General features: G+C 54.5%; 56 protein-coding genes (2 of these 56 cut by a window edge). 27 read left to right on the plus strand and 29 right to left on the minus strand.

From position 1 onward, the window contains the following. Both hcp and hcr read left to right on the plus strand, forming a co-directional pair. A protein-coding gene (gene hcp / locus ACMYSK_RS10695; RefSeq protein WP_434642833.1) for a hydroxylamine reductase crosses the window boundary here: on the plus strand, positions 1 to 203 show its 3' end. 1,450 nt of this gene lie to the left of the window's left edge; 203 of the gene's 1,653 nt are visible here — the last part of the coding sequence; its start codon lies beyond the left edge, outside the window; its stop codon occupies positions 201 to 203. A 12-nt stretch (positions 204 to 215) separates the two neighbouring features. Next, positions 216 to 1,184, plus strand: a complete 969-nt coding sequence (gene hcr / locus ACMYSK_RS10700; RefSeq protein ID WP_434642835.1) for an NADH oxidoreductase — start codon at positions 216 to 218, stop codon at positions 1,182 to 1,184. A gap of 90 nt (positions 1,185 to 1,274) precedes the next feature. Here the strand turns inward: hcr and ACMYSK_RS10705 are convergent, their stop codons facing one another. Further along, positions 1,275 to 1,709, minus strand: coding sequence for a DoxX family protein (locus ACMYSK_RS10705; RefSeq protein WP_434642837.1), 435 nt, complete (start codon positions 1,707 to 1,709; stop codon positions 1,275 to 1,277). Positions 1,710 to 1,861: 152 nt separating this feature from the next. Between ACMYSK_RS10705 and poxB the strand changes: the two genes are divergently transcribed. The 4 genes from poxB to ACMYSK_RS10725 all read left to right on the plus strand — a co-directional run bounded on the left by poxB (position 1,862) and on the right by ACMYSK_RS10725 (position 7,289). Continuing rightward, positions 1,862 to 3,580, plus strand: coding sequence for a ubiquinone-dependent pyruvate dehydrogenase (poxB, locus tag ACMYSK_RS10710; RefSeq protein ID WP_434642840.1), 1,719 nt, complete (start codon positions 1,862 to 1,864; stop codon positions 3,578 to 3,580). Positions 3,581 to 3,733: 153 nt separating this feature from the next. Then, positions 3,734 to 4,735 carry a low-specificity L-threonine aldolase gene (ltaE, locus tag ACMYSK_RS10715; protein WP_434642841.1) on the plus strand — a complete coding sequence of 334 codons (1,002 nt, stop codon included), beginning with the start codon at positions 3,734 to 3,736 and terminating at the stop codon, positions 4,733 to 4,735. A gap of 10 nt (positions 4,736 to 4,745) precedes the next feature. Further along, positions 4,746 to 6,179 (plus strand): DUF2867 domain-containing protein, encoded by a 1,434-nt coding sequence (locus ACMYSK_RS10720; protein ID WP_434642844.1) that lies wholly within the window; start codon positions 4,746 to 4,748, stop codon positions 6,177 to 6,179. 96 nt (positions 6,180 to 6,275) lie between these two features. Continuing rightward, the gene (locus tag ACMYSK_RS10725; protein ID WP_434642847.1) at positions 6,276 to 7,289 is read left to right on the plus strand and encodes an NAD-dependent epimerase/dehydratase family protein; all 1,014 of its coding nucleotides are present in this window, start codon (positions 6,276 to 6,278) and stop codon (positions 7,287 to 7,289) included. A gap of 7 nt (positions 7,290 to 7,296) precedes the next feature. On the opposite strand, the gene ACMYSK_RS10730 is transcribed toward ACMYSK_RS10725, so the two are convergent. After that, positions 7,297 to 8,127, minus strand: coding sequence for an N-acetylmuramoyl-L-alanine amidase (locus ACMYSK_RS10730; RefSeq protein ID WP_434642851.1), 831 nt, complete (start codon positions 8,125 to 8,127; stop codon positions 7,297 to 7,299). Between the two features lie 404 nt (positions 8,128 to 8,531). Between ACMYSK_RS10730 and yahO the strand changes: the two genes are divergently transcribed. Together yahO and ACMYSK_RS10740 are read left to right on the plus strand one after the other, a co-directional pair. Further along, complete coding sequence (yahO, locus tag ACMYSK_RS10735; protein ID WP_434642854.1) at positions 8,532 to 8,804, plus strand: DUF1471 family periplasmic protein YahO; 273 nt, start codon at positions 8,532 to 8,534, stop codon at positions 8,802 to 8,804. A gap of 305 nt (positions 8,805 to 9,109) precedes the next feature. Continuing rightward, a complete protein-coding gene (locus ACMYSK_RS10740; RefSeq protein WP_434642856.1) occupies positions 9,110 to 10,297 on the plus strand; it encodes an OmpP1/FadL family transporter in 1,188 nt (395 codons plus the stop codon). A gap of 50 nt (positions 10,298 to 10,347) precedes the next feature. Here ACMYSK_RS10740 and ACMYSK_RS10745 read toward each other — a convergent pair whose 3' ends face one another. Further along, positions 10,348 to 11,214: a hypothetical protein gene (locus tag ACMYSK_RS10745; RefSeq protein ID WP_434642858.1), complete on the minus strand. Its 867-nt coding sequence runs from the start codon at positions 11,212 to 11,214 to the stop codon at positions 10,348 to 10,350. Positions 11,215 to 11,517: 303 nt separating this feature from the next. On the opposite strand from ACMYSK_RS10745, the gene ACMYSK_RS10750 reads away from it, so the two are divergent. The 5 genes from ACMYSK_RS10750 (at position 11,518) to artM (ending at position 15,131) form a co-directional block, all read left to right on the plus strand. Continuing rightward, the gene (locus ACMYSK_RS10750; RefSeq protein ID WP_434642861.1) at positions 11,518 to 12,036 is read left to right on the plus strand and encodes a lipoprotein; all 519 of its coding nucleotides are present in this window, start codon (positions 11,518 to 11,520) and stop codon (positions 12,034 to 12,036) included. 223 nt (positions 12,037 to 12,259) lie between these two features. Then, a complete protein-coding gene (gene artP, locus ACMYSK_RS10755; RefSeq protein ID WP_434642863.1) occupies positions 12,260 to 12,988 on the plus strand; it encodes an arginine ABC transporter ATP-binding protein ArtP in 729 nt (242 codons plus the stop codon). 20 nt (positions 12,989 to 13,008) lie between these two features. Further along, a complete protein-coding gene (gene artI, locus ACMYSK_RS10760; protein ID WP_434642866.1) occupies positions 13,009 to 13,740 on the plus strand; it encodes an arginine ABC transporter substrate-binding protein ArtI in 732 nt (243 codons plus the stop codon). Positions 13,741 to 13,746: 6 nt separating this feature from the next. After that, positions 13,747 to 14,463: an arginine ABC transporter permease ArtQ gene (gene artQ, locus ACMYSK_RS10765; RefSeq protein ID WP_434642869.1), complete on the plus strand. Its 717-nt coding sequence runs from the start codon at positions 13,747 to 13,749 to the stop codon at positions 14,461 to 14,463. Beyond that, positions 14,463 to 15,131 carry an arginine ABC transporter permease ArtM gene (gene artM, locus ACMYSK_RS10770; protein ID WP_434642872.1) on the plus strand — a complete coding sequence of 223 codons (669 nt, stop codon included), beginning with the start codon at positions 14,463 to 14,465 and terminating at the stop codon, positions 15,129 to 15,131. Before artQ ends, artM begins: the two co-directional genes overlap by 1 nt. A 41-nt stretch (positions 15,132 to 15,172) precedes the next feature. On the opposite strand, the gene ACMYSK_RS10775 is transcribed toward artM, so the two are convergent. From ACMYSK_RS10775 to ACMYSK_RS10790, 4 genes are read right to left on the minus strand one after another with little or no spacing between them, the layout of a single operon-like run. Further along, positions 15,173 to 16,669: a GntP family permease gene (locus ACMYSK_RS10775; RefSeq protein ID WP_434642875.1), complete on the minus strand. Its 1,497-nt coding sequence runs from the start codon at positions 16,667 to 16,669 to the stop codon at positions 15,173 to 15,175. Positions 16,670 to 16,713: 44 nt separating this feature from the next. After that, positions 16,714 to 17,712, minus strand: a complete 999-nt coding sequence (pdxA, locus tag ACMYSK_RS10780) for a 4-hydroxythreonine-4-phosphate dehydrogenase PdxA (protein WP_434642876.1) — start codon at positions 17,710 to 17,712, stop codon at positions 16,714 to 16,716. Positions 17,713 to 17,730: 18 nt separating this feature from the next. Next, positions 17,731 to 19,035 (minus strand): four-carbon acid sugar kinase family protein, encoded by a 1,305-nt coding sequence (locus ACMYSK_RS10785; protein WP_434642879.1) that lies wholly within the window; start codon positions 19,033 to 19,035, stop codon positions 17,731 to 17,733. Between the two features lie 29 nt (positions 19,036 to 19,064). Further along, positions 19,065 to 19,784, minus strand: a complete 720-nt coding sequence (locus ACMYSK_RS10790; RefSeq protein ID WP_434642881.1) for a DeoR/GlpR family DNA-binding transcription regulator — start codon at positions 19,782 to 19,784, stop codon at positions 19,065 to 19,067. A gap of 171 nt (positions 19,785 to 19,955) precedes the next feature. Here ACMYSK_RS10790 and ACMYSK_RS10795 point away from each other — a divergent pair, with 171 nt between their 5' ends. Continuing rightward, the gene (locus ACMYSK_RS10795; RefSeq protein WP_434642884.1) at positions 19,956 to 20,957 is read left to right on the plus strand and encodes a KpsF/GutQ family sugar-phosphate isomerase; all 1,002 of its coding nucleotides are present in this window, start codon (positions 19,956 to 19,958) and stop codon (positions 20,955 to 20,957) included. 103 nt (positions 20,958 to 21,060) lie between these two features. Further along, positions 21,061 to 21,792 carry an arginine ABC transporter substrate-binding protein ArtJ gene (gene artJ, locus ACMYSK_RS10800; RefSeq protein ID WP_434642886.1) on the plus strand — a complete coding sequence of 244 codons (732 nt, stop codon included), beginning with the start codon at positions 21,061 to 21,063 and terminating at the stop codon, positions 21,790 to 21,792. Positions 21,793 to 21,891: 99 nt separating this feature from the next. Here the strand turns inward: artJ and ACMYSK_RS10805 are convergent, their stop codons facing one another. From ACMYSK_RS10805 to ACMYSK_RS10860, 12 genes are all read right to left on the minus strand, one after another. Beyond that, on the minus strand, positions 21,892 to 23,370 hold the full coding sequence (locus tag ACMYSK_RS10805) for an ATP-binding protein (protein ID WP_434642887.1): 1,479 nt from the start codon (positions 23,368 to 23,370) through the stop codon (positions 21,892 to 21,894). Beyond that, positions 23,367 to 24,083, minus strand: a complete 717-nt coding sequence (locus ACMYSK_RS10810; protein WP_434642890.1) for a response regulator transcription factor — start codon at positions 24,081 to 24,083, stop codon at positions 23,367 to 23,369. Before ACMYSK_RS10810 ends, ACMYSK_RS10805 begins: the two co-directional genes overlap by 4 nt. A gap of 78 nt (positions 24,084 to 24,161) precedes the next feature. Then, complete coding sequence (rlmC, locus tag ACMYSK_RS10815; protein WP_434642893.1) at positions 24,162 to 25,292, minus strand: 23S rRNA (uracil(747)-C(5))-methyltransferase RlmC; 1,131 nt, start codon at positions 25,290 to 25,292, stop codon at positions 24,162 to 24,164. Positions 25,293 to 25,334: 42 nt separating this feature from the next. Then, a complete protein-coding gene (locus ACMYSK_RS10820; protein ID WP_434642896.1) occupies positions 25,335 to 25,808 on the minus strand; it encodes a YbjO family protein in 474 nt (157 codons plus the stop codon). Between the two features lie 75 nt (positions 25,809 to 25,883). Then, positions 25,884 to 26,729 (minus strand): putrescine ABC transporter permease PotI, encoded by an 846-nt coding sequence (gene potI, locus ACMYSK_RS10825; protein ID WP_004859959.1) that lies wholly within the window; start codon positions 26,727 to 26,729, stop codon positions 25,884 to 25,886. Then, complete coding sequence (gene potH / locus ACMYSK_RS10830; RefSeq protein WP_434642900.1) at positions 26,726 to 27,679, minus strand: putrescine ABC transporter permease PotH; 954 nt, start codon at positions 27,677 to 27,679, stop codon at positions 26,726 to 26,728. Before potH ends, potI begins: the two co-directional genes overlap by 4 nt. Before the next feature lie 10 nt (positions 27,680 to 27,689). Continuing rightward, positions 27,690 to 28,823, minus strand: coding sequence for a putrescine ABC transporter ATP-binding subunit PotG (gene potG / locus ACMYSK_RS10835; RefSeq protein ID WP_434642902.1), 1,134 nt, complete (start codon positions 28,821 to 28,823; stop codon positions 27,690 to 27,692). A gap of 188 nt (positions 28,824 to 29,011) precedes the next feature. Further along, positions 29,012 to 30,124, minus strand: a complete 1,113-nt coding sequence (gene potF, locus ACMYSK_RS10840) for a spermidine/putrescine ABC transporter substrate-binding protein PotF (RefSeq protein ID WP_434642905.1) — start codon at positions 30,122 to 30,124, stop codon at positions 29,012 to 29,014. Between the two features lie 348 nt (positions 30,125 to 30,472). Further along, positions 30,473 to 30,955: a YbjN domain-containing protein gene (locus tag ACMYSK_RS10845; protein WP_434642908.1), complete on the minus strand. Its 483-nt coding sequence runs from the start codon at positions 30,953 to 30,955 to the stop codon at positions 30,473 to 30,475. A gap of 88 nt (positions 30,956 to 31,043) precedes the next feature. After that, entirely contained in the window at positions 31,044 to 31,946 is a 903-nt protein-coding gene (rimK, locus tag ACMYSK_RS10850) for a 30S ribosomal protein S6--L-glutamate ligase (protein ID WP_434642911.1), read from the minus strand. A 113-nt stretch (positions 31,947 to 32,059) separates the two neighbouring features. Continuing rightward, entirely contained in the window at positions 32,060 to 32,782 is a 723-nt protein-coding gene (gene nfsA / locus ACMYSK_RS10855; protein ID WP_434642914.1) for a nitroreductase NfsA, read from the minus strand. Continuing rightward, positions 32,766 to 33,053 (minus strand): YbjC family protein, encoded by a 288-nt coding sequence (locus tag ACMYSK_RS10860; protein WP_434642917.1) that lies wholly within the window; start codon positions 33,051 to 33,053, stop codon positions 32,766 to 32,768. Before ACMYSK_RS10860 ends, nfsA begins: the two co-directional genes overlap by 17 nt. A gap of 203 nt (positions 33,054 to 33,256) precedes the next feature. Between ACMYSK_RS10860 and ACMYSK_RS10865 the strand changes: the two genes are divergently transcribed. Further along, on the plus strand, positions 33,257 to 33,520 hold the full coding sequence (locus tag ACMYSK_RS10865) for a GrxA family glutaredoxin (RefSeq protein WP_004859945.1): 264 nt from the start codon (positions 33,257 to 33,259) through the stop codon (positions 33,518 to 33,520). 6 nt (positions 33,521 to 33,526) lie between these two features. Here the strand turns inward: ACMYSK_RS10865 and ACMYSK_RS10870 are convergent, their stop codons facing one another. After that, positions 33,527 to 33,910: an inner membrane protein YbjM gene (locus tag ACMYSK_RS10870; RefSeq protein WP_434642920.1), complete on the minus strand. Its 384-nt coding sequence runs from the start codon at positions 33,908 to 33,910 to the stop codon at positions 33,527 to 33,529. Positions 33,911 to 34,178: 268 nt separating this feature from the next. On the opposite strand from ACMYSK_RS10870, the gene ACMYSK_RS10875 reads away from it, so the two are divergent. Continuing rightward, positions 34,179 to 35,864: an aspartate:alanine antiporter gene (locus ACMYSK_RS10875; RefSeq protein WP_434642923.1), complete on the plus strand. Its 1,686-nt coding sequence runs from the start codon at positions 34,179 to 34,181 to the stop codon at positions 35,862 to 35,864. 319 nt (positions 35,865 to 36,183) lie between these two features. Further along, the gene (locus ACMYSK_RS10880; RefSeq protein ID WP_434642926.1) at positions 36,184 to 36,981 is read left to right on the plus strand and encodes an SDR family NAD(P)-dependent oxidoreductase; all 798 of its coding nucleotides are present in this window, start codon (positions 36,184 to 36,186) and stop codon (positions 36,979 to 36,981) included. Positions 36,982 to 37,029: 48 nt separating this feature from the next. On the opposite strand, the gene ACMYSK_RS10885 is transcribed toward ACMYSK_RS10880, so the two are convergent. Next, on the minus strand, positions 37,030 to 37,575 hold the full coding sequence (locus ACMYSK_RS10885; protein WP_434642929.1) for a TetR/AcrR family transcriptional regulator: 546 nt from the start codon (positions 37,573 to 37,575) through the stop codon (positions 37,030 to 37,032). Positions 37,576 to 37,735: 160 nt separating this feature from the next. Between ACMYSK_RS10885 and ACMYSK_RS10890 the strand changes: the two genes are divergently transcribed. After that, positions 37,736 to 38,938 (plus strand): MFS transporter, encoded by a 1,203-nt coding sequence (locus tag ACMYSK_RS10890; RefSeq protein ID WP_434642931.1) that lies wholly within the window; start codon positions 37,736 to 37,738, stop codon positions 38,936 to 38,938. Next, a complete protein-coding gene (locus tag ACMYSK_RS10895; protein ID WP_434642933.1) occupies positions 38,938 to 39,750 on the plus strand; it encodes a Cof-type HAD-IIB family hydrolase in 813 nt (270 codons plus the stop codon). The genes ACMYSK_RS10890 and ACMYSK_RS10895 overlap by 1 nt, the downstream gene beginning before the upstream one ends. A 48-nt stretch (positions 39,751 to 39,798) precedes the next feature. Here ACMYSK_RS10895 and ACMYSK_RS10900 read toward each other — a convergent pair whose 3' ends face one another. Continuing rightward, complete coding sequence (locus tag ACMYSK_RS10900) at positions 39,799 to 41,037, minus strand: MFS transporter (RefSeq protein ID WP_434642936.1); 1,239 nt, start codon at positions 41,035 to 41,037, stop codon at positions 39,799 to 39,801. A 325-nt stretch (positions 41,038 to 41,362) separates the two neighbouring features. Between ACMYSK_RS10900 and ybjG the strand changes: the two genes are divergently transcribed. Both ybjG and deoR read left to right on the plus strand, forming a co-directional pair. Then, on the plus strand, positions 41,363 to 41,956 hold the full coding sequence (gene ybjG / locus ACMYSK_RS10905; RefSeq protein ID WP_434642938.1) for an undecaprenyl-diphosphate phosphatase: 594 nt from the start codon (positions 41,363 to 41,365) through the stop codon (positions 41,954 to 41,956). Between the two features lie 70 nt (positions 41,957 to 42,026). Further along, on the plus strand, positions 42,027 to 42,785 hold the full coding sequence (deoR, locus tag ACMYSK_RS10910) for a DNA-binding transcriptional repressor DeoR (RefSeq protein WP_434642940.1): 759 nt from the start codon (positions 42,027 to 42,029) through the stop codon (positions 42,783 to 42,785). 28 nt (positions 42,786 to 42,813) lie between these two features. On the opposite strand, the gene dacC is transcribed toward deoR, so the two are convergent. Next, positions 42,814 to 44,016 carry a serine-type D-Ala-D-Ala carboxypeptidase gene (dacC, locus tag ACMYSK_RS10915; RefSeq protein ID WP_434644031.1) on the minus strand — a complete coding sequence of 401 codons (1,203 nt, stop codon included), beginning with the start codon at positions 44,014 to 44,016 and terminating at the stop codon, positions 42,814 to 42,816. Positions 44,017 to 44,272: 256 nt separating this feature from the next. Between dacC and ACMYSK_RS10920 the strand changes: the two genes are divergently transcribed. Beyond that, positions 44,273 to 44,899: a glutathione S-transferase family protein gene (locus ACMYSK_RS10920; RefSeq protein WP_434642942.1), complete on the plus strand. Its 627-nt coding sequence runs from the start codon at positions 44,273 to 44,275 to the stop codon at positions 44,897 to 44,899. Between the two features lie 2 nt (positions 44,900 to 44,901). Here ACMYSK_RS10920 and ACMYSK_RS10925 read toward each other — a convergent pair whose 3' ends face one another. Beyond that, the gene (locus tag ACMYSK_RS10925; protein ID WP_434642945.1) at positions 44,902 to 46,014 is read right to left on the minus strand and encodes a PQQ-dependent sugar dehydrogenase; all 1,113 of its coding nucleotides are present in this window, start codon (positions 46,012 to 46,014) and stop codon (positions 44,902 to 44,904) included. A 127-nt stretch (positions 46,015 to 46,141) separates the two neighbouring features. Continuing rightward, entirely contained in the window at positions 46,142 to 46,525 is a 384-nt protein-coding gene (bssR, locus tag ACMYSK_RS10930; protein ID WP_434644033.1) for a biofilm formation regulator BssR, read from the minus strand. Positions 46,526 to 46,934: 409 nt separating this feature from the next. On the opposite strand from bssR, the gene ACMYSK_RS10935 reads away from it, so the two are divergent. The 4 genes from ACMYSK_RS10935 (at position 46,935) to rimO (ending at position 53,203) form a co-directional block, all read left to right on the plus strand. After that, positions 46,935 to 48,173 (plus strand): oligosaccharide MFS transporter, encoded by a 1,239-nt coding sequence (locus ACMYSK_RS10935; protein ID WP_434644036.1) that lies wholly within the window; start codon positions 46,935 to 46,937, stop codon positions 48,171 to 48,173. 482 nt (positions 48,174 to 48,655) lie between these two features. Continuing rightward, positions 48,656 to 50,344 (plus strand): arylsulfatase, encoded by a 1,689-nt coding sequence (locus tag ACMYSK_RS10940; protein ID WP_434642947.1) that lies wholly within the window; start codon positions 48,656 to 48,658, stop codon positions 50,342 to 50,344. A gap of 74 nt (positions 50,345 to 50,418) precedes the next feature. Further along, a complete protein-coding gene (locus ACMYSK_RS10945; protein ID WP_434642949.1) occupies positions 50,419 to 51,681 on the plus strand; it encodes an anaerobic sulfatase maturase in 1,263 nt (420 codons plus the stop codon). 214 nt (positions 51,682 to 51,895) lie between these two features. Beyond that, positions 51,896 to 53,203, plus strand: coding sequence for a 30S ribosomal protein S12 methylthiotransferase RimO (rimO, locus tag ACMYSK_RS10950; protein WP_434642951.1), 1,308 nt, complete (start codon positions 51,896 to 51,898; stop codon positions 53,201 to 53,203). Between the two features lie 123 nt (positions 53,204 to 53,326). Here rimO and gsiD read toward each other — a convergent pair whose 3' ends face one another. The 4 genes from gsiD to gsiA all read right to left on the minus strand — a co-directional run. Then, positions 53,327 to 54,238, minus strand: a complete 912-nt coding sequence (gsiD, locus tag ACMYSK_RS10955; protein ID WP_434642953.1) for a glutathione ABC transporter permease GsiD — start codon at positions 54,236 to 54,238, stop codon at positions 53,327 to 53,329. A 1-nt stretch (position 54,239) separates the two neighbouring features. Then, positions 54,240 to 55,160, minus strand: coding sequence for a glutathione ABC transporter permease GsiC (gsiC, locus tag ACMYSK_RS10960; protein ID WP_434642955.1), 921 nt, complete (start codon positions 55,158 to 55,160; stop codon positions 54,240 to 54,242). 106 nt (positions 55,161 to 55,266) lie between these two features. After that, positions 55,267 to 56,808 carry a glutathione ABC transporter substrate-binding protein GsiB gene (gene gsiB, locus ACMYSK_RS10965; RefSeq protein WP_434642957.1) on the minus strand — a complete coding sequence of 514 codons (1,542 nt, stop codon included), beginning with the start codon at positions 56,806 to 56,808 and terminating at the stop codon, positions 55,267 to 55,269. A gap of 37 nt (positions 56,809 to 56,845) precedes the next feature. Then, on the minus strand, positions 56,846 to 56,963 hold the 3' portion of the coding sequence (gsiA, locus tag ACMYSK_RS10970; RefSeq protein ID WP_434642958.1) for a glutathione ABC transporter ATP-binding protein GsiA. It continues 1,739 nt past the right edge of the window; the window shows 118 of its 1,857 coding nt (coding positions 1,740-1,857); the start codon falls outside the window, past its right edge — the gene reads right to left on this strand; its stop codon occupies positions 56,846 to 56,848.

The raw sequence follows: 56,963 nt of genomic DNA on the forward strand, positions 1-56,963 counted from the left end.
TGTCTCTGGTGCTTTCCTGGTTTGAACAGAAAGCGATTGTTATTTTACTGACCCTGCTCTCGCTGGGTGTGAAGAACATCGTGACCGGCCCGACTGCACCAGGCTTCTTCACGCCGGACCTGCTGGCCATTCTCAATGAGAAGTTTGGCCTGCGCTCAGTGACGACCGTAGAACAAGACATGCAGCAGCTGCTGAGCGCCTGAGGAGTAAAGAGTATGACCATGCCAACCCATCAGTGCCCGTGGCGGATGCAGGTTCATCACCTCCATCAGGAAACACCGGATGTCTGGACAATTTCGTTGCTGTGTCACGATTATTATCCGTACCGCGCCGGGCAGTATGCACTGGTGAGCATTCGTCATTCGGCGGACACGCTACGTGCCTATACTCTCTCCTCAACTCCGGGGGTCAGCGAATACATTACGCTGACCGTTCGCCGGATTGACGAGGGCGCAGGCTCACAGTGGCTGACCCGCGATATTAAACGCGGCGATTACCTCTGGCTGTCTGACGCAATGGGTGATTTCACCTGCGAGGATAAGGTAGAAGACAAGTTTCTGCTGCTGGCTGCCGGCTGTGGCGTTACGCCAATTATGTCGATGCGCCGCTGGTTGGCAAAATATCGTCCGCAGGCCGATGTGCAGGTGATTTTCAGTATCCGCTCACCTCAGGACGTCATTTTCGCCGATGAGTGGCGTCAGTACCCGGTCACTATGGTGGCAGAAAATAATGCCAGCCACGGCTTTGTTGCCGGGCGTTTGACCACCGAGTTATTGAAAAGTGTGCCGGACCTGGCCTCTCGCACGGTAATGACCTGTGGACCCGCGCCTTATATGGACTGGGTTGAACGGGAAGTGGCCGCGCTTGGCGTGACGCGCTTCTATAAAGAGAAGTTCTTTACCCCGGTTGCGCAAGCCGCCACCGATGGACTGAAGTTCACCAAACTGCAGCCGGCAAAAGCGTTTTATGCGCCGGTCGGCACCACGCTGCTGGATGCGCTAGAAAGCAACCAGGTCCCGGTCACCGTCGCCTGCCGTGCAGGCGTCTGCGGCTGCTGTAAAACCAAAGTGGTTTCCGGCGATTACACGGTCAGCAGCACCATGACGCTGACCGATGCGGAAATTGCTGACGGCTACGTGCTGGCCTGCTCCTGCCATCCGCAGAGCGATCTGGTACTGGCTTAACCCGACATTGCCGGATGGCGCTGTGCTTATCCGGCCTACGCGAGCCGCTGTAGGCCGGATAAGGCGTTTACGCCCCTCTCCGGCAATTTTTTACCGCCAGACCGAATTTCCCGCCACGGTAAAACGCCCGGCCCCGAGACAGGCAATCGCCAAGGCACTAACAAAGAAGTAGACCAGGCTCTCAATCGCCCAAGCCCCGGTTTTATCCAGCGACCCGGTTTCGCCCATCCCCACCATCATCCACGCCACAATCATGGTAAACGCCAGCACTAGCGCTGACGGTCGGGTAAGAATCCCCAGAATCAGCAGGCAAGGCGCAACCACCTCTCCCACCAGCACGCCATAAGCGATAAAACCCGGTAATCCTTTGGCCACCAGCATGCCGCTAATACCGTCCACGCCAGCAAAGAGCTTATGCAGCCCGTGAAACAGCATCAGCCCTCCCACCGCAAGTCGTAACAAGAGTTTGCCGAAATCGTCATGTGACAGCATTTTATTTACAACATTTAACAGTGATTTAACCATCTGAAATGATTCCTGTTTACCGCTTCGTGTGTGGACAGAATATGCGGTATTTTCGATCAATAAAACCAGCAGAAAATGAGGGGGAACGGCGGGCGGAACGGTCAGATTCATCTAAGCTTGTAAGCGTTATCACAAAAAGGAGATGGAGAACCATGAAACAAACCGTGGCGGCGTACATAGCAAAAACTCTTGAACAGGCCGGCGTAAAACGCATATGGGGCGTCACCGGCGATTCCCTCAATGGACTGAGCGATAGCCTGAACCGAATGGGCACCATTGCCTGGATGCCCACCCGACATGAAGAGGTTGCAGCCTTTGCGGCAGGCGCCGAGGCGCAGCTGACCGGAGAACTGGCGGTTTGCGCAGGCTCGTGTGGCCCGGGTAACCTCCATCTGATTAACGGCCTTTTTGACTGCCATCGTAACCACGTTCCCGTGGTGGCCATCGCGGCCCATATCCCTTCCAGTGAAATCGGCAGCGGCTATTTTCAGGAAACCCATCCGCAGGAGCTGTTCCGCGAATGCAGCCACTATTGCGAGCTGGTTTCCACGCCGGAGCAGATCCCGCAGGTGCTGGCGATAGCCATGCGTAAAGCGGTCATTAACCGTGGTGTATCGGTGGTGGTGCTACCCGGAGATGTGGCGCTGAAAGCAGCGCCGGATAACGCCAGTACTCACTGGTACGCCGCACCGCTGCCGACGGTCACGCCGCCGGAAGAAGAGATCCGCAAGCTGGCGCAGGTGCTGCGCTATTCCAACAACATCGCCATGCTATGCGGCAGCGGCTGCGCCGGTGCGCACGCGGAGCTGGTCGAGTTTGCCGCGAAATTAAAAGCCCCAATTGTCCACGCTCTGCGCGGCAAAGAACACGTTGAGTATGACAACCCCTATGATGTCGGGATGACCGGGCTGATTGGCTTTTCTTCAGGCTTCCATACCATGATGAATGCCGATACCCTGCTGCTTCTCGGTACGCAGTTCCCCTATCGGCCCTTCTATCCCACCGATGCAAAAATTATCCAGATTGATATCAACCCCGGCAGCATCGGTGCCCACAGCAAAGTCGATATGGCGCTGGTTGGTGATATTAAATCCACGCTTGCCGCACTGATGCCACATCTGGAAGAAAAAACCGATCGCGCGTTTCTTGATAAAGCCCTTGAACACTATCGCGAAGCGCGCAAAGGCCTCGACGATCTGGCGAAACCCGGCGACAAAGTGATTCATCCGCAGTATCTGGCGCAGCAGATCAGTCATTTTGCCGCTGATGATGCAATTTTCACCTGCGATGTCGGAACCCCCACCGTCTGGGCCGCCCGCTACCTGAAAATGAACGGCAAGCGTCGCCTGCTCGGGTCGTTTAACCACGGCTCAATGGCCAACGCGATGCCGCAGGCGATTGGTGCCAAGGCAACAGCTCCGGAGCGTCAGGTGGTGGCGATGTGCGGCGACGGCGGCTTCAGTATGCTAATGGGCGACTTCCTCTCGTTGGCACAGATGAAGCTACCGGTGAAAATTGTCATCTTTAACAACAGCGTTCTCGGCTTCGTGGCGATGGAAATGAAAGCCGGGGGCTATCTGACCGACGGTACCGAATTGCATGACACGAATTTCGCCCGCATAGCCGAAGCTTGCGGGATCACCGGGATCCGCGTCGAAAAAGCCAGCGAGGTCGATGAGGCATTACGCACTGCCTTTAGCACCGATGGCCCGGTGTTGGTTGATGTTGTGGTGGCTAAAGAGGAGCTGGCCATTCCGCCGCAGATCAAACTGGAGCAGGCCAAAGGATTTAGCCTGTATATGCTGCGCGCCATCATCAGCGGACGCGGGGATGAGGTAATCGAACTGGCGAAAACCAACTGGCTCAGGTAAAACATTCTTTTAGTTTATACCTGAAATCATGCCTGATGCCGTGATGTGGCACGCCGAGAATCCCCGACGACAATGACTATTCTGTCGTCGGGGGTCAAAAACGGTGCCGTCACAGCAACCGCCTGCAGGATGATGTACCCAGAAGGAAATGCCGTGATAGATTTACGTAGTGATACCGTGACACGCCCAGGACACGCCATGCTGGAGGCGATGATGGCCGCACCGGTCGGAGACGACGTTTATGGTGACGACCCGACGGTGAATGAACTCCAGCGCTACGCCGCTGAACTGGCGGGCAAAGAAGCGGCGCTGTTCTTACCGACCGGCACCCAGGCCAACCTGGTCGGCCTGCTGAGCCACTGCCAGCGCGGCGAAGAGTATATCGTCGGCCAGGGCGCGCATAATTATCTGTATGAAGCCGGCGGCGCAGCGGTACTGGGCAGTATTCAACCGCAGCCAATAGACGCCGCCGCAGACGGTACCTTGCCGCTGGATAAAGTCGCAGCCAAAATTAAACCTGACGATATTCACTTTGCTCCGACTCGCCTGCTGAGCCTCGAAAACACCCACAATGGTAAAGTCCTGCCGCGCGACTATCTCAAAGAAGCCTGGCAATTTACCCGCCAGCGCAATCTGGCGCTACACGTTGACGGGGCTCGGATCTTCAATGCGGTCGTCGAATACGGCTGCGAACTGCGTGATATCGCCCAGTATTGCGATTCCTTCACCATCTGTCTTTCCAAAGGTCTGGGCACGCCGGTCGGCTCGTTGCTGGTTGGTAGCCATGAGTACATCCGTCGTGCCACCCGCTGGCGGAAAATGGTCGGCGGCGGTATGCGCCAGGCCGGTATTCTGGCAGCCGCAGGCCTGTATGCCCTGCAAAACAACGTCCAGCGGTTAAAAGAGGACCATGACAATGCCGCGTGGATGGCCGAACAGCTCAGCGCAATTGGCGCCGATGTGACCCGCCATGATACCAACATGTTGTTTGTTCGCGTGGGGGAAGAGCACGCTGAGGCGCTGGGCGCATTTATGCAGCAACGCGGTGTGCTGATCAACGCGTCGCCGATCGTGCGCCTGGTCACCCATCTGGATGTCAGCCGCCAGCAGCTGGCGGATGTTGTCGGCCACTGGCAGGCATTTTTGCAGCGCTAAGGAGCCCGGCGTGTCGCAACGAATTCTGGTGCTCGGCGCCAGCGGCTATATCGGCCAGCATCTGGTGCAGACGTTAAGCGAACAAGGCTACCCGGTGCTGGCGGCGGCACGCCATGTCGACAGACTGCAAAAGCTCAATCTGCCTGGCGTCAGCTGTCATTCGCTCGACCTGAATCAGCCACAGGGGCTTTCTGCCCTGCTGGCGCAGGTGGATACCGTTTATTATCTGGTTCACGGAATGGGAGAAGGCGGCGACTTTATTGCTCACGAGCGCCGGGTAGCGGTCAACGTTCGCGATGCGCTGCTCGCAACCCCGGTTCGCCAGCTGATTTTTCTCAGCTCCCTGCAGGCGCCGGAAGCAGAACAGTCGGATCACCTGCGCGCCAGGCAAATCACCGCCGATATTTTGCGGGAATCCGCCGTGCCGGTCACCGAACTGCGGGCGGGAATTATCATCGGCGCCGGCTCCGCCGCTTTCGAAGTCATGCGCGATATGGTCTATAACCTGCCGGTTTTGACGCCACCGCGCTGGGTACGTTCGCGAACCACGCCGATCGATCTGGAAAACCTCCTCTATTATCTGGTGCAGCTGCTCCACCATCCGACAAGCGTTCATCGCGTACTGGAAGCTGCCGGACCAGAAATACTCAGCTACCAACAGCAGTTCACCCGCTTTATGGCGGTCAGCGGCAAACATCGCCTGTTAATCCCAATCCCGTTTCCGACCCGCTGGATCTCGGTGTGGTTTCTCAACGTGATTACCTCCGTGCCCCCCACTATCGCCCGGGCATTGATTCAGGGCCTGAAACACGATCTGATCGCCGACGATCGCGCTTTGCGCGCGCTGATCCCCCAGACATTAATCTCCTTTGATGAAGCCGTGCGCCGCACGCTGAAGGACGAAGAGCAGCTCGCGAATTCCAGCGACTGGGGCTACGATGCCCAGGCCTTTTCCCGCTGGCGCCCGGAGTACGGCTACTTTCCCAAACAGGCCGGCTGCACGGTTAGCACTCCAGCTAGCGCGGCGGCTATCTGGCAGGTGATCAATCAAATCGGCGGCAAAGAGGGCTACTTTTTTGGCAATATTTTGTGGCGGATCCGCGGCGCGATGGATCTGCTGGTCGGCCACCGGCTGGCAAAAGGTCGCCCTGATCGCGCCGACCTGCAAACCGGAGATACGGTGGACAGCTGGAAGGTTATTATCGTTGAGCCGGAAAAGCAGCTAACCTTACTATTCGGCATGAAGGCGCCGGGCCTTGGGCGTCTGAGTTTTACGCTGCGCGATAAAGGCGACCACCGCGAGCTGGATGTCCGTGCCTGGTGGCATCCTCACGGTATGCCGGGGCTGTTTTACTGGCTGTTGATGATCCCCGCCCATCTGTTTATCTTTCGCGGCATGGCGCGACGCATCGCCCGGCTGGCCGAACAAATCACAGGCAAATAGGCAGTATGTGTGGCATTCTTTCATCATTCTCATTGCATCATGAGGAGAATCACGGAAAAATGCGCACGAAATTCTTTTCTGGGACAGTAGGTTGATATGAAGGTACTGGTTACCGGTGCGACCAGCGGATTAGGCCGCAACGCGGTGGAATATCTGCGTAATCAAGGCATCAGCGTCAGAGCGACCGGGCGCAATGAAGCGATGGGCAAGCTTCTGAGCAAAATGGGCGCTGAGTTTGTGCCGGCTGATTTAACCGAGCTGGTTTCTTCGCAGGCCAAAGTCATGCTCGCCGGTATTGATACCCTGTGGCACTGTTCAAGCTTTACCTCTCCGTGGGGGACGCAGCAGGCTTTCGACCTCGCCAACGTCCGGGCGACCCGCCGCCTTGGGGAGTGGGCCGTTGCCTGGGGCGTGCGTAATTTCGTTCATATCTCCTCCCCTTCGCTCTATTTTGATTATCATCATCATCGTGCAGTGCAAGAAGATTTCCGCCCGCAGCGTTTCGCCAACGAATTTGCCCGCAGCAAGGCAGCCAGTGAAGAGGTGATTCATCTGCTGGCGCAGGCAAATCCCAACACCCGCTTCACCATTCTGCGTCCGCAAAGTCTGTTCGGCGCCCATGATAAAGTATTTATTCCTCGCCTCGCGCAGATGATGCAGCACTACGGCAGCGTCCTGCTGCCGCGCGGCGGCAGCGCGCTGGTTGATATGACCTACTATGAAAATGCGGTGCACGCGATGTGGCTTGCCAGCCAGCCGCAGTGCGATAGTTTGCCCTCCGGCCGCGCCTGGAACATTACCAACGGCGAACCACGTACGCTAAGCAGCATCGTGCAGAAGCTGATTGATGAGCTGGGCATTAAATGTCGGATCCGCTCAGTGCCCTACCCGATGTTGGATATTATCGCCCGCAGCATGGAGCATTTTGGCAATAAGTCTGCCAAAGAACCCGCGTTTACCCACTACGGTGTTTCCAAGCTGAACTTTGACTTCACCCTCGATATTTCCCGCGCGCAAGAAGAGCTCGGTTATCAGCCCGTGGTCACGTTGGATGACGGGATCGTTCGCACCGCCGCCTGGCTGAAAGACCACGGGAAATTACACCGCTAGCCGCAGATTATCCCTGGCCATACTTCTCCAGCAGCGCATCTGCGATGGCCTGAGTTTCGGCATCGGCGACGCCATCCCAGCGCGCCGGGCGGAAATGCATCTGAAAAGCCATAATCACTCGTTTTTGCTGTGCCGGGGTCATCTCCGGCGTCACCTGATAGCCATAGCGGGAGAGCGTATCCAACAACGCCGCACTATCAACCGGTTGGTACGACGGCCGGCCGTTCAGATAAAATGCCACCCGACCGGCATCTGGCCACGCGCCAATACCCTGCTCTGCCAGCTGCCGCCACGGAAATAACGGCCCGGGATCGTCCTTACGCTGTGGGGCAATATCCGCATGAGCAACCACGTTTTGCGGTGCGATGTGGTAACGGGCAATAATATCTTTTGCCAATGGAATAAGCGCATTAATCTGCGCCGGATTGAACGGCGTAAAGCTTTTCACGCCCGCGCTCTTCTGCCAGCCGCGGTTCTCAAGCTCAATTCCGATAGATGTGTCGTTAATGCGCGTACTGCCGCGCCAAAAGCTAATCCCCGCATGCCAGGCCAGGTCCTCTTCAGGCACCAGCTGCCAGATCCGCGGTTTGCCCTGATACAGCGGCGGCTGTTGGGGGATCAGGTAGTGAGAACTGACCTGATTGTCCGTTAAGGTCGCGAGGGAAACGTCAAAATCATCGGCGGTATAGTGAATGACTAATATTTTCACCCGCGGGTAGGCCGCCTGCGCCGGATGACGAGTATCGAGCTGATAGCCGTCTCGGTCGATAATCCCCTTTTCTGCACTACAGCCGGCCAGTAGCAGCAGCAAGAGCGCGATAAGTCCAGAACGTTTCATCGGGAGGCAATCTCCCGGCGTACGGTGAGTCGAACCATCAGTCAGATCCTTTATATAAACAACCTAAGCCGTTCAAAAAGCGGCTTGACTTATGATAAACCATCAACACAGCGGTGTCTGCTGATGCCGCTTTTGAATCTCTGAACCGATATTACATAAGATAAATTTATACTAACCACGGTTTAAAATGAGATTAAGTAGACTCTTAACTGCCCTCCAGAGAAATGACGCGACAAATCATAGCCCTGGAATCATCTTTTCCTTATGAGTTCACGAGTTAGAGGTCATAATTTTGTAGTATTTAGCTTGAAAAAAAAATTCACTTGATTCAATCTGGTGCCGCTCATTGGTTAGTTAAAACAAGAGCATGATGATAGCAAGTTAAACAATGGAGATTAAAAAATATGAAATATGCAGCTTTAGTGGCAGGTGCAGCATTGTTTTTAACCGCAAACGCATTTTCTGCGGAAATTTTATCCAAAGAAGATTTCGCGAAAGTGCACACCCAGTATCATAAATTGGGTACCATTTCCTCTACAGGCCAGACCGCTCCAAGCGATGCGCGTGCAGAGCTGATCAAGAAAGCTGACGAAAAAGGCGCTGATGTTGTCGTTCTGTCTTCAGGTAACACTGATAAGAAGCTTCATGTCACTGCCAATATTTATAAGAAAAAGTAATTAGTTTGAATTTCTGAAGGGATATTATCGCCAGCTGGCAATAATATCCCTTTTGTATTTATGGCAAGGTTTATTTTTAGATAGCATTTATATTTACAGCCCCCTCATTTAACTATCAAATAGCGGCCAGCGCGCGATTAGCACTCTCAAACCCAGGCCAGTATGTTTTAAATATCTGCAAAACCCTTCTTATATAATGCAACGCAATTATATTTTAAAACAGAAACCCATCCTGTCGCAGGGGTGTTGACTATACTTATCGGGCATAAAAACGAGACTAAAATTTACAACATTGCAGGTGGCAAATGAAAAAAGTCGCATTGATTATCTCTGGGTTGATCTGTTCCAGCGTGGCGCATGCGAGCGCGCTCTATTTTTACGAAATCGGTACCGAAGATATCGGTCTGGCAGGAGCCGGCCAGGCGGCACGTGCGCAAGATGCATCCACTATCGTCACTAACCCTGCGGGGATGACCCGCCTGCCGGATCATATGTTTACCGGGGGAATGCAGGTTATGGGCGGCGATATATCCTATCAATTAAAAGATGAAAACGGTCGAAGCAGCCCTGGAAACGTCATGAATTTGTTTCCTAACGCCAGCGGTTTCTATAGCCAAAAAATCAATGATAACCTGTATGCTGGCCTGGGTTTATACGGTAACTACGGCTTAGGTATCGATTTTGGTAACTGGGCGGGCGACAGACTTATCAAAAAAAGCACCATGGTTGCCATGACGCTGAGCCCATCCCTGGCATATAAGCTTAACGATCGTCTCTCTATCGGCGCCTCTGCCAACCTGAACTATGGCTATTTAAGTCTGACGCGCAACGTCGAGGGTAGCGATCAAAAAGATAAAGACTACGACTGGGCCATGAGCTACCGACTGGGGCTGCTAATGCAGTTAACGGAACAAACCCGCGCCGGGATAACCTGGAACAGCAAGACCGATTACGACTTTAATATCGATGGTAAAGCGCGTCTGCCCAATCTGCCGAATACCTCTTATGACCTGCCAATTTCGGCACAGGTGCGTGCTCCCCAGCAAATTATGCTGAGCCTTGTGCATGACATCAATAAACAGTGGTCGGTAATGGGCGACCTCGGCTGGCAGGACTGGAGCCAGTTTGGCAGCCCGCAAATTACCGTCGCAGGCCGGGAGAGTGATAAACAGAACCGGCTGAAAGACTCCTGGCACACTGCGCTGGGCGTTCAGTATCGGCCAACCGAGCAGTGGCGCCTGAATGCCGGCGTGGGCTTCGACAGCACGGTATATAATTCACAAAGTGATGTTGCCCTGTCGATGCCGACGGGTGACGAGTGGCGCTTTGCCACCGGTGCGCAATACCAGCTAACGCCAGCCAGCAATATTGGCGTCGCGGTCTCGTATCTGCATATGCAGTCAGGGCATGTAAAAACGCCGGACATTGTCGCCGGCGATTACGATCATCCCTACCTGTGGTTTGCCAGCATGAACTATAGCTACCAGTTCTGATCCACCATATCGCCCGATATACCGCGGCATCGGGCGATATATTTCGGGTGTTAAATCAGTTTGAATAAGACACGCACCGGCTTAATCTGCAAAATATCCTGCCATATTTTATGTAAATCAATCACGCCAGCCAGCCCAAGTAATGCCAGCGTAATCAATACCGTTGCCGCGGTAATAATCAGCATCAGACGCACCATATTGCGCTGAATCTTCTCCTGCTGCTGCGAGCGGCGCTCTTCTTTTTCATACTCAACCAGGGTGGCGATAGCATTACCCTGCACGATATAACGACCATGTTCTACCGCCAGATCGCCCGAAAGGACAAGGGACTCAATCAGCAACATGATTTTATATTGAAATTGTTCATTGCGAATATGTTTGTACCACAGTCTGCCGTAGAGAAGTTCAATCACTTCATCCAGGGTGATGCCCGCGGCAGGGCTTGACGGGCGGCGCTTCACGAACTCATTCACGATTAATCGCAATAATAATACGCGCTCCTGGCTTTTAAGCTCGCGCTCTCTGAAGAAGGTAGAAACCAGACTGCCCTTTCCTCTTAAGAAGAAGGTTTTAATATCAAGAAAGTGCAGATAATGATTAATGGCATATGAAAAAATAGAGCTGAAAGAAATCTTGCCATATTTTTTATGGCTAACAATCTCATTGTCCATCTCAAGCAGGCGGGAAACGGGAAATTGAACCTTGCGCGGAACATCTCCCGCCGATGCCGATAAACTCTCGACATCGATGTCACGGCCATTAAAACCAGTTAGCTGAAAACGCTGCCTGCTGACATCGGAAAAATAGACCGCATAGTAGTCATAGGGTGCGCCCGTCCGATCGTTTTTTTCAACAAATTGGGGTAAAAATTTCGACCACAGTCTGGCCTTAACATTTGCAATGAAGTTATTTAACATGAATAAACTCGTTAGTCTGTCTGCCTCTATTTACGCTAAATATAGACAATATCGGGAAAGTTTATTTAGCATTTGACCAGATAGATAAATTTACTTTTACGTGAAAAATAGATTGTCTGGCCGAAAATAGAACGCTGACTGACCGGAGATAATGAATAACATCGCCCCTGGACCGGGAATGTTCAAAAATACATTTTAGCGAAAAATGTATTGTCTGAGCTCTAAGAGTCAAGCGCATTCCGGGGCCAGTACGCTATGCTTGAACAGAAACTAATAACGTAGTGAGCTTATAAGGAAATCATCATGCGCTACAAACTCGTTGCTTTTATTATCCCGTGCGCGCTCGCGCTGAGTGCCTGTACCACCGTCACCCCCGCCTATAAGGATAACGGTACCCGCAGCGGTGCCTGTATCGAAGGCGGACCGGATGACGTGGCGCAGAAATTCTACGATTATCAAATCCAGCATAGTAATAACGACCTGACGGCCCTGCGCCCTTATCTCAGCGACGATCTGGCCAAACTGCTAAATGATGCCCGTCAGGACCCGTCCCGCAGCGCGGTGCTGCAGTCGAACCTGTTCTCCAGCTCCACAACCCCGGCCGATAGCGCCAGCGTAGCCAGCGCTTCCACTATCCCTAACCACGATGCCCGCAATATCCCTCTGCGCGTCGATTTAAAACAGGGTAGCCAAAGCTGGCAGGACGAAGTGCTAATGATCCAGGAAGGTCAGTGCTGGGCCGTTGACGACGTACGTTATCTCGGCATTAACTCACATGCCCCGGCAGGTTCCCTGCAACAGAGTCTGGAAAAACGCGGGTAAGGGCGTGAAACCCACGCCGCTGAAACGATAACCCCGGTAAAATGTCGGTATTTCTCCAGGTTATGCCGACATTTGTTCCTCCCCACCCCGCGAACCCATATTTTGTGCTAAGTTTAGAGGTAAATGTGGTTTACATTTAACTTTTAACGCATAAATATTGCATAACTATTCTGTCAAAGGTAGTATTTGCGGCCTCAATAGCTATTCGTATCAGACAGCCCAGATGAGTATTAAACTAAACGGCATTAACTGCTTCTACGGCGCACATCAGGCGCTGTTCGACATCACGCTGGATTGCCCGCAGGGGGAAACGCTGGTGCTGCTCGGCCCAAGTGGCGCCGGGAAAAGCTCGCTGCTTCGCGTACTCAACCTGCTGGAGATGCCGCGTTCCGGGACATTACATATCGCCGGTAACCACTTCGACTTTACCAAAACGCCTTCTGACAAAGCCATTCGTGAGCTGCGCCAGAACGTGGGTATGGTTTTCCAACAGTACAATCTGTGGCCGCACCTGACCGTGCTGCAAAACCTGATTGAAGCTCCCTGCCGCGTGCTGGGCTTAACAAAAGAAAAGGCGCTCGCTCGCGCCGAGAAGCTGCTGGAGCGTCTTCGCCTCAAGCCCTATAGCGATCGCTATCCGCTGCATCTTTCCGGGGGACAGCAGCAGCGTGTCGCCATTGCGCGGGCGCTGATGATGGAACCTCAGGTTCTGCTGTTTGACGAACCTACGGCAGCACTCGATCCGGAAATCACCGCTCAGATCGTCAGCATTATTCGCGAGCTGGCCGGTACCGGCATTACGCAGGTTATCGTCACCCACGAAGTGGAAGTGGCGCGCAAAACGGCAAGCCGCGTGGTGTACATGGAAAATGGTCACATCATTGAACAAGGGGATGCCAGCTGCTTCACGCATCCGCAGACTGACGCATTTAAAAACTATCTTTCACATTGATGTTTTTCGGGGAAATGACGATGAAAAAAGTACTGATTGCCGCGATCCTGGCCAGCATGAGCCTTTCAGCTACTGCCGCCCAGACCATTCGTTTCGCCACCGAGGCGTCCTACCCTCCGTTCGAATCGATTGACGCCAACAATAAAATTGTCGGCTTTGATGTCGATCTGGCTAACGCGCTGTGTAAAGAAATTGACGCCACCTGTACCTTTAGCAACCAGGCCTTCGACAGTCTGATCCCCAGCCTCAAATTCCGCCGCGTTGATGCGGTGATGGCCGGGATGGATATCACGCCTGAACGTGAAAAGCAGGTTCTGTTCACCACCCCGTACTATGAAAACTCCGCGCTGTTCGTTGGTCAAAAGGACAAATTCACCAGTATCGAGCAGCTGAAAGGCAAAAAAATCGGTGTCCAGAACGGAACCACGCACCAGAAATTTATTAATGACAAACACCCTGAAATCACTACCGTGCCGTACGACAGCTACCAGAATGCGAAGCTGGACCTGCAGAACGGTCGTATTGATGCCGTGTTTGGCGATAATGCCGTCGTAACCGAGTGGCTGAAGAGCAATCCGAAGCTGGGCGCGGTCGGCGATAAGGTCACGGATAAAGACTACTTCGGTACCGGTCTCGGCATTGCGCTTCGTCAGGGCAATACCGAACTGCAGCAGAAATTTAACGCTGCGCTGGAAAAAGTGAAAAAAGATGGGACTTACCAGACCATCTATAGCAAATGGTTTCAGAAGTAACGCTAAATGAATGAAATTTTTCCATTAGCAAGTGCCGCCGGGATGACCGTCGGCCTTGCCGTTTGCGCGCTGGTCATCGGCCTCGTACTGGCGATGCTGTTTGCCGTGCTGGAGTCAGTGAAATGGCGCCCGCTGGCATGGTTCGCAACCGGCGTGGTCACGGTTCTGCGCGGGCTACCGGAAATTCTGGTCGTCCTGTTTATCTATTTCGGCTCCTCACAGCTGCTGCTCACGCTCTCTGACGGTTTTACAATCAATCTCGGCTTTGTGCAGATTCCGGTACAGATGCAGATTGAAAACTTCGACGTCAGCCCGTTCATGTGCGGCGCCATTGCGCTGTCTCTGCTTTATGCGGCTTACGCTTCGCAAACCCTGCGTGGGGCGCTGAAGGCGGTACCGCAGGGGCAGTGGGAGTCCGGCCAGGCGCTGGGGCTGTCACAAGGGGCGATTTTCTTTCGTCTGGTGATGCCGCAAATGTGGCGCCATGCGCTACCGGGCCTTGGCAACCAATGGTTGGTTCTGCTGAAGGATACCGCACTGGTCAGTTTAATCAGCGTCAACGATCTCATGCTGCAAACCAAGAGCATCGCCACCCGCACCCAGGAGCCTTTCAACTGGTATATCATCGCGGCGGCCATCTATCTGGTTATCACCCTGCTCAGTCAGTACATCCTCAAGCGTATTGACCAACGGGCGACGCGCTTCGAACGGAGACCAGGCTGATGCTCGATTACTTACCCGAACTGCTGAAGGGGCTGCACACCAGCCTGACGCTGACGGCGGCGTCGATCGTCGTCGCGCTGATTCTGTCGCTGATCTTTACCATCGTCCTGACGCTGAAAACGCCGGTTGTGGTGTGGATCGTTCGCGCCTATATCACCTTATTTACCGGTACGCCGCTGCTGGTACAGATCTTCCTGATTTACTATGGCCCAGGTCAGTTCCCCTCTTTGCAGAACTACCCGGTGCTGTGGCATCTGATTTCTGAACCCTGGCTGTGCGCCATGATTGCTCTGTCACTCAACAGTGCGGCCTATACCACTCAGCTGTTTTATGGTGCGATCCGCGCTATCCCTGATGGCCAGTGGCAGTCCTGTAGCGCGCTGGGTATGAACAAGAAAGACACGCTGGCAATTTTGCTGCCGTATGCCTTTAAACGCGCCCTCTCTTCTTATTCCAACGAAGTGGTGCTGGTCTTCAAAAGCACCTCTTTGGCTTACACCATCACGTTAATGGAAGTCATGGGGCACGGTCAGCTGCTGTACGGGCGGACCTACGACGTCATGGTGTTCGGCGCAGCCGGTATCGTCTATCTCATCGTAAACGGTCTGCTGACGTTGCTGATGCGGTTGGTGGAGCGGAAAGCGCTGGCGTTTGAACGTCGGAATTAAGCAAAAAAGGGATCCTGAAAAGGATCCCTTTTTTACATCCTTCAAAAGAACAGCATATTAATCAACAGTAATGTCACTGAACCGGTCGCCCAAAGGATCGTTGAGGTGATACTCCACACTTTGATTTGCTCCTGCACCTCCGTTACGCCCAGCGATCGGTTAACGACCCAGAAATACGCATCATTGAAGTAGGAGAACATAAAGGAGCCGACCGTGCAGCCCAGGCCTGCGATTATCGGATCCACGCCTAACGTGCCGATCATCGGCGCAGTAATACTGGCTGCGGTAATCATCGCCACCGTGCCAGACCCCTGAATTAAGCGCACCAGCGTTGAAATTGTCAGCGGCAGCAGGACCCCCGGCACCCCAATCTGAATAATATATTCAGCTATCATATTACCCGCGCCTGAATCACGCAGCACCATCCCCAGCGCCCCGCCACCGCCGATGACCAAAAAGATAATCCCCGCGGAGCGTATCGCATTCTCCATATTCTGGGTCACTTCTTTACGCTCGTAGCGACTCCCGAGACCAATAATCGCAATCAGCAACCCGATCCCTACCGCGGTAACGGGATGACCTACGGCGATAAACATCTGAACTAACGACTGCTGCCAGGCATTCACATCAGACTCAATATTGCCAAATTCCTTCAGGAAGGTGGCCAGCAAAATCAGCACAATCGGCACCATCAGCGGTGCGAATGAAATGGCCTTACCCGGGAGGGCGTCCTCTTGCTGCACGCTTTCCGTACCTGGGACGAGGCGGTCACGGGTAAAACCACTGCCGTCTTCCGTTGGGATCAGGAAAATAGCGTCACCGAGGCGTCGGGTATATAAAAATCCCGCAATCGCCACCGGTACCGCCACGACCATGCTCCACAGCATAAATCGTCCGATTGGCATATTGAATTGCGATACCACACCAAATGGCCCAACGGCTGGCGGGATCATGCTGTGGCTAATGACCAACCCGGCCGCAAGCGTCGCCCCCAATCCAACCACCGATTTCCCTGTTGAACGCGAGATCGCTTTCACCAGCGGGACCAGCACGATAAATGCAGAATCACAGAATACCGCCATTGACACGATCAGGCCGATCATCACCAGCGCCAGCTCTTCACGCCCCTTCCCCAGCAAGTTGATAAACGAAATAGCCATACGCCTGGAGGCACCGCTCATCTGCAGCATTGAGCCCATCATCACGCCAAAGCCAATCACAATGCCAATATGCCCCAGCGTTCCACCAAAGCCTTTGGTGATTGAGGCAATCATCAGTTCGCTTTTCATCCCACCTAGCGAGCCGGTAATGACGGCAGCCACGATCAGCGCCGGAAATGCGGGAATACGCGTTTTAAGGATCATAAACAGCAGCGCCACAATCGCGACCAGCAACCCGCCGATCACGCGGAAACTGCTTAACTCTTCCCCGCTGGTACCGCCGAGGTTAAAAATGATGAGACCAATACACAGGACCAATACGCCCTTCAATACCGGACTCATTCCCGCCGCAGCGGTTTCCACTGGTTTATAAGACATACTCACCTCGAATTGAAGCGGCGGGCGGCGATGCCCGCCGCGCGTTATTGTTTTTTGTAATAGGGCGCGTACAGTGCCGCCAGCCTGACGGCCTCAATCAGGCTAACCGGATCGGCAATTCCCTTGCCGGCGATATCATTTGCGGTCCCATGGTCAACGGACGTTCGCAGAATGGGCATGCCGCCGGTGATTGAAATGGTGCGGTGAAAATCCACCATTTTAGTGGCGATATGCCCCTGGTCATGATAGGGCGACAGCACGGCATCCCATGCCCCCTGCAAAGCAAAATAGAACACGCTATCGGCCGGTTTAGGCCCGTCGATCGTAATACCTTGCTCGCGCGCAAGCTCAATTCCGGGCAACAGGACCTCGTCGTCCTCGTGGCCAAACAGTCCATGCTCCCCACCATGCGGATTAATAGCGGCAACCACCAGCCTTGGCTGCGGCACGCCCAGCTGCTGTAATGTGCGTGTACAGCGAACGGCATAATCACACACTTTTTCAGGCGTCAGGCTCTGGATCGCCTCAACAAGGGAGAGATGGCGCGTCAGAAAGAAAACTCGCAGAGTGCGCACCTGAAACAGCGTGAGCGGATCGTGGGCACCGGTAAGGTGAGCAAATATTTCGGTATGACCGATAAAATCGACGCCTCCGGCCTTAAGCGACTCCTTATTAATCGGCGTGGTCGCCACGGCGTCAACTTCCCCGCCCAGCGCCATCTGTATCGCTTTCTCAATGCAGTCATAGGCTGCTCTGCCACACTGCCCCTGAATTTCACCGAGTTTGAGTGAGTCGCAGTCGAGCTCCCCCACCTCGAGCAGATTCATTAATCCAGGGCGGTCAAGATAATCACTTACCGCTTTGATGACATGGATAGATAACGATACGCCAGAAAACTTTATCGCCTGTGCGAGGACATGTTTATTGCCGACAACAACCATTCTGGAATATTTTTGTGCTTGCTCCGAGGCCAGTGTTTTTACGGTAATTTCCGGGCCAATGCCAGCAGCATCCCCCATTGGAATAACAACCAACGGTCTCATAATTAACTCCTTTTATATTTATACAGTCTCTGCGATTGCGGTGTTACTCGATACTTTGGTGACTAAATAATCGACACAGTGAACCAGCGTATTATCATTACCGACAAAACCCCCTTTGGTAATGAGTGGCAAACCATCGGCCAGTCCCCCGACTAGCTCGCCATAGACGGCAAGCGGTTCGACCTCATCTTTTAAAACTACGCCGCTGCCTTTTAATCTTTTGGTAATACTGACCATCACATCACCGCCGCTGCCGTAAAGCCCGCTGATCGGAGATTTATCTTTCTTTAATACCTGCGCGACCACCTCAGCGATACCACGATTAATCATGCAGCTGACCTCATGGTTATCGACTGCGAATTTTTTGGCGATAACATCCAGCCTTAGAATATGTTCAGGGGCCTCTACAGAGTCGATACCGATGACATCATAGGCGCGGGTTTTATCAATTAAGCGGTTGACCAACTGCGCGGCACTTTCTGGCTTAAGAGAGAAATTGATTAAATCTTCTGCCGACACGGTTTCAATATAAACTTCTCGTTCATAACGCAGCTTCTTTATTTGTCGCTGGGTTAAGTCAGAAACACTGCCGATGGCTAATAAAACCTTATTGGTCCGGCGGCGGCCGGATGAAAATTTTAACCACGCCATCTGCGCGGTAAACACACCAGGATCAACACAAAAGTAAGGGATTTTTGCTTTCTGAACCGCTTGCGCTATTTGCTGAATATCATCGGCGGTTGTCGCATCAATGATGACAATACGTACATTGCCGCCATATAACTCCTTCAGCTTTTTCGTCAGCGTAGTCTCGCCACTGAGAACGTCGCGCAGACAAATATAACTCACATTTTTGTTCGTCTGCTGATGAAACAGCTCAACCACCGATGATTCCAGCATCGGGTTTTTAGGGTCGTTACGCATCGCTGTATTTTGTAGCGGAATGCCATCCACCAGCAGCGACCCTCCAACGCAAATGCGTCCGCTGGAAGGATACACGGGCACAACGATAGCCATCATATGTGGAAAGCTGTCGATCACGGCATCCACTTCAGCCCCCAGATTACCGCGCAGCGTTGAATCAATACGCTTACTGATCAATGTCTGCTCTGGGTTAATCTTTGCCACGCATTCTGCCACCCGCTTGTAGGCTTCAGCTGAAGTCACAGATCGGGAATCTGTTGAAAATGAAACCACATCAAAACGTTCCGCCTTATCGGCCTGGTTATCCAGGCAGGTCATGGTCGTGAACCCTTTGGTACTCAATAGCGCAGCGGTCGCATTTGCGCCGGTTAAATCGTCCGCAATTATTGCAATTTTCACAGTGCTTCCCTCTCTGTATCGGGTTAATGTCATGTCATAAGCGGATCGCTATTAACAATGACCTGATTGAATTCCGCCAGATCAGCTATTTTGTAATGGCAGAACACTTTCCTTTTACTCTCATCCACCAGCAGAACCGACTTTGCCGCGCGGCTAATCGCCATCCACTTACAGTCCGCTTTACTTTGCGTGGTAGTCATTGCGCCATAGCTCTCATCGAACCCGTCGGCACCGATAAAAGCCAGGTCGGTATAATGTTCGCTCAGATAACGTAACGTCTCGCTGCAATAGACCGAACGGCTTTCCCTGACTAATTCCCCCGGGCAAATAATTAACTTCACACTGGTTCGGTCATTTAATATATAGGCAGTGGATATATCATTCGTTATCACCGTGAGTGGAATATCAATTAACCACGCCAGTTGTTTCACGGTCGTACCACCATCCATAAATACGATATCGCCCGGCCGCAGCAGCTTGTAGGCCTGCAATGCAATCTCCTTCTTTCCAGTAATATTATGCTGTGCTTTATTTTTATAATCAGGGCTTTCGTTAATAAACCCCCTAATAACCTGCCCGCCGAAAATCACTTTCACCTGACCTATTTTTTGCAGTTCTTCTATATCACGGCGAATCGTCATATGTGAAACTGTAAAATATTCAGCTAACAGATTGATGGTAGTAGAATGATTAACATCAAGCATCTCAATAATACGATGCACTCTTTGAGCTTTTGAATAACGTGTCATGACAATATCTCACTGAGCGTTAGCTTCACTCGATTTTTAAGCTAACCGTTTTTAAAATACTGAGATGTGAATAAAATCACAAATTCACACCTCATTCACTAAAACACAAAATAAAAAGAGTAGTGTGACAGGACATACCATAATAATGATAAGCCACTAAGGGAATCCGCCATGAACAATAAAATAAGCATTGTCGAAGAAATAATTAACAGAGGGCGTAACGTGTTGCAAGAAGAAGCCAACGCAATTATTAACGCAACCTCTAATATTAATAGCAGTTTTGTTGAGGCCGTAGATATTATATTAAATTCACCGGGTAAGGTCGTCGTAAGTGCGATTGGTAAACCAGGTTATATCGCGCATAAAATTTCGGCAACGCTCGCCAGCACCGGTACGCCCTCGTTTTATCTTCATCCCGCCGAAGCGCTGCATGGCGATCTTGGCGGTGTAACCCGTGAAGATGTGGTGCTCCTTCTCTCCAACAGCGGCGAAACGGCGGAAGTCCTTAATATGCTCCCCGCGCTGAGGCGAACAGGCGTCACGATTATCTCGATTTGCGGCGCCCCTGATTCTACCCTGGCGCAATACAGCGACGTGGTCATCTCAGCGCAAATAGAGCGCGAATGCTGCCCCCTTAACCTTGCGCCGACATCCAGCACCACTCTGGCGCTGGCCATCGGAGATGCCCTCGCCGTCACCCTGATGCAGCAAAGAAACTTCAGCAAAGAGCATTTTGCCCGCTATCATCCCGGCGGTTCGCTGGGTAGAAAGCTGCTGGTTACGGTCAATGAAATGATGCGCTGCGGGGAGAAAGCCTGCCGACTCGATCGCGATACCACGATTCTGGACGCCCTGTTCACCATGACCCGCAACCTGTCTGGCGCAGTACTGATTGTTAACGCCAGTCAGGAACTGGAAGGCATCATCACTGATGGTGATATCCGCCGCTTTGTGATGTACAACAACCTCTCCTTACGCACCCCGGTGACGGAACTGATGAACACTTTTGCGACCTGTATTGGCCAGCATCAGTTGATTGATGAAGCGTTAAGCGTCATGGAACAGCATCAGCCGGGCCCGATCGCCGTCCTGCCGGTGATTAACAGTGATAAACAGGTCGTTGGATTGCTCCATCTCACTGACCTTTTGCACAAATTTCCCGCACAAAAGTAAATAAAAATACATTTTTATTGAATATAAATTCATTTTTTGGCATGGTTATTTGACGTCAGGAAACGACGAAAGACAACAATATAGACAGACGGGAGCAACACGCATGAAGAAGTTATTGTTAGCCGCAGTGTTCGCCACTGCCGCATTCAACGCAACGGCCGCAGAGAAAATCAGCTTTGGCGTTTCCGCCACCTACCCGCCGTTTGAATCCATGGATGCCAACAATCAGATCGTCGGTTTCGATCTTGATCTGGCGAAAGCGTTGTGCAAACAGATGCAGGCCGACTGTACCTTTACCAACCACGCTTTCGATAGCCTGATCCCGGCGTTGAAATTTAAAAAATATGACGCCGTCATTTCCGGGATGGACATTACCCCGGAGCGTAGCAAGCAGGTCGCGTTTACCGATCCGTACTACGCTAACTCGGCGCTGGTGATTGCCAAAAAAGACGCCTTCCACTCCTTTGCCGATCTGAAAGGCAAACGTATTGGTATGGAAAACGGCACCACTCACCAGAAATACCTGCAGGACAAACATCCGGAAGTCAAAACCGTCGCCTATGACAGCTATCAGAACGCGATTATCGACCTGAAAAATGGCCGTATTGACGGGGTGTTTGGCGATACCGCCGTGGTGAATGAGTGGCTGAAGACCAACCCGCAGCTGGGCGTGGCCACGCCTAAAGTAACCGACCCGCAATACTTCGGCACCGGTCTTGGCATCGCGGTACGTCCGGACAACAAAGCACTGCTGGAAAAACTCAATGGCGCACTGAAAGCGATTAAAGCGGACGGTACGTACCAGAAAATCAGCAATCAGTGGTTCCCGGAATAATCCTCCGCTGACCCGGGGCACGGCGCAACCGCCTTACCCGGGTTATCCAAAATGACCGTCGCCCCGGCCAGTACAGCACGTCCGGGGAACGGTCACGCGCTATGAGCGTAACGGCAGGGTAAAGCGGAAGCTGGCGCCTGCTGGCACATCCACCAGATGAATATCACCGCCGTGCAGTTGCAGCATCCGACGCACGATCATCAGCCCCAGCCCTCCTCGCGATTCAGGGCTCTGACCGGGTTCAAGCACCGAAGGACGCTCAAATAGCGTAGCCCGCAACTCACCGGCTACGCCGGGGCCGCTATCGGCAACCTCAACCACCATCTCTGCCCCCTGCTGACGCGCCGTCAGGCTAATGTTACCGCCATCCGGCGTATGACGAATCGCGTTATCGAGTAAATTGGTCAGCACTCGCTCCATCATCGATAAATCCGCCATTACCGGCGGTAATCCCCCCGCCAGCGAAAGCTGCAAGCGTATATGTCGGGTGGCAATCGCCAGGTCGAACTTCTGCGCCACGTCCTGAACCAGTTCCGCCAGCACAAATTTCTCCGGCTGCGGCTTGATACCGCCATGCTCCAGGCGCGCCAGTTCAAACAGCTGCTGGGAGAGAGAGCGAACTTTATTCCCCTGGCGCAGCGCAATGTTGAGATAGCGCTTACTCTCTTCCGCACTCAGCCGGTCGGCCTTCAGCGTCAGAGTCTCCAGATATCCCAGCAGCGACGTCAGCGGCGTACGCAGGTCGTGAGAAATATTGGCGATAAACTCACGGCGCTGGCGGTCACTGTCCGCCAGCCGATCCCACTGCCCGGCAATCTGGCGGGCCAGGTCGATAAACCGGTTGTGCAGAATTGCCACTTCATTTCCAGGCTGCGGGTCCGGGGTTTGCGCCGCCAGTAGTTTGATCGCCCCCATGCTGTCTTCACCGGGGATCCCCACCTGCGCGGTCAGCTGACGTACCGGGCGCGTCACCCAATACCAGGCAAGCCCACCGGCTAACAGGCCAAACAGGGCCACCAGCAGCAGCGTCCAGACAAGCAAGCTCCCCAGCGTTTTCTGCCAGGCGCTGGCCGCCAGTTCATTAAAGGTTTCCCCTTGCAGAATGATATAGAGATAGCCGCGCAGCTGGCCGTCAACGTTCAACGGTGCGACGCTAAAGACTTTGCGCTGGTCCTGGCTCCGCGGATCGTCTCCGTACACGGGCCAGGTGCCGCCGGAAAGAAACGTCTGTATCGGCGCGATATCGATACGCTGGTGTTTGATATGGCCCGGCGGCGCGGCATCGGCCAACAGTTCGCCTTCCGGAGAGACCAGATACAGCTCAACGCTGGGATTAAAGACCATCAGACGATCGAAAAGCGGCTTCAGCGCCTCTCGATTGACCTGCCCTTGCGCATCAAGAAGTGGTTCGCGAGCAACGATCTGCTGCGCCAGCCCGACGGAAAGGCGCTGGACCATAGCGTTACCGTATTGCGCACTGCTGTACAGCTGAACCAGGCAGACCGCCACCGCGCAAAGCAACAGCAGCGAGGTAAACACCAGTGCCAGGCGCTGGCTCAGGCTTAATCGACGCATCATTGCCCGGCTCCTTTACGTGCAGGGGCGAATTTATAGCCCTTGCCCCAGACCGTCAGAATGATTTCCGGCTCCGCCGGGTCATGTTCGATTTTGCTGCGCAGGCGGTTGATATGCGTATTCACCGTATGCTCATAGCCTTCGTGCTGATAACCCCAGACGCGGTCAAGCAGGGCCAGACGGGAAAAGACCTCACCGGGATGGCGGGCAAAGTAGTACAGCAGGTCAAATTCGCGGGGCGTCAAATCCACCGGTTCATCGCGCAGTCTGACTTCCCGTGCAAGCGGATCGATGCTCATACCGTGGCAATCAATACGTCCCGCGTCCATCAGCAAATTCAGGCCCATCGCCTCCTGGCGACGGAATAGCGCCTTCACCCGCGCAACCAGTTCGATGACCGAAAACGGTTTGGCCAGGTAGTCGTCCGCGCCCATTTCCAGCCCCAGTACACGATGCGTCTCGCTGGAGCGAGCGCTGATAATAATCACCGGCAGGTAGCGGGTCATCTGGCGAATGCGGCGGCAAAGCTCCAGACCATCGACATTGGGCAGCATCAGGTCAAGGATTGCCGCATCCCAGCCGCCCTTTTCCAGCTGCACCAGCGCCTGAGCGCCGTCCGCCTCATGGACAATTTGATATCCCTCGTCCTGCAGATTCAAACGCAGCAAAACGGCAATATCGTCGTCATCTTCGACCAACAGGATTTTCTTTGCCATAGGTATTGCTCCGCTAATTACACGCCGTTATTAGCCAAGCTTACCCGATTTATGCCAACAGAAGAGTTCACATTTTGTTTAAACTTCGCGAACCAGCAGCGTCAGCACTTCGTAGTGGGCGGTGTGCGGGAACATATCAAACAGCTGCACTCGTTCAACCCGATAGCCCGGGAGTCGCGCAATATCTTTCGCCATCGTCTGCGCGTTACAGCTGGAGTAGATAATAAAGGGCGGTGCCATCCGGCATAAATAGTCGCACAGCTCGCGTCCGATGCCGCGACGCGGTGGGTTGACCAGCACCAGGTCAGGAATGTCTCCCTCGCCGGTAGCAAACTGCGTTGAGTCCAGCGCCTGAAAATGGAGATTGGTCAGGCCCAGTCCGGCGGCAGATTGCTTCGCGCTGGCGATAGCCTCCGGCGCAATCTCAATCCCGGTCAGACGCATTTGCGCGGTGGCGCAATGCAGACCAAAGCCTCCCACCCCACAGAACAGGTCCCACATATGATTCACCGGCAGCTGGCGCACCCAATTCCGGGCGGTGGCGTACAGCTGGCTGGCAACGGTCGGATTTGTTTGAAAGAAGCTCTGAGGGCGGATCCACAGCGGTACGCCGTTAAAGTTTTCCTCCAGCGCAGGCTGGTCACTTAAGAGGATCTCCTGCTCGCCTTCCATAATGGCCATATGTACCGGCTGAATATTGGCGGTAATCACTTTCAGCTGCGGCAGCTGCGCCTGCAGCCACGGCAGCGCGGCGCGGAGCTGTTCAAGCTTGGTCGATGAACGCAGTACAAAACGCAGCATCATGCCACCGTCCAGCTGGCTTTCCGTCAGCAGGAGATACTTCAGTTCGCCGCGCTTACGCGCGACGCTATAGGGCGTTAACCCGGCGCGGGCGATAAACGGCTTCAGCACGGCGAATACCGGCGCAAAACTGGCCGGGTAGAGCGGACATTCGGTCAGGTCTTCAGCGCTTCCGTCGCGGTGCAACATGCCCAGCAGCGGGCGTTCAACGCTGCCGCTGACCACCATCTTGGCTTTGTTGCGAAAGCCGGCTTCCGGGCCGGAAACCGGTTCACACCATGTCGCCACCGGACTGTCAGCCAACAACGTTCTGAGATCGGCCATTTTACTGGCGAGCTGTTGGGGTAACGGCCGTTCCAGCCACTGACAGGAGCGGCAGCGGCCCGCGTCATAGAGTGCGCAGTGCATAAAAAGACCTTCAAAAAATCAGGGGCGGGGATTGTATCACCGTTATTGCAGTCGGAAAAATCGTCGACACGACGCCGGAACAAAGAGCAGCACCAGCACCAGCAAATCAGGCAGTTTTTGCACCACCAGAGAACGTAGTATTTCGCGTTTTGACTCACCGGCGATGCTGAACAGCTCCGGGTAGCCATATCCCAGCGAAGCCGCCCAGAGATAGCCGATGACGATAATTTGCGTCAGGAGAAAGATCCAGCGCGCCAGATTACGCCCTTTCACCAGTGAAAATGCGCACCATATCTCGACAAAGACCAGCAGCAGACTGGAGAGAAACACCAGCGTCAGGGTCCATGTCTGCACGCTGCGGTGAATAAAGTCCTCTATCCCTTCGACACCCAGCTGATTCAGGATCATCAGCAGGTCCACGCCACGAATCAAAATTATGGCAAACGCCGCCACCTGCACCAGCGCAGGAACGTTAAGGCGTGCATGAGATGAACGAGTTTTTGTAAACAGTCCCAACGGAAACGTCTTCCATGAAAACGGCGCCGCACCATCGCGACGCCGATACCAGTTTTACCGTAGATTTTAGGGGCTTCAGCTCCGTCTTGCACGCTGGATATCACGTACCCGCTGCTTTTCTGCGCGAGCCATCAAATACCAGGCGATAAAACCAACAATACCGACCACGCCGAGGATTAAGGTCGCCAGGGCGTTGATTTCCGGGTTTACCCCCATGCGCACGCTGGAGAAGACCAGCATCGGCAAGGTAGTGGCCCCCGGGCCGGAAACAAAACTGGCGATAACCAAATCGTCCAGTGACAAGGTGAACGCCAGCAGCCAGCCGGAGATAACCGCCGGCATGATCATCGGCAGCGTTATGATGAAAAAGACCTTCAGCGGCGGCGCGCCTAAATCCATCGCCGCCTCCTCAATTGAATGGTCCAGCTCACGCAGCCGCGATGAAATCACCACCGCCACATAGGCCGTACAGAAGGTCACGTGTGCCAGCCAGATGGTCAACATGCCGCGATCCGACGGCCAGCCGATCGCGTGCCCGAGCGCCACAAAAAGCAGCAGCAGCGACAGCCCGGTAATCACATCCGGCATAACCAGCGGCGCGGTAATCATAAAGGCAAAGCCGTTCGATCCGCGAAAGCGGCCAAAGCGCACCATCACGACTGCGGCAATGGTGCCCAGAATCGCCGCTGCCGTCGCCGCACAGGTGGCGATGGTCAGACTCAGCCCTACGGCGCTCATCATCGCATCATCGTGGAATAACTCGCTATACCAGCGGGTTGACCAACCGGCCCATACCGTCACCAGCTTCGAACTGTTGAATGAGTAAATCACCAGCATTAGCATCGGCGCATATAAAAAGGTAAAGCCGAGCACGAGGATTAAAATTCGCCACGGCGAACGGACTACCGGCAAATCATTCATCCATGATCCCCCATCTGTTTTTGCTGATGTTTGTGGAACCACATGATCGGTACGATCAGCAGTAGCAGCATCACAATGGCCACCGCCGAGGCAACCGGCCAGTCGCGGTTATTAAAGAACTCCTGCCACAGAACGCGCCCGATCATAATGCTGTCCGGGCCGCCTAACAGTTCCGGGATCACGAACTCCCCTACCGCCGGGATAAAGACCAGCATCGAACCGGCAATAATCCCACCTTTGGTCAACGGGACGATCACCTGGAAGAAGGTTTTCAGCGGTCTGGCGCCCAGATCCAGCGAGGCCTCCACCAGCGAGTAGTCGATCCGCGTCAGCGCAGTATAGATAGGCAGCACCATGAACGGCAGATAGGCATACACAATGCCGATATAGACCGCCAGGTTGGTATGCAGGATCTCCAGAGGCTGATCGATAACCCCCAACCACAGCAGAAAATTATTCAGCACGCCGTTGCTTTTCAACAGCCCCATCCACGCATACACGCGGATCAGGAATGACGTCCACGATGGCAGGATAACCAGCAGTAGCAGAATATTGCGCGTTGACGGCTTACTGTGCGCCACTGCCCATGCCAGCGGATATCCCATCAACAGACAGCAGAACGTTGAAATTCCCGCCACCTGCAGCGACTGCAAATAGGCTTCGAAATAAAGCGGATCATCGGTCAGCTGCAGGAAGTTGCCGAGGTTCAACGTCAGCGTGAGCTGGCCGTCCGCCCAGGCCCACAGATCGGTATAGGGAGGGATCGCCCGTGCCATCTCCGCCAGGCTGATTTTAAAAACGATCAGGAACGGCAGCAGAAACAGCAGGATCAGCCACAGATAGGGCAGCGCGATCACCAGCTTGCGACCGTGCGCCATCTGTAAACGGGTGAGCCATAGCGCAAAACCGCCCGTTTTTTTCACCCCGGCCGGTGGTTCTAATGTACTCATCGCCCTCTCCTTACACCGTCAGAACAACACAGCTGTCGGCATCCCAGCACAAACGCACTTCATCACCCCAGGTTGGCGTACCTTTACGATGACGGTGTTCGTTTTGTAGCTGAGCGCTAATCATCTGCCCGCTTTTGAGGCGTACGTGGTAGATAGACAGATCGCCGAGGTAGGCGATATAAATCACCTCTCCTACCGCAAAATTGTAGCCATCCGCCGGCGGCTCATCGCAGAGCATAATTTTTTCCGGGCGCAGAGCGACCCACACCGGCACATTATCGATGATGGAAGCATCCGGATCGACCTTCAGCGGGTGCGTCAGCCCCGGTGAATTCAGCACGAGGCCATCTTCCAGTCGATCTTTTACCAACCCTTCAAACACGTTGACCGAGCCGATAAACTCCGCACTGTAGCGGGTTGTCGGATGCTCGTAGATCTCCTCCGGCTCGCCGATTTGCACGAACTTACCGCGGTTCATGATGGCGATACGTCCGGCCATGGTCATCGCTTCTTCCTGATCGTGGGTCACCATGACGCAGGTCGCTCCCACGCGCTCCAGAATATCCACCACTTCCAGCTGCATGCGGTCACGCAGTTTTTTATCCAGCGCGCCCATCGGCTCATCAAGCAGCAGCAGTTTTGGCCGCTTCGCCAGGCTGCGGGCCAGGGCCACGCGCTGCCGCTGGCCACCAGAAAGCTGGTGCGGCTTGCGTTTTGCGAACTCCTGCATATGCACCAGCGCCAGCATCTCCTGCACCCGGCTGGCAATTTCCGCTTTCGGCAGCTTGTCCTGCTTCAGACCAAAGGCAATGTTCTGCTCCACCGTCATATGGGGGAACAGCGCGTAGGACTGAAACATCATATTGATTGGCCGCTGGTAGGGCGGCACGCGTGACAGGTCAACGCCGTCGAGCATAATTTGCCCGGCCGTCGGCTCTTCAAAGCCTGCCAGCATGCGCAGCAGCGTCGATTTACCGCAGCCGGATGCGCCCAGCAGGGCAAATATTTCGCCTTTATAAATGGTGAGATTGACGTCATCGACAGCGTGTTGCCCGTCGAAGGACTTCGTCAGATTACGGATTTCCAGCAGCGGGGTCAGCGCTTTGGGGGTTTTCGCCTGTGGGCGGGAAATTGCGTCGTTCACTTTGGTGCTCTCCGGCAAAAAACTAACCACCGTATGGCCCGGTTGCCATACATTGAACTTTACAGTGCAGGTGCACCATCCTGGTGCATGTTTTCGCTACACTTTTATCCGTTTGTTGCCCGGCCGCGCGGGGAATCCACCCGGCCAGGTCAGACCTTTTCAGGCCCGGCGAACCGGGCCGTCAGGTTTTATTTCCCGCTTTTGACTTTCGTCCACGCACGCGTGCGTACGCGGTCAATCTTCGGATCCTGAACTTTCAGAGTAAACAATTTGGCAAACACATCAGCCGGTGGATAGATAGCCGGGTTACTACGAATCGCTTCGCTGACCAGCGGCGTAGAGGCTTTGTTACCGTTGGCGTAGTAGACCTGGTCGCTGATTTTGGCGATCACTTCCGGGCGCATCAGATAGTTAAGGAACTGATAAGCTTCATCTTTATTCTTAGCATCCGCTGGCATCGCGAAGACATCAAAGAACGCCATCGCCCCCTCTTTTGGAATGAAGTAGGAGACGTTCACGCCATTCTTCGCTTCTTTCGCGCGATTCGCCGCCTGCCAGACATCGCCAGCCCAGCCGATAGCAACGCAGATATCGCCGTTGGCAAGGTCATTAATGTACTGCGAGGAGTGGAAATAGCGGATATTTGGCCGCAGCTTCAGCAGCAGGTCGGTTGCCGGACCGGTGTAATCATCAGCTTTGGTGCTGTTCGGATCTTTACCCAGATAGTTCAGGACGGTGGCAAAAATCTCTTCCGGCGCATCGAGGAAAGAGACGCCGCAGCTTTTCAGTTTTTCAAGGTTCTCCGGCTTGAGCACCAGATCCCAGCTATTGAGCGGCGCATCTTTACCCAGCACGGCCTTCACTTTGTCGACGTTATAGCCAATGCCAGTAGTCGCCCACAGGTACGGCATCGCATATTTGTTATCCGGGTCATGTTTCGCAACCAGCTTCAGGACTTCCGGATCAAGATTTTTCCAGTTCGGCAGCTTGCTCTTATCCAGCGGCTGGAAGACGCCAGCTGCCAGCTGTCGTTCAAGGAAGCTCGCTGACGGGACGACCAGGTCAAAGCCGGTGCTGCCCGCCATTAATTTACCTTCCAGTACTTCGTTGGAATCAAAAACGTCGTACACCACTTTAATGCCGGTCTCTTTTTCAAAATTTGCCACCGTATCCGGCGCAATATAATCAGACCAGTTATAAATATGCAGGGTTTTTTGTTCAGCCGCGAGTGAACCGGCAGAGACGGCCATCAACGCACCCGTAATCAGACCTGTTAACCATTTTTTACCAAAGGCGGTCATATCTCTTATTCCTTCTCAATGCCCGTTAACAAGCGGGCTTAATATACGCACTTGTCTGCATGCAATAATCATGCATATTTTCTCATTGCCTAAGAAAAGGAGAGAGGACCTCTCCCGGAATGGTTGCCCGCAACTGGAAGCATCGTCAGAATAACTGTAGCCAGAATAAGAGGCTATAGCCCAGGTAAAATAACGCCTTTTATCAATTTTTTATGCAATAACGGTCTACGTGATAAGCCAAAATCGGCTGAATGGCGGTGAAAAATTCTTTAAGGGAAGGTTAACAGCAGAATAAAAGCACGTAATACGCAGCCGCCATGGCAGTGGCTGCGCTATTCATCGACAGGTCTAGTGAAGAAAATGGTGCTGGATATCTTCAGCGGTGTACTCTTCTTCCTCTTCGGCTTTATAGAGCACCTGGTTGGCCGCCGCTTCGAGGATAACCATTGAGATCTGCTCTTCGCTCTGGCGGAAGAACCAGCCGAACTGTTCAACGGTGATACCCACGCCGACCGATAGCGCCTGACACACCACCAGCTTTGGCAGATTGTCATCCTGAATATCAAGGAAGGCTTTGACGGTTAACGAACTGGCATTGATCGCCGAAAGATCCGCACTGAGTCCCAGCAGCGCCGAAGGCTTCACTTCCGCCAGGGCAGAAAAAAGCACCACGTTGTCCACCAGATCGAGCTTCGCATCGAAAATGCCGTCGAAATTCTGCATATGCGGCAGATGCAAGGCCTGGCAGGAGTCACACTCAAAGAAGCTGATACCTAACTCATCGAGCCAGTGACGTAGCGTATCCAGACCCGGAACGACCAGTGAATCCATATGACCTGTGACCTCTTACTGTAGAAATACGACGCCATAGCTTACGCAAAAAACGCGGCGCATACCATGATAGTGTCATTCGCGCCGATTATCCGCCCATTTTCAGGCAGAATTCAGGCGTGGCCTGACGCTCAATCCAGGCGATCATGCGCCCGGCAATATCAATCCCGGTGGTGGTTTCAATGCCTTCCAGCCCCGGAGAAGCATTAACCTCCATCACCAGCGGCCCGCGAGTCGCACGCAGGATATCGACCCCGGCGACATCCAGCCCCAGGGTTTGTGCTGCCCTGATGGCCATCTCCCGTTCCTGATCGCTGATAGTGGCCACCGTCGCCACGCCGCCACGGTGCAGGTTCGAGCGGAAATCCCCCTCCTTCGCCCGCCGCTCTATCGAGGCGACAACTTCATTCCCTACCACCAGGCAGCGAATGTCTCGTCCTTTCGCCTCGGCAATATACTCCTGAACCAGAATATGCGCATTCAGGCCACGGAAGGCGTCAATCACGCTCTCTGCCGCCTGGCGGGTTTCCGCCAGCACCACGCCGATACCCTGCGTCCCTTCCACCAGCTTAACCACCAGCGGCGCACCGCCGACCATGGCAATCAAATCGCTGGTATCGTCTGGAGAGTGCGCAATGCCGGTCAGCGGCAGATCGATTCCCTGGCGCGCCAGCAGCTGCAACGAACGCAGCTTGTCACGAGCGCGGGTAATCGCGACCGATTCATTCAGCGGAAAGCTGCCGAGCAGTTCGAACTGACGAAGAGCGGCAGTACCGTAATAGGTAATCGCGGAGCCAATGCGGGGGATCACGGCATCAAAGTGCGGAAGCTGGCGGCCTTTATAGTGAATCGATGAGGCCACCGGACTGACGTTCATATAGCAAGAAAGCGGATCGAGGATTTCTACCTGATGGCCGCGCTTGTGCGCGGCTTCACGCAGGCGACGGCATGAATAAAGCGTTCCATCCCGGGATAATATGGCAATTTTCACCCTGCACCTCTGCAACAAGGCCCGCTCCGGCGGGCCTGCAATAGATTAATTGCGCCACGACCGCCCTGTCCACCGAATGACGGGGCGGAAAGCAGGCAGCAGTGTACACGCAATCAGCGCGTTGCCCACCCCTGCTTATGCAGATATTCGAGAATAAACGGCCGACTTTCTTTAATGATAGTGCGGCGAATATGGTCGCTCCAGGTATCGCGCCGTGCGTTGCTGCCGCGCGACAGATAGTACTGCGCCATCTGCTCATCATATTGCGCCAGGACGGCCTCATCCACCGGCTGATACGCATTTTCATGTACCAGTAGTGCTGCGGGCATACGTGGCTTCACGTCCGGGTTATCGGCAGGCCATCCCAGGCACAGGCCAAACAGCGGCAGGACGTGCTGCGGGAGCTTGAGCAGTTCGGTCACCCCTTCAATGCTATTACGGATCCCACCGATGTAGACGCCCCCGAGCCCGAGAGACTCGGCGGCAACCAGCGCGTTTTGCGCCATCATCGCGGTATCCACCGCCCCCAGTAGCAGCTGCTCGGCCAGCCCAAGCTGGGCATCAGGGCAGATCTGCAGAAGGCGGTTAAAGTCGGCACAAAATACCCAGAACTCCGCCGCGCGTGCAACGTGTTGCTGGCCTCCGCTCATCGTAACCAGCTGTTCACGAAGCGCAGGGTCGGTCACGCGAATGATGGAGCTGCATTGTAAAAAGCTGGAGCTGGAGGCCCCCTGCGCGCTGGCGATGATGGCCGCGCGCTGTTCATCGTCGATCGGCGCATCGGTAAAGTGGCGGATGGAACGGTGGCTACGCAGCAAATCAATGGTCGGCGTCATCTCGTTTTTCTCTGTCTGGTGAAGAAGGTGGTTTTGGAGTGTGGGTCAGCTGCGGCGCGACAATCTTTGCCATTCGCCACATTAATGCAATCGCCGCCGGGAGCATCAGCAAGATACCGGCAAAAATCATCAGCAGCGCCGCCGTTGGGCTGGAAAATGGCGCCGGCAGCTGCAGGTACTGATTAAGCGAAAGCCAGGCGAGGGTCAACAGCACCATCCCGATGATCTCTACGATCAGAATGCTTTTTGGCAAGGCAGCGGGCGTTCGCATAACACTCCTCCGGTCAACGTTTTCCGCGCGGTCAATCGACGTATCGCGCGCAGCAGGGACAGTATAATGAATTAACTACGTAGACATTTATCAAACATAGCCTTAAACCATCGGAGAAAAAGGCAGAACCTTCTTTTACTCGCCGGCATAACGCGTCATCATAGTGACATTCGCCATCCGGCTGAGATTTAAGGAGAGAAAGCATGTTTACCGTTATTTTTGGTCGTCCTGGTTGCCCGTATTGCGTTCGTGCCAAAGAACTGGCAGAAAAACTGACCAACGAGCGCGATGATTTCAACTATCGCTACGTTGATATTCACGCCGAAGGCATCAGTAAGAGCGACCTGGAAAAGACCGTAGGTAAACCGGTTGAGACCGTTCCACAGATTTTCGTCGATCAAAAACATATCGGCGGCTGCACGGATTTCGAAGCATGGGCGAAAGAGAATCTCGGCTTATTTGCCTGAGACGACTCAGTCCTCTGACGAGTGCTTGCGTCTGGTGTCTAGCCAGGCGCAAATAAACAGAAAACACAGCGCACCCAGCGCGCACCAGAACACCGCGCTAAATAACCACGCCAGCTGTTGCCAGAACGTTCGTTGAGTCGCGAAAAAAATCCGCATAACCAGCAGACAGACAGGGGTAGCCAGAATGGCCCCCACCAGCGGTTGGATGACGCGTTGCCCAGGAGAGAGGCAGCTGGCGGCCGCGCCGGGCAGCAAAAAGAAGAGCAGCCCTATCTCAGGATTTCCAGTAGCCCGAAAGACACCTTTCATATGCAGTAACAGCAATAAACACACCACGATAAACAGAAAGAACCCGCAGGTAATACCGACCCAAGTACGCTCAGATTTCACAACATCCTCCTGATTCTGCCTCTAACCCACTTCACTTCGTCCAGTCAGATAAAGCATTCCGGCAATCCATGCCAATTTAGCCTCCCACCGGCGTAAAAACGATTGTGACTAGCCGCAGCATCCAGGAAGGATTAAACTACCGACTCTATTTTTACTGGTTATAACGGGATGCCAGAACAGGGTTCGGGACAACGCGAACACTGGACCAACCTTAGACCAAATAACCATTTCCTTCAACAACTTACTAGTAAATGAGAAGTTGGCTTTCGTGAATATAAACGTCGCAGATTTGTTAAACGGGAATTACATCCTGTTATTATTCGTTGTACTTGCTTTGGGTCTTTGTCTCGGGAAACTGCGTCTCGGGTCAGTACAACTTGGTAATTCTATTGGCGTTTTAGTGGTTTCATTATTATTAGGCCAGCAGCATTTCAGTATTAACACTGATGCGCTGAATCTGGGCTTTATGCTGTTTATTTTTTGCGTTGGCGTGGAAGCGGGTCCCAACTTTTTTTCTATTTTTTTCCGCGACGGAAAAAACTATCTGATGCTCGCCCTGGTGATGGTCGGCAGCGCGATGCTGTTGGCGATGGGGCTGGGAAAACTGTTCGGCTGGGATATCGGTCTGACGGCCGGGATGCTCGCGGGCGCCATGACCTCAACGCCGGTACTGGTCGGTGCGGGAGATACCCTACGCCACTTTGGACTGCCCAGCGATCAGCTGGCGCTCTCCCTTGACCACCTGAGCCTGGGCTACGCCCTGACCTACCTGATTGGCCTCGTCAGCCTGATCGTCGGCGCGCGCTATATGCCGAAGCTACAGCATCAGGATCTGCAAACCAGCGCCCAGCAGATTGCGCGTGAACGTGGGCTTGATACCGATTCTAAACGTAAAGTCTATCTGCCGGTCATTCGTGCCTATCGCGTTGGCCCGGAGCTGGTCGCCTGGGCAGACGGTAAAAATCTGCGTGAGCTGGGAATTTATCGCCAGACAGGCTGCTATATCGAACGTATTCGTCGTAACGGCATTCTGGCCAACCCGGACGGCGATGCAGTCCTGCAAATGGGCGATGATATCGCGCTGGTAGGTTACCCGGATGCACATGCGCGTCTCGACCCGAGCTTCCGTAACGGCAAAGAGGTCTTCGACCGCGACCTGCTGGATATGCGCATCGTTACCGAAGAGATCGTGGTAAAAAACCATAACGCCGTGGGCCGCCGCCTGGCGCAGCTGAAGCTGACCGATCACGGCTGCTTCCTGAACCGCGTCATTCGAAGCCAGATTGAAATGCCAATTGACGATAACGTGGTGCTCAATAAAGGCGACGTGTTACAGGTCAGCGGCGATGCGCGACGCGTCAAAACCGTTGCCGATCGCATTGGCTTTATTTCCATTCACAGCCAGGTGACCGACCTCCTTGCCTTCTGTGCCTTCTTTATCGTCGGCCTGATGATCGGGATGATTACCTTCCAGTTTAGCTCCTTCAGCTTTGGCATCGGTAACGCGGCAGGGCTGCTGTTTGCCGGGATCATGCTCGGCTTCCTGCGAGCCAACCACCCGACCTTCGGCTACATTCCGCAGGGCGCGCTGAATATGGTGAAAGAGTTCGGGTTAATGGTCTTTATGGCCGGTGTTGGTCTGAGCGCGGGCGCCGGCATTGGTCACGGCCTGGGCGCCGTCGGCGGCCAGATGCTGGCAGCAGGTCTTATCGTCAGCCTGGTGCCGGTAGTGATTTGTTTCCTGTTTGGCGCCTATGTCCTGCGCATGAACCGCGCGATGTTGTTTGGGGCCATGATGGGCGCGCGTACCTGCGCCCCGGCGATGGAAATTATCAGCGACACCGCGCGCAGCAACATACCGGCGCTGGGCTATGCGGGAACTTATGCCATTGCCAACGTGCTGTTGACCCTGGCGGGGACGCTGATTGTCATCATCTGGCCAGGGCTACAGTAAATATTTAAGAAAAAAATAGATAGAGGCAGAACTTTTCTCTTGGGCATCAGTCATAAGTAGTGCCACTGCTTTTCTTTGATGTCCCCATTTTGTGGAGCCCATCAACCCCGCCATTTTGGTTCAAGGTTGATGGGTTTTTTGTTGCCTGAAATCCCCTCTTCTTTAAAATCAGTCGCTTTCCTCACCTTTCGGACTGATATCTATTCGTCTTTGCTCCACAAGGGTCTTCTGTCCGACAGTTGCACCTCATTGGCATCATTGGCATCCTCCCGGTTATTGCACATACTTTGACGGTACAGGCCGGTGAGAGGAAAACGCAATGCTGGTGAAAGACAAGGTGGCAGCCATCTTTGGGGGAAGCGGTGCGACAGGCCGCGCCGTCGCCCATGCCCTGGCACGCGAGGGGGCACAGGTCTATCTGGGCGCTCGCGATCGGAAGAAACTGGAACGGGTGGCGAATGAAATTCGGGCGGCTGGCGGCCGCGCGGAGACGTTTATCGTCGATGTCCTCGATGAACGCTCCGCGTTTGAGCAAACGGCCCGGGTGGCAGAGCAGGTCGGTGGGTTCGACATCGCTATCAATACCACCGGCTTCGTTCACAACCAGGGTAAGGAAATCGCGGAACTATCCCTCGCTGAATTTATGCAGGGCGTCACTCCATTCCTGGTGGCACAGTTCAACATCTCAAAAGCCGTTGCACCCCATATGGGCGATGCCCGGGCAGGCGTCATTATCACCCTGGTAGCGCCTGCGGCGACCATGGCGTTACCGGGACACCTCGGCCATATCGTCGGCTGTGCGGGCAGTGAAGCCTTTATCAAAGCGCTCGCCAGCGAACTCGGTCCGAAGAATATCCGCGTTATCGGCGTGCGCTCGCATGCTATTGCCGGTGCGGTCGAGGCCGGATCGTATACTGCTGAAGTGTTTGCTTCGAAAGCTCAGGCGATGGGGTTAACGGTAGAACAGTGGCTCGGCGGCGCGGCGCACAGCACCCTGCTCAAAAGGCTGCCAACGCTAGACCAGGTCGCTGACGTTATCACTTTTCTGGCATCCGACCGCGCCGGTGCTATGACGGCCACGGTGGTGAATATGACGGCCGGCGCGACTACCGGCTGATAACGCACCGGCCTGCCCGGAAGCCTAAGCGCTGTACGTGCGCCTCCCTCACCCCTCTCCGGCCAGACGCCCGACCATCAGGCGGATGGCCTGCTTAGAGAGCGGTGCGCTATCGGTGACAAAATGCAGAGTCATTCCTTCGATAAACGCATCCAGCCCACGAGCCGTGGCCGGTTCAAACCACCGCTCCAGCGTCTGCTGGCTGCGCTGCATCCAGTGCTGCATCACCGCCTTTAACACCGGCTGGCTGCTGCAAAAGGCATACAGCTGATACATCAGCTCCATATTCCGCGCGGTGGTCACCTGGGCGCTGAATATCAGCTCGGCAATCGCATCGCAGGCCTCTTCGCGGCTGCTGACCGTGGCAAAAAACTGCTGGTACTGCACGGACATATCGCGGGTGAAAATGCGAAACGCCTCTTCAATCAGCGCTTCAATACCGCTGAAATAGTAGGTCAACGAGCCTAACGGGACCTCCGCACAGCTGGCAATTTTACGATGGGTTACCGCGTGGATACCATGGGTGGCAATGGTATCCAGCGTCGCCTGCAAAATGCGCTCCCGGCGCTGCGGATCGTTTGGTCGGCGGGCCATATCAGTCCTCTTAGTCACTTTCAGGCACCATGCTTACGGCAACAATACCGTTCTTCCAGACTCGCAACGGCGGCCTGAAATACGCCTCCTGAAGAATATGTACAAATGTACACAACCTTGCTACTGTTGTCTCCATCTTCTCATTCACAGGCGTTTACGAATGACAGCGCAAACCTCCCGCAGAGCCTTACAGCTCCGACTGTGGGCCCTTTTTATGTTCTTCTTTATTCCAGGATTACTCATGGCCTCATGGGCCACCCGCACGCCGGCTATCCGCGACCTGCTGACGCTGTCGACGGCGGAAATGGGCATCGTTTTATTTGGCCTGTCGATTGGGTCAATGAGCGGTATTCTCTGCTCGGCGTGGCTGGTTAAACGCTTTGGTACCCGCAGGGTGATTCGTACCACCATGTCTTGCGCCGTGGTCGGTATGATGGTGCTCAGCCTGGCGCTGTGGCTCACCTCTGCCGTCCTGTTTGCCGTCGGGCTGGCCATTTTTGGCGCCAGCTTCGGCTCGGCAGAGGTGGCAATTAACGTTGAAGGCGCCGCCGTCGAGCGGGAAATGAACAAGACCGTTCTGCCGATGATGCACGGCTTTTATAGCTTCGGTACGCTGTTCGGCGCCGGTGTCGGCATGGCAGTAACCGGGTTTGGCTTGCCCGCCGCGCCGCATATTTTGCTGGCCGCGCTGGTGGCAATTGCCCCTATCGCGATTGCCATTCGCGCCATCCCTGATGGCACCGGGCAAAATGCCGCCGAAAGCGCGCATCACGAGGAAAAAGGATTGCCGGTATGGCGCGATGTGCAGCTGTTGCTGATTGGCGTTGTGGTACTGGCGATGGCCTTTGCTGAAGGGTCTGCCAACGACTGGCTGCCGCTGCTGATGGTGGACGGTCACGGCTTCAGCCCCACCTCCGGCTCCTTGATTTACGCCGGCTTCACCCTCGGCATGACGCTCGGTCGCTTTACCGGCGGCTGGTTTATTGACCGCTATAGCCGGGTCACGGTAGTGCGCGCCAGCGCCGTCATGGGCGCTCTGGGCATCGGCCTGATTATATTCGTCGACAACCCATGGGTAGCCGGGATCTCGGTGCTGCTGTGGGGGCTTGGCGCGTCGCTCGGTTTCCCGCTGACCATTTCCGCCGCCAGTGACACCGGTCCCGATGCGCCGAAGCGCGTCAGCGTAGTGGCGATAACCGGCTATCTCGCCTTCCTCGTCGGCCCGCCGCTGCTGGGCTTCCTTGGCGAACATTTCGGCCTGCGCAGTGCCATGATGGTGGTGCTGGGTCTGGTTATCGTGGCGGCATTGGTCGCCAGAGCGGTGGCAAAACCCCAACCTGAACCTGTGATGGAGAACAGTTAATGAGCATCAAACTGATTGCGGTAGATATGGATGGCACCTTCTTAAGCGACGCCAAAACCTACAACTGCCAGCGCTTTCTGAGCCAGTATCAGCGTATGCGCGAGCAGGACATTCGCTTTGTGGTCGCCAGCGGAAACCAGTATTACCAGCTGATTTCGTTTTTCCCGGACATCGCCCATGAGATTGCCTTCGTCGCTGAAAACGGCGGCTGGGTAGTTAGCGCCGGCGATGACGTGTTTAACTGCCAGCTGCCGAAAGATCATTTCCACACCGTGATCGACTACCTGGAGACGTTGGCGGATATCGAAATTATCGCCTGCGGAAAACGCAGCGCATATACCCTGAATCGCTATAACGATGAGCTAAAGACGGTTGCCGCAAAATATTATCATCGCCTGCAGCTGGTGGATGACTTCAACCATATCGATGACGTGATTCTTAAGTTCGGCCTCAACGTACCTGACCGCCTGATTCCGCACATCCAGCCGCAGCTGCACGCGGCGTTGGGCGATATGGTAACCGCCGTAGCAACCGGCTACGGCAGTATTGACCTGATTATTCCCGGCGTTCACAAAGCCAACGGCCTGCGTATTTTACAAGAGCGCTGGGGCATTGATAATCATGAGGTCGTCGCCTTTGGCGACAGCGGAAACGATATTGAAATGCTGCAACATGCCGGGTTTGGCTTTGCCATGGCTAACGCAGCAGCGCCGGTGAAAGCCGTTGCCGGCTATGATGCGCCGCACAACAATGAAGAAGGCGTGCTGCATATTATCGATAAGGTGCTGAATCGCGAAGCTCCGTTCGCGTAATACTCGCCCGGGCGTGGCCAACCGCGCCGCGCCCGGAACGTATCGACGCTATACCTGCGGGTCGTTTGAACTACCTACGCTCTTGTCTTTGAGAAAATAGACAATCATCACCAGCCACAGCACGCCGCTAAGCAAGTTGAACAGGCTAAACACCCCGCTGCCGCCCAGCTCATACGCATGTTTACTGACTTCAATCCCGACGGTAAAAATCAGCATTTGCAGCATCCCCATGGCGGCCGACACGGTGCCTTTACTCATGTCGCTGGCAAACAGCGTCAGGCGGACTAACCCGGCGTTCGCGAGGCCAATCCCAAAGGCGTAGACGCTTAGCCCGGCGGTCATCCATAAATACGCGTGGGTCGATACCACCGTCGCCACCGCAGAGAGCAGCAGCCCGAACATAATCGGCCAGCCGCCAAGAATAATCAGCGAACGCACGGTGCGCCGCGAGGTCAATCGCGCCAGCACCAGGTTACCGGCAATCAGCGCACCGAAAATCGGCACCTGCAGCAGGCCATATTCATAGCTGGTGGCTTTTTCGCCGCTGATAATAATCACCGGGGATTGCGCAATCCATGCCAGCAGCGGCAGGCTGACAAAACCGGTCGCCAGCGCGCCGGCAACAAAACGCAGGTTCTTCAGCACCAGGCTATAATCGCGGCCCAGCTCTTTCATCGACAGCTTCTCGCCCATGCGCGTCGCGGTTTCCGGCATCGCACGTTGCAGGCCAAAAAAGGCAATAGCCGCCAGCACGGCAAACAGCACAAACATCATTTCCCACGGCAGGATGTGGACCCAGGCCGCCCCCACCAGCGGGCCAAGCAGAGGGGCAATCAGCGCCACGTTCGCCATCAGCGCGGTGATTTTGATACACATCGCCTCCTCAAAGGACTCCTGAATCGCGGCATAACCCACCGCGCCGATGAAGCACAGGCTAATCCCCTGCAAAAAACGCAGCAGTGTGAATTGCTCAATCGTCTGCGCCAGCAGCGTGGCCAGGCAGGTGACGATAAACCACACCACGCCGGTGAGCATCACCGGACGACGGCCGATGCGATCCGACAGCGGCCCGAGCAGCCACTGCAAAAACATGCCGCCGGCGAGATAGGCAGTCATAGAAGTGGGGACCCATTCATTCCCCACCTGAAACTCTTCCACCACCGAGAGCATTCCCGGCTGGATCATATCGTTGCCGATATAAGTGGAAAATTCGTATAACACCAGGCAGAGCGGGAAAAGGAGCGCCTGCCGTCCGAGGCGTTTGCCTGAAAGCGAATAATTCTGCATGCAATCTCTTATTTAAAAAAAAATCGCGCAAAGTTTAATGAAAGTCTTGCGGAGGAGATAGTGAATTGTGGGTGACAAGTAAAAATAGCGCAACGCGCCACGGCCGGATGACATCGCAGCCACTTTAATTAAATCTGTCTATATTTCGTTTATATTTCAATTAGGTTACAGGCGATATACTCAAACTTTGCAGCGTGTTTTCAGCGATGTGGCCCAACCATATTTTCTTAACAAGCTGATAATTAAGACAATACTGCTTTACCTTATCGCCACCGTTTTTTAAGGTAGGCGGCTGATTGCTATCGGATACCAAGAGCCTGAACCTATGCTGGAAAATATCAACGACGCGCTGTTCGCCTTAATCAATGCCACCCCTGCCTCGCCGTCGTGGGCAATTACCCTGGCAACATTCATTGCCAAAGATTTGATTCTGATAGTTCCTTTGCTGGCCGTTGCGCTGTGGCTCTGGGGGCCGAACCAGCGCCAGCTGGTTTTTAAAGTCATCCTGGCGCTGGCAATTAGCCTCAGCCTGTCATGGATCTGCGGTCTTCTCTTTCCGCATGAGCGTCCGTTTGCCGCCGGCGTCGGCTATCAGTTCCTGCATCACGCGCCGAATAACTCTTTCCCCAGCAATCACGGCACCATCATCTTTACCTTCGCGCTGGCCTTCCTGTTCTGGCATCGCCTGTGGTCCGGCGTCGCACTGCTGGCGGCGGGCGTGGCGATTGCCTGGTCCCGCGTCTACCTTGGCGTGCATTGGCCGATGGATATGCTGGGCGGCCTGCTGACCGGGATGTGTGGTTGCCTGGCCGCAGGGCTGGTGTGGCAGGCCGGAGGCCAGTCGCTGTATCAATACCTGCAGCAGCTGTATCGCCTTTGCTTCTCCCTGCCGATTCGTAAAGGTTGGGTGCGTGACTAACCCTCTTCCGGCAGGTAAAATCGCCCACTGACGCCCTGCCAGAGCAGGGCGATTTCAGCGTAGAGGAAATATGGAAACACGTCGTGATGAACGCATCAGCCAGCTCATTCAGGCGCTCAAGCGCAGCGATAAGCTTCATTTAAAAGAGGCTGCCGCACTGCTTGGCGTATCAGAAATGACCATTCGTCGCGACCTGAACGGTCATAATGGCCCGGTGGTGTTGTTAGGTGGCTATATTGTCCTGGAGCCACGCAGCGCAACCCACTATCTGCTCAGCGACCAGAAAACACGCCTGGTGGATGAAAAACGCCGCGCCGCCCGTCGCGCGGCCGCGCTGCTCGAGGCGCATCAGATGGCCTTTTTCGACTGTGGAACCACCACACCATGGATTATTGACGCCATTGATAACGCCCTGCCCTTTACTGGCGTCTGCTATTCGCTGAACACTTTTCTCGCGCTGCAGGAAAAGCCGCAGTGCCGGGCTATTTTATGTGGCGGGGAGTTTCATGCCAGCAATGCCATTTTTAAACCGCTAAGCCTGCAGGATACGCTCAGTCATCTGTGCCCGGACATCGCCTTCTACTCGGCGGCTGGCATTGACTGCGAGCAAGGCGCCACCTGCTTTAACCTCGAAGAGCTGCCGGTTAAACACTGGGCGATGAGCAGCGCGCGCTATCACGTTTTGGTTGTCGATCACAGTAAATTTGGCAAAGTCAGGCCGGCGCGGATGGGCGATTTATCGCATTTTGACGTGATTGTCAGCGATGTTTGTCCGGATGAAGATCTGCTCGCGCTGGCGAAAGAAAAACAGATTTCACTGCTCTACTGACCGCGCCCCGCAGGGCGCGGTCCGTCGGTTACGAGAACCAGCTACCGAACCAGCCGTGCAGTTTCATCAGCACGAAGTCCATCATTCGGCTAAAGAAGCCGCCTTCATTGACCGCTTCCATCACAATCAGCGGACGTTGCTCGATGGTTTTATCATTGAGCTTAAAGTCGATGGTCCCGACGACCTGCCCTTTGCTAAGCGGCGCCGTCAGCTGGGTATCCGTCAGGGTGTAGCTGGCTTTCAGGTTTTTCAGCTGCCCACGCGGCAGCGTAATTGACCCGGCTTCGCCGGCCCCCAGTTTGGCCTCGTTGCTGTCGCCAAACCAGACGCGCTGGGTGATAAAGGTGGCATCCGGTTTAATCGGCGTCACGGTTTCATAGAAACGGAAGCCCCAGGTCAGCAGTTTTTCAGATTCATTAAAACGAATACGGTCGGTCTTGGTGCCGAGCACCACGGCAATCAGGCGCATATCCCCCTGAGTCGCGGAAGACACCAGGTTATAACCGGCACCGGCGGTGGTACCTGTTTTAACACCATCTGCGTTCAGGTTTGAGCTCCACAGCAGACGGTTGCGGTTCGGCTGGCGAATTTTATTGAAGGTGAACTCTTTCTCTTTATGGATAGCGTACTCTTCAGGAACATCATGGATCATCGCTTTAGTCAGCAGCGCCATATCACGCGCGGTACTAAACTGCCCCGGTGCATCCAGACCGTGTACGGTCATAAAGGTGGTATTGGTCAGCCCCATTTTTTGCGCATAGCCGTTCATCAGGCTGACGAATGCATCCTGACTTCCTGCCACGTAGTCAGCTATCGCGATGCTGGCATCGTTACCGGACTGAATAATCACGCCTTTATTGAGGTCCTCGACCGAGACCTGCATCCCCGGCTTAAGGAACATAACCGATGAACCTCGCAGCGCCGGGTTCCCGGTAGCCCAGGCATCGCGACCAACGGTGACCATATCGGTGGACTTAATTTTGCCCGCCTTCAGCGCCTGTCCGACGACATAGCTGGTCATAATTTTGGTCAGACTTGCCGGGTCGAGTTTTTCATCGGCGTTGCCTTCGCTCAGCACTTTACCGCTGGCGTAGTCCATCAGGACCCAGGCTCGGGCATCAATCGATGGGGCATCAGGAAGTTGATCCGCCGCCTGCACCGCAGGTGCGACGAGAACGAGAAGAGCGCAGCCTGCCGCGAGGCCACGAAGGGAAAAAGCGTCATGCGTCATAAGAGCCACCCAAGTATCCTTTCCAAACAAAATATGCCGCAACACTCTATCGGCGCAGCAGCAGCCGGTGAGTAAAGCGTACAAATGACCTTAAAGAAACAGCGAGTTGGTAAAGTTTTTAAAGTTTACGCAATAACCTCGCTCCCTGCTGAAAACAGAGCATTTTTTTTGATCGTGATTGCCTAAATATTATCTTTATTCCAACATGATTACTCACAATGCTGCAACGACGGCTCAATAACAGGCAGGAACCGATATGATTACGCTATGGGGCAGAAATAATTCGACGAATGTGAAGAAGGTACGCTGGGTGCTGGCGGAGCTTGAGCTTCCTTATCAGCACATTCTGGCGGGGCTGGAGTTTGGCCTGAATCATGACCCGGAGTATCTGACGATGAATCCGAACGGTCTGGTACCGCTGCTGAAAGATGATGCGAATGGCCTCGTCCTTTGGGAGTCGAACGCAATTATCCGCTATCTGGCTGCCGAATATGGCCAGGACCGCCTGTGGGTCAATGCGCCGCGACAGCGTGCGCAGGGCGACAAATGGATGGACTGGGCCAACGGTTCGCTTTCGCCTGCCCACCGTCCGGTATTAATGGGACTGGTCAGAACGCCGGTGGAAAAACGTGACCCGGCGGCCATTGCCGCCGGTATTGCCGCCTGCGAGGCGCTTTTCGCCATCCTTGATGACGAACTGGCAACCTCTCCCTGGCTCTCCGGAGACGCCTTTGGTCTCGGTGATATCGCCGTTGCACCATTCGTTTATAACCTGATGGCGATTGTTGATAGCTGGCAGCCGCGCCCGCACCTGCAGCGCTGGTATCAACAGCTTAACGAGCGCCAGGCGTGGCGTGATGTGGTGGCGATCCCGGTAACCTGAGGTTATTCAACCGGACTCACCTTCAGCAGCTCACCGTTGGATTCGTCGGTTAACACATACACATATCCGTCGGGTCCGACGCGCACATCGCGAATACGCTTCCCGCGATCGCGCAAAATGCGTGCCTCTTCGCTCACCTTATCGCCGTTCACCTTCAGGACGATCAGCGACCGGTCCTTCAGGGCCCCGATAAACAGCTTATGCTGCCACTGCGGGAAGGTCTGCGCAGCATAGAACGCCATTCCGCTCACCGCCGGTGACGTTTTCCAGACGAAAAGCGGCGCCTCTGTGCCGGCTACCGCCGTGCCTTGCGCTTCGGGAATGGCCAGCCCGCTGTAGTTGACTCCGTGCGTCGCCAGCGGCCAGCCGTAGTTTTTCGCTCTCTGCGGAATATTAATCTCATCGCCGCCGCGGGGCCCGTGCTCGTTGAGCCACAGCGTAGCGGTCCACGGATTCATCGCCATTCCCTGTGGGTTGCGGATGCCATAAGACCAAATCTCCGGCCTGGCACCGGCGCGTTCGACAAAAGGATTATCGGCCGGAACTTTCCCGTCCTGCGTCAGGCGCACGACTTTTCCCTGCAGTTTGTCCAGTTCCTGGGCCGTTGAGCGCTTGTTATTCTCCCCCAGCCCGATGAACAAGTGCCCTTTGCCGTCAAAAACCAGTCGTCCGCCAAAATGGTTACCGGTTGAAAGCTTCGGCAGTTGGCGGAAAACAACCTGAAAATTCTCCAGATGCTGAAGATTGTCGCTCAGGCGACCATAACCCACGGCGGTACCAGCCTTACCGTCATCGCCGGCCTCGGCAAAACTCAGCCAGACCCGCCGGGATTGTTCGAAATCCGGCGCCAGCGCGACGTCAAGCAACCCTCCCTGGCCACTGGCCCAGACCGGAGGGACGCCGGTTATCGCAGCCGAGAGGCCTTCTCCCTGCCGCCAAAGCTTCAGATACCCTGAACGCAGGGTTATCAATATTCCCCGGTCATCAGGCAGAAAAGCCATCGCCCACGGGTGTTCAAGCTGGTCTTGCAATACATCAACGCGAACCTTCCCGGCGAGGGTCGCGAGGGGAAACAGCAGAATGGCGAGCATCGTTAAGGAGGCTATCTGGCGCATGGCGTTTTCCTGTTGTCGGCAATAATCGGCAATACGATTCGGCAATGCGCTAAGGGTAGCCAGCGAGGAAAATCAGGGCGGGATTTTTACATAACATTAAGCAGGGGGAGTTCGCCTCCCCCCGAATTCAGACGTGGGTTACTGGTGCCTGTTTATTCAGCTTATGAATATTCAGCGTCAGTTCCGTCAGGCAGCGTTCCAGGGTCTCTACGTTAACTGCAATAAAAGACGGGCAGTCATGATGCCCGCTCATCAGGCAAACCGCCGCTGAGGCGACGGCTCCACCCGCAAGACGGAGAGCATCCTTTTCCTCCGGCGTGAGAACGTGCTGCAATCGCCGCCCGTGCTCACGCATTTCACCACACAGTTCAAACAAGTTATCACGCAGATGCTCATTTTCGCTGACTGACATATAGCCCTTCGCTTTGCGTAACTGTAAATAAGCGTCGAGATCAATATTGGCATTAATCAGCTTATTCAGAAGGTTACGATACAGTCTGTCAACGCTCATCATGGTTCCTCCTCTGTCATCCATTACCATTATTAGAATATGGCTATTTTTTGTACAAAGGAATGCGCGAGGTCAATAATTCCCGGTTAATTAACATCATTTACAATGTTACATTGATGTTTTAAGTCACAACCAACTCAGGCTCCTTCTTAGGTCAAAAACGAAGTTAACACCACAAAATGTTATACGCTCTCACGGCATGAAAAAGATAATGAAACATTAAAACAGCAATGATTTACTCTTTTTTTGCAGCAATGATCACAAATAACCATCATTACAATTGCTCAAAGTTTCCTTCGGGTGTCATATCAGCGGGCTTAATGTATTACGTATAACATTGAATAAAAAAACCACGACCTGCGGCTTCTCCCCGCAATATGAACCTCGATCGCCTGAAGGAACTGAAATGATTACGCCCGGCAAAAGAAACTATATCTTGTTGAGTCTTTTCGATTTCCTCTATTTATTCGCCTGGTCATCCACCATGGCGTTTTTCGTTATCTGGACGACTCAGCATCTTGGGATCAGCGCCACTAAAACTGGCCTGCTGTATTCCGTTAACGCCTTTATCGCCCTGCTGATGCAGCCCTTTTTTGGCTTCATTGCCGATAAATTTGGTCTGAAAAAGCGACTTATCTGGATCCTGCTGGCCATGCTCCTGCCGGTCGGTCCGTTCTTTATTTATCTGTATGCCCCGCTGCTGGTGCACAGCTTTTGGCTGGGAGCCTTACTGGGTGGTGTCTATCTGGGGGTTATTTTTAACTCCGGCTGCGGAGTCATCGATTCGTATATCGATAAAATTTCGCGGCGCTATCATTTCGAATATGGTCGGGTACGGATGTGGGGGTCATTAGGCTGGGCCGCCGCCGCGTGGATTGTGGGAAAATACATCGACAGCAGCCCAAACCTTGCCTTCTGGCTGGCCAGTATTGCGATTGTGATTGCCGCGATCTGCTTCATGCTGACCAAAATCGAACTCACCGAAGCCGAGATGGAAAAAACCAGTGCGCTGAAGGTCTCCCATGCGCTGGAGCTGGCAAAAAACGGACAGTTCTGGATGCTGCTGATCTTTACCCTATTCGTCACGCAGATTTATGACACCTACGATCAGCAGTTTGCGCAGTACTTCTCTCTGCAGTTCCCCACCCCGGAAGAAGGCAACCGCTGGTACGGGATTCTGGCCTCCATCCAGGTCTGCGGCGAAACGCTCTTTCTTTGCCTGATGCCGTGGTTTGTTAACCGCACAGGGGCAAAATGGGCGCTGATTATTGCCGGGTTGATTATGTCGGTACGCATCATGGGTTCAGCCATCCCACTAGGCCCGGTCTGGATTGGTGCGGTGAAAATGATGCACGCGCTGGAAAAACCGCTCATTCTGGTTTCGGTGTTTAAATTTATCGCCGCCAACTTCGACCATAAACTCTCTTCAACGGTCTATTTACTGGTGCTGTTTGTCGCCTCTATTGCCACCGCTATTTACTCTCCGCTGGCCGGTTACCTGTACGACACCATCGGCTTCGCGCATACATATTATATCCTCGGCGGCATCGCCGGGCTGTTTACCCTGATATCGATTTTCACCCTGCGCGACAAGCGAGAACCCACCGCTCCGGGTTCGGCCCCGGCAGGCGGGGTTGCCCAACCCTGACAGAAGCAGGCTATTTCCCCGGGAGTCATCCTGGGGAACACTTTTCCAAAAATAGCGCGGGAAAAATAATATGTTCTGAATAAATACTGAGGTTATTCCGCACTTTTTGGCAGAGAAATATTAACGTTAATAAAATCATCACTCTCATTATTTGCGCCAGCGCGTATTTCACGACGATAAAAAATATCCCTCTTACGTCTCGTAACATTTATTCGCAGCCAGCGGTACACCATGTTCTCCCCGCCGTGGCTGGCACCGCATCGCCTGATGCAGGCGCGCCGTCTCCTTCTCTCCCTCCGCAGCTAACCCGGCCCGCTGGCGCTTTTCACCAATATAGACTTCACTTACCTCGCTAACCCAACATCACAGCGGTTGCTATTTCTCATCAGGGTTGTGTTGGGATATCGAGCTTATTCATCTACACCTTCCCTGAAGGTGTTAAATAATACTCATTATCATATGAAGCTATGATGGGGAATAACATGAATAAAACATACAAGGGTATAGGGGTTCTCGCGTTTGCTGCGGGCTCGCTATTACCCTATGGCGCTGTGCGGGCCGCGGAGCAAAATACCACGGATCAAAACGGTGAATCGGCAAAGAAACCCAATATTATACTGATTGTTTCTGACGATACCGGCTACGGCGATCTGGGCGTCTTTGGCGGGGGTGAAGGTCGCGGCATGCCAACGCCAAACCTCGACCGCATGGCCGATGAAGGGATGACTTTCTTTGATTTTTATGGCCAACCCAGCAGCACGCCGGGCCGTGCTGCAATGCAGACCGGCCGTATTCCTAACCGCAGCGGGATGACCACCGTGGCCTTCCAGGGGCAAGGCGGCGGCCTGCCTAAAGAAGAATGGACGCTGGCATCCGTTCTGAAGACCGGCGGATACAAAACGTTCTTCACCGGTAAATGGCACCTGGGCGAAGCCGATTACGCGCTGCCCAATGCTCAGGGCTACGACGAAATGAAGTATGTCGGCCTGTATCACCTCAACGCCTATACCTATGCTGACCCCACCTGGTTCCCGGATATGGACCCGCAGCTGCGCGAAATGTTTGCGCGCGTGACGCGCGGTGCGCTTTCAGGTAAGGCCGGTGAAACACCGAAAGAAGACTTCAAGATCAACGGCCAGTACGTCAATACGCCAGAGATCGATGGCAAAGAAGGCGTTGTTGGGATCCCGTTCTTCGATCGCTACGTCGAAAAAGCCTCACTGGATTATCTGACCGCCAATGCCCAATCGGCTGAACCTTTCTTTATGAGTATCAATTTCATGAAGAACCACCAGCCGAACATGCCTGACCCGGATTACATTGGCAAATCCATGTCGAAGAGCAAATATGCTGATTCCATGGTCGAAATGGATGCCCGCGTGGGCCACATCATGGATAAGCTCCGTGAACTGGGCCTCGATAAAAACACGCTGGTCATCTGGACGACGGATAACGGTGCCTGGCAGGATGTCTATCCTGATGCGGGCTATACGCCGTTCCGCGGTACCAAAGGAACCGATCGCGAAGGGGGCAGCCGCGTGCCGGCTATCGCCTGGTGGCCAGGTAAAATTAAGGATCACAGCCGCAACCATGACATCGTTGGCGGCCTGGACTTAATGGCGACATTTGCCTCCGTGGCCGGAATTAAACTGCCCGATAAGGACCGGGCCGGTCAGCCGATTATCTTTGACAGCTACGATATCTCCCCGGTGCTGTTTGGCACCGGTAAAGATCCGCGCACCTCATGGTTCTATTTCACCGAAGACGAACTCACCCCTGGCGCGGCACGCGTCGGCCACTATAAAGCCGTCTTTAACCTGCGCGGCGATAACGGAGCACAAACCGGTGGCCTGGCCGTGGACTCAAACCTTGGCTGGAAAGGCCCGACCTCTTATGTCGCCACCGTCCCGCAGATTTTTGACCTCTGGCAGGATCCGCAGGAACGTTACGACATTTTTATGAACAACTATACCGAGCATACCTGGACGCTGGTGACCTTCAACGAGGCCATCTCCAACCTGATGAAGACCTATGTTCAGTACCCGCCGCGGAAGTCGCAGAGCGAAGGCTACAGCGGGCCAATCACGTTGTCTCAGTATGAGCGTTTCAAAAACGTCCGCGACCAGTTGCAGAGTGAAGGCTTCAAGTTGAGCCTGCCCACCGGTAACTAAAAAAATACCAGGCCCGGAGAATCTCTGCCGGGCCTTTTTATTGCCTATACGGCACCCGACACAGGTTACGGTTGATGAAAAAAAGCACCGAGATCCCACTGACACCGTTGCAAAACCAGGGACGATATCTCCCCGCCTACAAACGCCGTTATCACATGATGGCTAAACCCAGCGGCTCAACCTGTAATATTGACTGTCAGTACTGCTTTTATCTGCACAAGGAGCAGCTACTCGATCAGCCGCAGGATAAAGGCATGAGTGATGATGTGCTGGAAAACTTTATCCGCCAGTATATTCAAAGCCAGGACGGGGAAGAGATTATCTTTTCCTGGCAAGGGGGTGAGCCGACCCTGATGGGGCTGGAGTTTTTCCACAAGGTCGTGGCCCTGCAAAAAAAATATCAGCCAAAACATCAACGTATTGAAAATGATCTGCAAACCAACGGCATCTTAATCAACGACCGGTGGGCCGCTTTCTTGAAGGAGCATAATTTTCTGGTCGGCGTCTCTATTGATGGCCCCCGGGAAATACATGACCGCTTTCGCGTGACCCGCAGCGGAAAGCCAACTTTTGACAAAGTCATGGCCGGTATTGCCGCCCTTAAACGTCATAAAGTACCGTTCAACGCCCTGGCGGTTATCAACCGGGTGAATGCCCGGTTTCCTCGCGAGGTTTACCGCTTTCTCACTCAGGAGCTCGGGGCAACCTATATCCAGTTTACCCCCTGCGTAGAGGCAACAGACTTCAAGACCACCGCCCCGCAGTTCTGGCGGGAAGAGGCGATTCCCGTGACCGGCTCCCGCCGAGCCAGGCCGGGAGATCTCGATTCGGTCGTCACCGACTGGTCCGTTGACCCCGATGACTGGGGACATTTTTTGACCACAACGTTTGATGAATGGGTGACCAACGATCTGGGCCGCGTCCAGGTTAACCTGTTTGAAACCGCAGTCGTACAAACCATGGGCCTCCCTTCCCAGCTCTGCATCACCGCACCGTTTTGCGGTAAAGCACTGGCGATTGAGAAAAATGGCGACGTCTACTCCTGTGACCACTACGTCTATCCCGAATACAAGCTCGGCAATATTAAGGCCCATAAGCTGGCGCATATGGTGTTTTCAGAACGCCAGAAAGTTTTTGGCATGGGCAAGAAAGAGACCCTGCCCGCATACTGCAAATCCTGTCCGCATTTGAACCTGTGCTGGGGGGAATGTCCGAAAAACCGCATTGTCCGCGCCCCGGATGGAGAAGAAGGGTTGAACTATCTTTGCCCGGGTTTCCGTCACTTTTACTCCTCGGTAAAGCCGACCCTGGAGAAAATTGCCGCCATGCTGAAGTAATCGACCGCAGACCCGTCACGCACAGCGGATCTCCACCGGAGATTCCGCTGATGGTGAAGGTTTCTGACCGCAGTTGGCCATCATTAATGCTGTTTTTTTGTCATCTTAAGTGACGTTACGCCTTTATTGCGCCTTCGCCCGCATTGGGGGGCTAGAAACAACAATCAAGGCGTAGGTATAATCCCGCCATTCCGAGCAATGTATAGTATAAAAAATGGCCAAAATTGGATTTATCTCATTAGGGTGCCCGAAAAATCTCGTGGACTCTGAGCGCATTCTGACCGAACTGCGTACCGAAGGTTATGAAGTGGTTCCTAGCTACGAAAACGCCGACATGGTTATCGTCAACACCTGCGGCTTTATCGACAGCGCCGTTCAGGAATCTCTGGAAACGATTGGCGAAGCGTTAAAAGAAAACGGCAAAGTCATTGTGACCGGCTGCCTGGGTGCGAAAGAAGACCAGATTCGCGAAGTGCATCCTAAGGTACTGGAGATAACCGGGCCGCACAGCTACGAGCAGGTACTGGAGCATGTCCACCACTACACGCCGAAGCCAAAACACAACCCGTTCCTGAGCCTGGTGCCGGAACAGGGCGTGAAGCTCACGCCGCGTCATTACGCCTATCTGAAAATCTCTGAAGGCTGTAACCATCGCTGTACCTTCTGCATTATCCCGTCAATGCGCGGCGATCTGGTCAGCCGCCCAATAGGCGAAGTGCTGTCCGAAGCCAAACGCCTGGCCGATGCCGGCGTGAAAGAGCTGCTGGTCATTTCCCAGGATACCTCTGCCTACGGTGTCGATGTGAAGCACCGTACCGGTTTCCATGACGGTGCCCCGGTCAAAACCAGCATGGTTAGCCTGTGCGAAGAGCTGGCGAAACTGGGCATCTGGGTACGTCTGCACTACGTCTATCCGTACCCGCACGTCGATGACGTGATTCCGCTGATGGCGGAAGGTAAAATCCTGCCGTATCTGGACATCCCGCTGCAGCATGCCAGCCCGCGTATTCTTAAACTGATGAAACGCCCAGGCTCTGCCGACCGTCAGCTGGCGCGCATCAAGCAGTGGCGTGAAATCTGCCCAGACCTGACCCTGCGTTCGACCTTTATTGTCGGCTTCCCGGGCGAAACGGAAGAAGATTTCCAGATGCTGCTCGACTTCCTGAAAGAGGCGCGTCTTGACCGCGTAGGCTGCTTTAAGTACAGCCCGGTTGAAGGTGCTACCGCGAACGAACTGGCGGATCAGGTGCCGGAAGAGGTGAAAGAAGAGCGCTGGAATCGCTTTATGCAGTTGCAGCAGCAGATTTCTGCCGAGCGTCTGCAGGAGAAAGTCGACCGCGATATCATGGTGCTGATCGATGAAGTGGACGAAGAAGGTGCCATTGGCCGCAGCATGGCCGATGCCCCGGAAATCGACGGCGCGGTCTACCTGAACGGTGAAACGAAGGTTAAACCTGGCGACGTGGTCCGGGTGAAAGTGGAACATGCCGACGAATACGACCTGTGGGGCAGCCGGGCTTAATTCCGCCTGCTGAACTCATCCCGGAGGCGGTGCTCCGCACCTGTCCGGGCAACAACACCCAGTAAGCACTTTGCACACAGGCCCGGTAAGCGATAGCGCCACCGGGCATTGTGCTCCCGTGTACTACCCTTTTATCTTTGGATCCAGCGCATCGCGCAGGCCGTCCCCCAGCAGGTTAAACGCCAGCACCGTCAGGAAAATCGCAATCGCCGGGAACAGCGCCACGTGCGGCGCCATCACCATATCCGCCCGCGCTTCATTGAGCATCGCCCCCCATTCCGGAGTCGGCGGCTGCGCGCCCAGCCCAAGAAATGAGAGACTGGCGGCGGAGATAATCGACACCCCGATACGCATGGTGAAATAGACGACGATCGACGATACCGTACCGGGCAAAATATGACTGAACAGAATCGTCATGTCGCTGGCGCCGATGCTGCGCGCCGATTCGATAAAGGTCTGCTGTTTAAGCACCAGAGTATTACCGCGCACCAGGCGAGCAAACGCCGGGATCGAAAAGATCGCCACCGCAATGATCACATTCGACATTCCGCTACCCATCACCGCGACCACGGCAATCGCCAGCAGGATCCCGGGAAAGGCGAACAGCACATCGCAGATACGCATGATGATGCGGTCCCACCAGCCTTCATAATACCCGGCCAGCAGACCGAGTACGGTACCGATTGCCGCGCCGATCAGCACTGCCAGCACTCCGGCCGCCAGCGAAATCTGAGCACCAACCAGCACCCGACTAAAGATATCGCGCCCGAGCGAATCGACCCCAAACCAGTGCAGCATCGACGGGCCGTCGTTGAGCCGGTCATAATCAAAATAGTTTTCCGCATCGAACGGCGCAATCCATGGCGCCACAAGGGCAACCGCAATCAGCAGCAGGACGAAAACGCCGGCCCCCATCGCTACCGGCTGACGACGAAAGCGCCGCCAGAACTCGCGCCACGGCGTGCGGATTTGTCCGGGTTTAATCCCCGGCATGGCGTTGATAACCGCCTGCCTTCTCCAGTTGAGCAATCGCACCTTACTTGTACCTGATAGCCGGGTTAATGGCGGCATACAGAACATCCACCACTAAATTAATAAGAATAAACTCCAGCGAAAAGAGGAGCACTTCCGCCTGAATCACCGGATAGTCACGCATCTCCACTGAATCCACCAGCAATCGCCCAAGGCCTGGCCAGTTAAAGACCTTCTCGACCACAATCGACCCGCCGAGTAAAAAACCGAACTGCAGGCCCATCATGGTTACCACCGGGATCATGGCGTTGCGCAGACCGTGCTTCAGCACCACCCGCGTCTCACTGACCCCTTTGGCGCGCGCCGTACGCATATAATCTTCATGCAGAACATCGACAAAAGAGGCGCGGGTAAAACGCGCCATCACCGCCGCGACCGCGGCTCCCAGCGTCAGAGAAGGCAGAATGTAGTGCCGCCAGCTGTCAGCGCCGACCGTCGGCAGCCAGCCAAGCTCCACCGAGAAGACCTGCATTAACAGCATGCCAAGCGCAAAAGCCGGAAATGAAATACCGGTAACCGCCAGCGCCATACCCAGGCGGTCAGGCCAGCGGTTGCGCCACACGGCCGCCGCAATACCCGCTGCCATGCCAAATACCACCGCCCAGCTCATGCTGGCCAGCGTCAGCCACAGCGTCGGCATAAACCGGCTGGCAATTTCGCTACTGACCGGGCGGCGTGATGCCATCGAGGTGCCGAAATCGCCCTGCAATACGCTGGTGATATAGTGCCAGAACTGCACGTGCAGCGGCTGGTCAAGCCCCAGCTGCTGGCGCACCATCGCCACGACCTGTGCATCGGCCTCGGGTCCGGCAATCAGCCGCGCCGGATCCCCGGGCAGCATGTGCACGAACAGAAACACCAGCACCGCCACAATCAGCAGCGTGGGGATCAGCCCCAGCAGGCGCTTAATCACATAATTGAGCATCGGCCCTCCTTGCCTGCATCTTTATCCTGCCGGAGCGAAGATAAAAAACCCAGTCGGGCACGCCATGTTCCTCTCCCGCGACGGGAGAGGGTCAGAGTGCTTTCCGTCACTGTGCTAAATCCGCCTGCTCGAAGCTAAATCCGGTATCCGGCTGGATATAAAAACCGGTCAGATTCTTACTGTGTGCCGAGACCAGTTTTTCCACCACCAGCGGGACCCACGGCGACTCTTTCCAGATAGTCTCCTGGGCCTCTTTATAGAGCCGCGTTTTTTCCTTCACATCGGTGGTTTTTAGGGCGCCGGTGAGGTCTTTATCCACCTGCGGGTTACCATAGAACGCGGTGTTGAACAGCGTCGGCGGCCAGTTTTGTGAAGCAAACAACGGTGACAGTGCCCAGTCGGCTTCGCCGGTTGAGGCCGACCAGCCGGTGTAGAACATCCGCACCCCGCTCTCTTTCTGCCCTTTTGCTTCCACTTCCGCCGCACGCTGCCCGGCATCCATCGCCGTCAGCTGTGCCTTGATGCCCACCTGAGCCAGCTGCTGCTGAGTAAATTGCAGCACTTTCTGCGCGGTACTGTGGTTATGCGATGACCACAGGGTGGTGCTGAATCCGTTAGGGAAACCGGCCTCTTTCAGCAACTCGCGGGCTTTTGCCGGGTCATACGGCCACGGTTTAAAGCTCTCAGCATAGGCAATAGACGGCGGTACCACGCCGGTTGCCGGGGTCGCGTAACCGGCGAAGGCGACTTTCACCAGCGCCTGGCGGTTGATAGCGTAGTTGATCGCTTCACGCACTTTCGGGTTATCGAAAGGCTTTTGCGTCACGTTCATACTGATATAGCGCTGCATGATTGACGGGCTGGCCACCAGCTCCAGCTTGCTGTTTTTCTCCAGCAGCGGCGCCTGCTCATAAGGGATCGGGAAAGCAAACTGCGCTTCTCCGGTTTGCAGCATCGCCGCGCGGGTATTGTTATCTACCACCGGACGCCAGGTAATCGAGTCCAGCTTCGGCAGGCCCGGCTGCCAGTAACCGGCAAACTTTGTCACCTTCACGAAATCGGTCTGATTCCAGGTATCCAGCTGATACGGCCCGGTTCCTACCGGATGGAAGCCGATATCCTTGCCGAACTTTTTCAGCGCCGCCGGGGAGATCATCGCCGTTGCCGGGTGAGCAAGGATGTTAATGAACGCGGAGAACGGCTGCTTCAGGGTGATTTTTACCGTCGTCGGGTCAACGGCTTCGGTGCTGGCGATATTCTTATACAGGTTATAGCGCTTGAGGTGGTTGTCAGGATTGCTGGCGCGGTCGAGGTTAGCCTTCACCGCGTCGGCGTTAAAATCAGTACCGTCCTGGAACTTCACCCCGGAATGGAGTTTGATGGTGTAAACCAGCCCGTCCGGCGAGATGGTGTAGCTCTCCGCCAGCACGTTTTGCAGCTTCATCTCTTTATCAAGGCCAAACAGCCCTTGATAGAACGACTTGGCGACGGCCTGGGACAGCGTGTCATTGGCATCATACGGGTCGAGGGTCGTAAAGTTAGAACCGACCGCGACGACCACATCTTTCGCGGCAAAAACCGGGCTCGCCGCCAGCGCTGACGTGACGACCAGCGCCAGCAACCCCTTGCGTGATACACGTTGTGTCATGTTGTTCTCCTGAAAGGCTGTATTGTTGGTGTCGTTGTTATCTTCCCAGCACGTCGGCGACGGGTTCCCTGGCGACAAAATGCCCCGGCCCCACCTGTTGTAACGGCGCGCTGATAACCTCTGTACCCCGCTTATAGATATTGCCCGGCAGTTCG

It is taken from the genome of Klebsiella sp. I138 (assembly GCF_051131765.1).
Classification (GTDB): domain Bacteria; phylum Pseudomonadota; class Gammaproteobacteria; order Enterobacterales; family Enterobacteriaceae; genus Klebsiella.

What these genes read in the sequence shown, in the direction of transcription:
- poxB (WP_434642840.1), top strand. Translation starts at nt 1,862, where the DNA reads ATGAAACAAACCGTGGCGGCGTACATAGCAAAAACTCTTGAACAGGCC.
- potI (WP_004859959.1), bottom strand. Translation starts at nt 26,729, where the DNA reads ATGAATGATTTGCCGGTAGTCCGTTCGCCGTGGCGAATTTTAATCCTC.
- nfsA (WP_434642914.1), bottom strand. Translation starts at nt 32,782, where the DNA reads ATGACGCCGACCATTGATTTGCTGCGTAGCCACCGTTCCATCCGCCAC.
- ACMYSK_RS10705 (WP_434642837.1), bottom strand. Translation starts at nt 1,709, where the DNA reads ATGGTTAAATCACTGTTAAATGTTGTAAATAAAATGCTGTCACATGAC.
- ACMYSK_RS10885 (WP_434642929.1), bottom strand. Translation starts at nt 37,575, where the DNA reads ATGGCCCGCCGACCAAACGATCCGCAGCGCCGGGAGCGCATTTTGCAG.
- ACMYSK_RS10745 (WP_434642858.1), bottom strand. Translation starts at nt 11,214, where the DNA reads ATGTTAAATAACTTCATTGCAAATGTTAAGGCCAGACTGTGGTCGAAA.
- dacC (WP_434644031.1), bottom strand. Translation starts at nt 44,016, where the DNA reads ATGACGCATGACGCTTTTTCCCTTCGTGGCCTCGCGGCAGGCTGCGCT.
- ACMYSK_RS10940 (WP_434642947.1), top strand. Translation starts at nt 48,656, where the DNA reads ATGAATAAAACATACAAGGGTATAGGGGTTCTCGCGTTTGCTGCGGGC.
- ACMYSK_RS10775 (WP_434642875.1), bottom strand. Translation starts at nt 16,669, where the DNA reads ATGTCTTATAAACCAGTGGAAACCGCTGCGGCGGGAATGAGTCCGGTA.
- ACMYSK_RS10805 (WP_434642887.1), bottom strand. Translation starts at nt 23,370, where the DNA reads ATGATGCGTCGATTAAGCCTGAGCCAGCGCCTGGCACTGGTGTTTACC.
- ACMYSK_RS10925 (WP_434642945.1), bottom strand. Translation starts at nt 46,014, where the DNA reads ATGCGCCAGATAGCCTCCTTAACGATGCTCGCCATTCTGCTGTTTCCC.
- ACMYSK_RS10880 (WP_434642926.1), top strand. Translation starts at nt 36,184, where the DNA reads ATGCTGGTGAAAGACAAGGTGGCAGCCATCTTTGGGGGAAGCGGTGCG.
- ACMYSK_RS10740 (WP_434642856.1), top strand. Translation starts at nt 9,110, where the DNA reads ATGAAAAAAGTCGCATTGATTATCTCTGGGTTGATCTGTTCCAGCGTG.
- bssR (WP_434644033.1), bottom strand. Translation starts at nt 46,525, where the DNA reads ATGAGCGTTGACAGACTGTATCGTAACCTTCTGAATAAGCTGATTAAT.
- ACMYSK_RS10725 (WP_434642847.1), top strand. Translation starts at nt 6,276, where the DNA reads ATGAAGGTACTGGTTACCGGTGCGACCAGCGGATTAGGCCGCAACGCG.
- ACMYSK_RS10790 (WP_434642881.1), bottom strand. Translation starts at nt 19,784, where the DNA reads ATGACACGTTATTCAAAAGCTCAAAGAGTGCATCGTATTATTGAGATG.
- ACMYSK_RS10860 (WP_434642917.1), bottom strand. Translation starts at nt 33,053, where the DNA reads ATGCGAACGCCCGCTGCCTTGCCAAAAAGCATTCTGATCGTAGAGATC.
- ACMYSK_RS10795 (WP_434642884.1), top strand. Translation starts at nt 19,956, where the DNA reads ATGAACAATAAAATAAGCATTGTCGAAGAAATAATTAACAGAGGGCGT.
- ACMYSK_RS10900 (WP_434642936.1), bottom strand. Translation starts at nt 41,037, where the DNA reads ATGCAGAATTATTCGCTTTCAGGCAAACGCCTCGGACGGCAGGCGCTC.
- artP (WP_434642863.1), top strand. Translation starts at nt 12,260, where the DNA reads ATGAGTATTAAACTAAACGGCATTAACTGCTTCTACGGCGCACATCAG.
- ACMYSK_RS10750 (WP_434642861.1), top strand. Translation starts at nt 11,518, where the DNA reads ATGCGCTACAAACTCGTTGCTTTTATTATCCCGTGCGCGCTCGCGCTG.
- artJ (WP_434642886.1), top strand. Translation starts at nt 21,061, where the DNA reads ATGAAGAAGTTATTGTTAGCCGCAGTGTTCGCCACTGCCGCATTCAAC.
- ACMYSK_RS10920 (WP_434642942.1), top strand. Translation starts at nt 44,273, where the DNA reads ATGATTACGCTATGGGGCAGAAATAATTCGACGAATGTGAAGAAGGTA.
- ACMYSK_RS10810 (WP_434642890.1), bottom strand. Translation starts at nt 24,083, where the DNA reads ATGGCAAAGAAAATCCTGTTGGTCGAAGATGACGACGATATTGCCGTT.
- ACMYSK_RS10730 (WP_434642851.1), bottom strand. Translation starts at nt 8,127, where the DNA reads ATGAAACGTTCTGGACTTATCGCGCTCTTGCTGCTGCTACTGGCCGGC.
- ACMYSK_RS10845 (WP_434642908.1), bottom strand. Translation starts at nt 30,955, where the DNA reads ATGGATTCACTGGTCGTTCCGGGTCTGGATACGCTACGTCACTGGCTC.
- ybjG (WP_434642938.1), top strand. Translation starts at nt 41,363, where the DNA reads ATGCTGGAAAATATCAACGACGCGCTGTTCGCCTTAATCAATGCCACC.
- artM (WP_434642872.1), top strand. Translation starts at nt 14,463, where the DNA reads ATGCTCGATTACTTACCCGAACTGCTGAAGGGGCTGCACACCAGCCTG.
- artQ (WP_434642869.1), top strand. Translation starts at nt 13,747, where the DNA reads ATGAATGAAATTTTTCCATTAGCAAGTGCCGCCGGGATGACCGTCGGC.
- yahO (WP_434642854.1), top strand. Translation starts at nt 8,532, where the DNA reads ATGAAATATGCAGCTTTAGTGGCAGGTGCAGCATTGTTTTTAACCGCA.
- gsiB (WP_434642957.1), bottom strand. Translation starts at nt 56,808, where the DNA reads ATGACACAACGTGTATCACGCAAGGGGTTGCTGGCGCTGGTCGTCACG.
- artI (WP_434642866.1), top strand. Translation starts at nt 13,009, where the DNA reads ATGAAAAAAGTACTGATTGCCGCGATCCTGGCCAGCATGAGCCTTTCA.
- ACMYSK_RS10945 (WP_434642949.1), top strand. Translation starts at nt 50,419, where the DNA reads ATGAAAAAAAGCACCGAGATCCCACTGACACCGTTGCAAAACCAGGGA.
- hcr (WP_434642835.1), top strand. Translation starts at nt 216, where the DNA reads ATGACCATGCCAACCCATCAGTGCCCGTGGCGGATGCAGGTTCATCAC.
- ACMYSK_RS10865 (WP_004859945.1), top strand. Translation starts at nt 33,257, where the DNA reads ATGTTTACCGTTATTTTTGGTCGTCCTGGTTGCCCGTATTGCGTTCGT.
- potH (WP_434642900.1), bottom strand. Translation starts at nt 27,679, where the DNA reads ATGAGTACATTAGAACCACCGGCCGGGGTGAAAAAAACGGGCGGTTTT.
- potF (WP_434642905.1), bottom strand. Translation starts at nt 30,124, where the DNA reads ATGACCGCCTTTGGTAAAAAATGGTTAACAGGTCTGATTACGGGTGCG.
- ACMYSK_RS10895 (WP_434642933.1), top strand. Translation starts at nt 38,938, where the DNA reads ATGAGCATCAAACTGATTGCGGTAGATATGGATGGCACCTTCTTAAGC.
- rimO (WP_434642951.1), top strand. Translation starts at nt 51,896, where the DNA reads ATGGCCAAAATTGGATTTATCTCATTAGGGTGCCCGAAAAATCTCGTG.
- pdxA (WP_434642876.1), bottom strand. Translation starts at nt 17,712, where the DNA reads ATGAGACCGTTGGTTGTTATTCCAATGGGGGATGCTGCTGGCATTGGC.
- gsiC (WP_434642955.1), bottom strand. Translation starts at nt 55,160, where the DNA reads ATGCTCAATTATGTGATTAAGCGCCTGCTGGGGCTGATCCCCACGCTG.
- rlmC (WP_434642893.1), bottom strand. Translation starts at nt 25,292, where the DNA reads ATGCACTGCGCACTCTATGACGCGGGCCGCTGCCGCTCCTGTCAGTGG.
- ACMYSK_RS10890 (WP_434642931.1), top strand. Translation starts at nt 37,736, where the DNA reads ATGACAGCGCAAACCTCCCGCAGAGCCTTACAGCTCCGACTGTGGGCC.
- deoR (WP_434642940.1), top strand. Translation starts at nt 42,027, where the DNA reads ATGGAAACACGTCGTGATGAACGCATCAGCCAGCTCATTCAGGCGCTC.